Source organism: Jannaschia sp. 2305UL9-9, assembly GCF_041403465.1.
Classification (GTDB): Bacteria; Pseudomonadota; Alphaproteobacteria; order Rhodobacterales; family Rhodobacteraceae; genus Jannaschia.
In genome coordinates, this window is the sequence record NZ_JBGEHM010000003.1 from 1 (window position 1) to 55,269 (window position 55,269).

The window sequence follows — 55,269 nt, forward strand, 5'->3', positions numbered from 1 at the left end:
TGGGGCATCGGGCCGTCGGCGGCGTTCACGACCAGGATCGCGCCATCCATCTGGGCGGCACCGGTGATCATGTTCTTGACGTAGTCGGCGTGGCCGGGGCAGTCGACGTGGGCGTAGTGACGGGTCTCGGTCTCGTACTCCACGTGCGCGGTCGAGATCGTGATGCCGCGGGCCTTCTCTTCGGGCGCGCCGTCGATCTGGTCGTAGGCCTTGAAGTCACCGAAATACTTCGTGATCGCAGCCGTCAGCGTCGTCTTGCCGTGGTCAACGTGGCCGATCGTGCCGATGTTAACGTGCGGTTTCGTGCGTTCGAACTTTGCCTTCGCCATAATGGGCCCCTGACTTGCTAAGGCCCCCCATGCAGAGGCCCGGATTCATATCGCGGGCCGTCTAGCGGGGCCAGCGACCAAGTGCAAGAGTTTCGCCACGATTCCGCCCCGTTCAGCTGCGCGGAGGCAGGCCGAACCAGTCGCCGTTCCGGATCATCCAGGATTGGATCTTGAACGCCATGTTGCGCGCGAGGGTCAGCATCTGCTCGTCCGAATCCTTCATCAGGCCGGAACCGAGAAACAGCGTATCCGCGCCTTCGAACGTGGTGATCTGTTCCGGGCCGCCGATCTTGCGCTGCGGATCGGCCTCCCAGACGTTGGCCGATACGACGAGGATGGATTTCGGCGTCAGCACGACCGGGATCCCCGGAGGTGCGAGCGAATAGCCCTCGATTGCCAGGGCGATGACATAGTCCTTGCCACCCTGGTAGCGACCGAAGCGGCGGGACAGTTCCGCGTCCATCACCGATGCCCATTTTTCCGGCGTGGCATCCCGGCTGGGCGGGATCTTCTTGATGTTGTCGGTGACGAGCACCGTATATCCTAACTGGAAATCGCCCATCTCGCGCTGTTCGGATTCGAGCGGGTCCGCCGTGGCACAGGCCGACAGGGCACCGGCGGCACCGGCAAGGGAAAGGCCGGAAAAGCTGCGGCGGGTCAGTCTGTCGGTCATGGGCGTCCTCCGGGGGCACGTGTCGGCTGGCAACCGGATAGACATTGCGCCGTCCGAGGGCAACTCAACGACAGATTGCACGCAACGCCTGCCATGCCTTGGGCGTCAGGGCGGGCATCCCGATGTCGGGGTCCCCGATCCGTCCGGCCCGTTCGATGCGGTCGGCCAGCTGCGGATGGCTGCTGAAATGCGCAACCAGCCCTTCGGTATCGCCGTAACGGTCGCGCAACCTTTCGAACATTCGGCCCAGCGCCGACGGCGGCAGATCCACCGAGGTCAGCTGATCGTGCGCGAAGGCGTCCGCGGCGATTTCGGCGCGGCGCGAATAGCTGGATTGCAGGGCCGCACCTGCCGTGCCGCCAAGGATGCCGCCGCCCGTCACATCGCCGATCAGGACCGAAAGGATGGCCATGCCGCTGGCCGCCTGAAGCATGTGCCGGACGGGATCGTCGTTGACCACGTGACCGAGTTCATGGGCGAGGACGGCGGCAATCTCCTCCGGCGCTTCGGCGGCGAGGATCATGGAATGGAAGAACGTGATCCGCCCGCCCGCGACGGCATAGGCGTTCAGGATCGGCTCCTCCCGATCGTCGAGCACGGCGACCTGCAGGGGATACGGCAGATTGACATCGCGACTGACCCGGTCGGTCAGGTCCTGCAAAGCGGCGAGGCCGGCGGGGTCGCGACATTCGCGCAGGGGCGTGATGCCGTCCGAGAACATGATCCGCGTCTGTTCGTAGTGCAAAGCGCCCATCGCGACTTCGGCCTCGGCGTTCATGAACCGCGCCAGCCCCCCGGCCAGCGCAGGCAGTAGCACGAAGACCAGCAAGGCAAGCACGGCAATGCCCCCGGCGGACACGGCCAAGGCGCGCCGCCACAGGGACGGCCCGGACAGGCCGAGGCGCACGCCTTCCTCCAGCCCTTCGATCAGGTCGCGCGCGGCGGGGTCATCGACGACCAGCCGCCCTGCCTGACCGGACGAAAGGCCATAGGTCGCGACGTCCCCGCCCGCCTGGTCGCGCAGGCGGCGGATGCGACGCAGGGGCCAGCGCACCCTGTCTCCGTCGGGCAGTTCCAGCAGAAGGACGCGTCCGCGATCACCCGTCTCCGCGCGCAGGGCGACCCGTTGGCGCAATGCACGCCGCCCGTCGAAATAGTCCGCGAAAACCGGCGCGTCGGGGTCACCATCGCCCTGCCCCATGCCGGGGCGGTCATTCGGTCCTCCCGGCCAGACGCTCATATCCCCGACCCCATGTCGAACAGGTTCGCGAAGCCGTCTGCATCGTGCATGTGGTGGCGTTCACCTGCGCGCACCGCGTTCACCTCGGCCGCGCCGCGCAGGTGCAGCGTCTCCGCGACGTGACGGATCAACGGGAAGGTGACGAACACCATGCGCAGCGCCCCCCGGCCAAGAAAGAACGTCAGGTAGAACAACAGACCTGCGGCAAACAGAAGATAGGGGTCCGGCTCCTCCAGCAGCGAAGGATCGATCCCCGGCAACGTGGACAAGGCCGCCGCACCGACGCCGAACCCAATGGCGATTGCCCCTGCGGCAAGCAGCAGCGCCACCACGATCCAGCCCCCGATATGAATGCCGATGACGCGGCCCGTCTTCGGCGCGACCGTCAGACCCGCCGCCCCGGCAAAGCCCAGCGATGACACGAGACGGCGGTAGGAGACGACGCGCCAATGCACCCAGGCGAAAAGGGCGTAGACACCCGCCATCAGTGACAGTGTGACGAAGGACGCGTCGTCCGTCCAGAAATAGGCGCCAATCAGGGCCGCAAGCGACCAGAGCCCGATGAGCACAGGAATGAACGGGGGAAACAGGCCGCGTGCCGTCAGGGTCAGGCGAAAGTGGTCGTCCCCGTACCACGCCCGTTCCGCCCGGAACCGCCACATCCGCTGCACCCGGAGCGGCCAGAGCAGCCCCACGCTTGCGAGGGCGAGCAATGTCCACCACACGGTCAGGCCCGCATAGCGCCACGCGCCCGGGGACATCGAAAACCCGATCCCCCGCCACCGCGTGTGGTTCAGCAGGTATCGCATCCCCCGGTATTGCGCGAACCAGTAGACCGGCAGCACGAGGAGGAAGGACGCCACCGTCCCCGGCAACGGCGACCCCCAAATGTTGAGGGACGCGAAGATCAGCAGCATCACCACCAGCCCAAGGTAGACGGCGACGATCACGGCCGCGATGACGAAGCCCATCAGCTTTTCCAAGGGCTGACCGGCATATTCGAACGGCGTTCCCCCGATACGTACTGACGACCAGAGCCAGCGTCGCACGCGCGTGCGCGCCCAGAAGGAATAGACCCCAAGGGTCATGACGGTCAGGGCCGTCGTACGCGCGACAAGGGACAGCAGTTGCCCGCGCGTGCCCGAGACCTGCGCCGTCATCTGGTCGAGCGTGGTGCCCGTCGCCACGCCCCGATTATCCGTCGAAGCGGTTGTTGCGCGGGAACCCGCGGGGCGCCATTCGCCCGGCCTGCGCGCGTCCGCCCATCCATTCGGTCAGGTCGGGTTCGTGCCGCGTGCGTCCTGCCGGGTCGGACCATTTCAGCCCATCGGCCAGCGTGATGACCGCCACATCGGACAGGCCGCCGTCCTTGAACCTTTGCAAACGCACGCCCTTGCCGCGCGGCATCTCCGGCAGGTCGGTGATGGGGAAGACCAGCATCTTGCGGTTGTCCCCGACGCAAACCACGTGATCCCCTTCAGCGGCGACCGGGCGCATGGCGGTGACCGGCGCGCGCAGGTTAAGAACCTGTTTGCCCGCCCGTTTCGAGGCCAGTATTTCCTCCTCGGGCACGACGAATCCGTCGCCCGCCGTGGACGCCAGCAACAGCTTGCGACCGGGGCGGTGGATCAGGATGTCGACGATCTGCGTCTCGTTCGGAATATCGACCATCAGGCGCAGGGGTTCGCCCATGCCCCGCCCACCCGGCAAAGACACGGCACCCACGGTATAGGCGCGCCCGTCGCTGCCCCAGACGATCAGCTTGTCGGTGGTTTCGGCGTGGAACATGAAGGCGGGGCCGTCGCCGTCCTTGAACTTCAGCTCCTTGTCCAATGCGACATGCCCGGACAGCGCCCGCACCCATCCCATTGCGGAACAGACGACGGTGATCGGCTCCCGCTCGATCATGGCTTCCAGCGGCACATCGGCCACCTCGACCGCGTCGGCGAAATCCGTGCGGCGACGGCCGGCGGGCGTGGCCTTGCCGAACAATTTGCGGACGGAGCGCAACTCGTCCGAAATGGTCCTCCACTGCACGGCCTCGTCGTCAAGCAGGTCCTGCAGGCCCGCACGCTCCTCCATCAAGGCGTTGCGTTCCTTAAGCAGGGCCATCTCCTCCAGCCGGCGCAGTGCGCGCAGGCGCATGTTGAGGATCGCCTCGGATTGCACCTCGGTCAGGGAATGGGCGCGATCGGTCGGCAGGGGGCTGACATAGTCCGCCTCGTCCCGCGCACGGACGTACCCCTCGCCCCACGGCTCGTACATCAACGCCTCTTTCGGGGCGTCGTCGTAGCGGATGATGTCGATCACGCGATCGAGGTTGAGATAGGCGAGGATGAAGCCCTCCAGCACCTCCAACCGGTGGTCGATCTTGGCCATCCGATGCCGCGACCGGCGCAGCAGCACATCCTGCCGGTGATCGAGGAACGCCTGCAACACCTCGCGCAGGGAACAGACGCGGGGTGTCACCCCGTCGATCAGCACGTTCATGTTGAGGCTGAACCGCGTTTCCAGATCCGACAAACGGTAGAGCGTGGACATCAGGACGTCCGGATCGACGTTCCGGGTCTTCGGTTCCAGTACGATGCGGATGTCGTCGGCGCTCTCGTCCCGGATATCGCCGAGGATGGGCACCTTCTTGGCGGTGACCAGTTCGGCCAGCTTCTCGATCAGCTTGCCCTTCTGCACCTGATACGGAATCTCGGTGACGATGATCTGCCACTGGCCCTTGCCCAGATCCTCGATCTCGTGCCGCGCGCGCAGGCGGAAGGCCCCGCGCCCGGTGCGATAGGTCTCCAGAATGCTGTCGCGGGGTTCCACGATCACGCCCCCGGTGGGGAAGTCGGGGCCCGGAATGTGGTCCAGCAAAGTCTCGTCCCGCGCGTTCGGCGACTTGATCAGATGGAGGCAGGCGGCGATCAACTCGTCGAGGTTGTGGGGCGGGATGTTGGTGGCCATGCCCACGGCGATCCCCGCCGACCCGTTGGCCAGCAGGTTCGGGAAAGCGGCGGGCAGGACGACGGGTTCCTGCAACGTCCCGTCGTAGTTGTCGCGGTAATCGACGGCGTCCTGGTCGAGACCCTCCAGCAGCGCCTCGGCGGCGGCGGTCATGCGGGCTTCGGTGTATCGCGCGGCGGCCGGGTTGTCGCCGTCGATGTTGCCGAAGTTCCCCTGCCCGTCGACCAGCGGATAGCGGACCGCGAAATCCTGGGCCAGTCGGGCCATCGCGTCATAGATCGCGGCATCGCCATGCGGGTGATAGTTGCCCATCACATCGCCGCTGATCTTGGCGGATTTGCGGAACCCCCCGTTGGACGCCAGTCGCAATTCGCGCATCGCGAACAGGATGCGGCGGTGAACCGGCTTCAGCCCGTCGCGTGCGTCGGGCAAGGCCCGGTGCATGATCGTCGACAGGGCATATGTCAGGTAGCGGTCGCCGATTGCCCGGCTGAGGGGTTCGGAAACCACATCTTCCGGCGGCGTCATATCATCAGGATCGCTCATGGGCCTCGATCTACGGGACGGTTTCCAACCCCGCAACAACTTGGGGCTAAAGAATATGGCATAAGTATGGTAGGCAGGTCGCAGGAAGTGGTTTAAGGGAACTTCCCACGAGTCGTGTTCGTTGGGCTCGCGTGTGATTACAGACTGCCGGGGATACCGAAATGTTCAAGATGACCATCACCCTCGCGGCTGCCTTGTATGCTGGTTTCATCATCTGGGGCGAGCCGGAAACGAGTGCCGCCGTCGCCGGGGATTCCGATGCCCCCGTCATCCTCGCTACCACGTCCGCGGATTATGCGCGGCCCACGATCCTTGGGCTGACATCGGGGGACGGCGAAGTCGTGACCCGTGCCGCGGTCACGACCGACATCGTGCCCGACCCCGCAACCATCGCGGCATCCGCCCCGACCCCGACGGCCGTTCAACCCCGCCTGATCGGAGAGCCGGTCGTCGTCAGCCTCGTGCAGCCCGCAAACCAGCCCGCGGCGGTCACGGCCCCCGAGACAGAGGTTCTGTTGCGGGTGACCGGCAACCGCGTGAACCTGCGGTCCGGCCCGTCAACCTCGGACCGGATCGTCGGCAGCCTGACACGCGACATGCTGGCCGAACCCATCGGCGAAGAATCCAACGGCTGGCAGGAAATTCGTGACGTCGAGACCGGAACGACCGGTTTCATGGCAGCCCGGTTCCTGTCCCCCAGCTGACCGCGCGGATCCTGACTTCGCTTGGATGGGCGGGCCGATTGGCGCGCCCATTTGCGTTTGGTGGCCGCCCCGCCTATCGACATGACGAAACGGCGGTGGGGACGCAGGCGCATGACAACCAGAAGCATTCTGATCACCGGCTGTTCTTCGGGCATCGGCCTCGATGCTGCACGACGCCTGTCCGAGCGGGGATGGCAGGTATTCGCGGCCTGCCGCAAACCCGAGGATTGCGCGCGGCTGGAGGCAGAGGGCCTGACCTCTCCTCTGATCGACTACGAAGACGGGGCAACGATTGCCCCCGCGCTCGACCGGGTCCTTGACGCAACGGGCGGCACTCTGACCGCGTTGTTCAACAACGGCGCCTATGCGATCCCGGGTCTTGTCGAGGATCTGCCGACCGAGGCCCTGCGCCAGACCTTCGAGGCGAATTTCTTCGGCTGGCACACGCTGACCCGGCAGGTGATTCCCGTCATGCGCGCGCAGGGTCACGGGCGGATCGTCCAGAACTCCAGCGTTCTCGGGTTTGCCGCGATGCCATGGCGCGGGGCCTACAATGCGACGAAATTCGCCGTCGAAGGCCTGACAGATACGCTGCGCATGGAAATGCGGGGCACCGGCATCCACGTCAGCCTGATAGAACCGGGCCCGATCACCAGCGCCTTTCGCGCCAACGCGCGCGCCAATTTCGAGGCGTGGATCGATTGGAGGACATCGGTCCGGTCGAAGGACTACGAGGTCGAGATCAGGCGCCTCGGGTCGGGCGACAAGGGGCGGTTCGAACTGCCGGCCTCGGCCGTGACCGCCAAGCTGATCCATGCGATCGAGGCCCCGAAACCGCGCCCGCGCTACTATGTCACCGTGCCGACCTATCTTGGAGGGGCCATGAAGCGTCTGTTTCCGACCTCGCTCTCGGACCGAATCCTCTCGAAAGGGTGAGCCAGCCCCCTATGTCCCGGCATGGACCAAAAGTAAGGAGCCGACATGGCCGATGATCCCCTATTCTACGTCGTGGCCGCCGCCTGTATCGCGGTTGTCGTCATCCTGCTGGTCGGGATCGGCGGTTTTGCCAAGGGCGGTGCGTTCAATGCCAAGCATGGCAACCGCATGATGCGCTGGCGGATCATCGCGCAGTTCATCGCCGTGATGCTGCTGCTGGGGTTTGTCTGGCTGCGCGGACGGGGGGCGTAACGCATGGTTGTCCTGTCCAAGATCTACACCCGCACCGGCGATGCCGGCACCACGGCATTGGGCGACGGAAGCCGCGTGCCCAAGACATCCCCCCGCGTCGAAGCCTATGGCACCGTCGATGAGGCAAATGCCACGATCGGCATGGCCCGCCTGCATGCGACGGGCGACATGGATGCGCGCCTCGCGATGATCCAGAACGACATGTTCGACCTGGGCGCCGACCTCTGCCGTCCGGATATGGCCAAGGATGCGGAGGCGGAATATCCCCCCCTGCGCATGACACCCGCGCAGGTCGACCGGCTGGAAGCTGAAATCGACGCGATGAACGACGCGTTGGAGCCGCTTCGTTCCTTCGTGCTGCCCGGTGGCAGCGCGTTGTCGGCCCATCTGCACCTGTGCCGCACTGTCACCCGGCGGGCGGAGCGTTTGTGCGTCGATCTCGCCGCGTCCGAGGACGTGAACGAGGCGGCTATCAAATACCTCAACCGCCTGTCGGACTGGTTCTTCGTCGCTTCGCGTATCGCCAACGACGATGGCCGCGCCGATGTGTTGTGGGTGCCGGGCGCGAACCGGAGCTGATCCGGCGCCCGTTTGTTGCGTGGCGGTTCCCTTCGGAAACGCCGCGCAACAAACGGTGCGTCACAAGGCCCCTGTGTGTCGTTTTCCGTCTGTCGCGGCCCCGGTCCATCCGGTAACACGGGCACGATGACATCTATCGAAGGAAACGCGCCATGAAGGTTCTGGTGCCCGTCAAGCGGGTGATCGATTACAACGTCAAGGTCCGGGTCAAGGCCGATGGCACCGGCGTCGACCTTGCCAACGTCAAGATGTCGATGAACCCCTTCGACGAAATCGCCGTCGAAGAGGCGATCCGCCTGAAGGAAAAGGGTGTCGCCGACGAGGTCATCGCCGTCTCCATCGGCGTCAAGCAAAGCCAGGAGACGCTGCGCACCGCGTTGGCCATGGGGGCCGACCGCGCCATTCTGGTCGTGGCCACCGATGACGTGCATACGGATATCGAGCCGCTCGCCGTCGCCAAGATTCTGAAGGCCGTGATCGACGCAGAGGAACCCGGCCTCGTGCTGGCCGGCAAGCAGGCGATCGACAACGACATGAACGCCACGGGCCAGATGCTGGCCGCGCTGACCGGTTGGTCGCAGGCGACCTTCGCCTCCGAGGTGACGGTCGACGGTGATCACGCGACCGTCACCCGCGAGGTCGACGGCGGTCTGCAGACGATCAAGGTCAAGATGCCCGCCATCGTGACCGTGGACCTGCGCCTGAACGAGCCGCGCTATGCCTCCCTGCCGAACATCATGAAGGCCAAGAAAAAGCCTTTGGAGGAGAAGACGCCTGCCGACTACGGCGTCGATATCGCACCGCGGTTGAGCATCGTCACCACCACGGAGCCCGAGGCCCGCAAGGCCGGCGAGATGGTCGGATCTGTCGATGCCCTGGTCGAGAAACTCAAAGAAGCGGGGGCTGTGTAAATGGCTGTTCTCCTGATCGCAGAAATCTCGGGTGGCACGCTGAACGCGGATGCGACCGCTAAGGCGCTGACCGCTGCGAAGGCCTTGGGCGACGTGACGATCCTGTGCGCCTCCGAAGGGTGCCAGGGTGCCGCCGCCGAGGCCGCCAAGCTGGACGGCGTGGCCAAGGTGCTCTGCGCCTCCGACGCGGCTTATGGCCACGACCTTGCCGAACCGGTTGCCGACCTGATCGTGTCGCTGGCAGGTGATTATTCGCACATCTGTGCGCCCTCGACCGCGGCTAGCAAGAACATTCTGCCCCGCGTCGCGGCCCTGCTGGACGTGATGATCCTGTCCGAGGTCACGGCCGTGGTCGATGCCGACACGTTCGAGCGTCCGATCTATGCCGGCAATGCCATCCAGACGGTCAAGTCTAGCGATGCGACCAAGGTGATGACCATCCGCACCGCGACCTTCGACGCCACCGGCGACGGCGGGTCCGCCCCGGTCGAGGAAATCACGCCGACCGCGAACCCCGGCCTGTCCGAATGGGTCGAGGACAAGGTCGCCGAATCCGACCGCCCCGAGCTGACGTCGGCCGGGGTCGTGGTTTCCGGCGGTCGCGGCGTCGGGTCCGAGGAAGATTTCGCGCTGATCGAGAAACTGGCCGACAAGCTTGGGGCCGCCGTCGGCGCATCCCGCGCGGCCGTCGATTCGGGCTATGCGCCGAACGACTGGCAGGTCGGTCAGACCGGCAAGGTCGTGGCCCCCGACCTCTATGTCGCCGTGGGCATCTCGGGTGCGATTCAGCACCTGGCGGGCATGAAGGACTCCAAGGTGATCGTCGCGATCAACAAGGATGAGGAAGCGCCGATCTTCCAGGTCGCCGACTATGGTTTGGTTGCCGACCTCTTCACTGCGGTTCCCGAGCTGATCGAAAAGCTCTGATCCTTCGCGGATCCGAAACCTCCACGGCCCCCCCTTGTCCGGGGCCGTGGAAATCCGATGCGGCGACTGCGTCACCACGCCCGCGCCCGACGCTCTGCCTGTCTTACCGGCGATGACAGCCCATCCGGCCGCCCGATGGCCCGTGCAAGCGCATGTGCCACACGCTCATGCCCCTTGCTCGACAAGGACAGGCGCGCGCTGGCTGCATCGATCTCCGGAAAGATCATGTCGTCCAGCTGATCCGCGGATTGCGTGCTGCTGACGTCGCAATGGACCAGCTTGTCGATCAACGGTTCCAGCTTCTGCATCATGTCGACCGTTACGAAGAGCGGCTCCTCTCCCAGAGGGGATTGCGCGACCCCCTCTATCCACAGCAGGATCTTGCGACCCGGCAGCCGTGTCAGCAGCAGGCGCATGCGCGCGACCCACGCCTCGCGCAGTTCCTGCTGGATGATGGCGAACTTTTCGGGTGAACTGTCCTGCAAGACCGACAGCATGTGGCGCGTAAAGCTGAAATCGCTGAAATCCACGTTCTGGAACAGGGTTTCCATCAGGATGGAATGGCGCAGGAATCGATCGTTTCGGCGGGGATGCACGCTATAGAAGCGGTTTGAAATATTGGCCGCACCGGTCACCTGAATAACCACCGTATCGGCCGCCAGCAGGACCGCCATGGTCCCTTCATCCTGGGTGAAGGCATCGACGCTGCCGTTTATGACACCCATGTTGGCGACGAAGCGGCCGGTCATGTCTGCGATGCGGTCACAGAACGGGTCTTCCACGTAGCGGCCGAATGTCTCTGACCCGCCGATCACGGCGGTATAGGCCCTGTCCAGCGAAATGGCGGGCCCACGAAAGGTGATGCGCGACGCGCCGTAGCCGCAGAGGTAGTAGTCGAGATCTGTCTCGTGACGATCATAGCTCATGTCAGGTCAGGTCCGATTCGAGGCGATCCGCTACTTTTCCCTCAGCCGCCTTACCGATTGGTTGACCTGCGGATTCACCTCGAATTGTCAGGGCTGACGCGGCGCTTGCGGCGACCTGCCCCCCTGCTATGGTCCGCCCGATACCTTGCAGGAGACGCACATGGACATCGGCAGCATCGGGATCGTCGGCGCGGGTCAGATGGGCAATGGCATCGCCCATGTCTGCGCGCTGGCCGGATATGACGTGATACTGACGGATGTCAGCCAGGACGCCCTAGATTCCGCGCGCAAGATCATCGGGCAGAACCTCGACCGGCAGGTCAGCCGCGAAAAGATCACGTCCGAGGTGCGCGATGAAGCGTTGCAGCGCATTCGCACCACCGCAAACCTGATCGATACCGCGAAAAGCGATCTGATCATCGAGGCGGCGACCGAGCGCGAGACGGTGAAACAGGCCATCTTCGAGGACCTGGTGCCGCACCTCGCACCGCAGACGATCCTGACGTCGAACACGTCCTCGATCTCGATCACGCGATTGGGCAGCCGCACCGACCGCCCCCAGAAATTCATGGGATTCCACTTCATGAACCCGGTGCCGGTCATGAAACTGGTGGAGCTTATCCGGGGGATCGCGACGGACGAGGAGACGTTCGAGGCCTGCAAGGGTGTCGTCGATCGCCTTGGCAAGACAGCCGCGACATCCGAGGATTTCCCGGCTTTCATGGTGAACCGCATCCTGATGCCCATGATCAACGAGGCGGTCTACACGCTCTATGAAGGGGTCGGAAACATCACGTCGATCGACACGTCGATGCGCCTTGGCGCGAACCACCCCATGGGGCCGCTCGAACTGGCGGATTTCATCGGTCTGGATACCTGCCTTGCGATCATGAACGTGCTGCACGACGGATTGGCCGACACGAAGTACCGACCCTGTCCGCTTTTGGTGAAATACGTCGAGGCCGGTTGGCTGGGTCGCAAGACACAGCGCGGGTTCTACGACTATCGCGGCGAAGGCGACCCGGTCCCGACCCGCTAGGCCCCGTTCAGGGTCCTCTCACGCAGCCAGGCCATGAACTCGGTCGGGTTATCCGACCGGGGGCGCCAGTCCTTTGCAAGGATCGGCGGGCGCACGATCGGGGCTTGCGGCCGGTTCAACGCATGCACGACCTCGTGCAGCAGCAGGCCCTGACGCAGGGTTGCCGACACGAGGTTCGCAATCTGGTAGGCACGGGAATTGCGGCCCGAAAAGTGGATCGGCACCACCGTGGCCCCGCTGAGGCGGATCATCTTCGCCGTGAACGGGTTCCATTCCTTCTCGACCGCCGGGCCGAACGCCGTCTCGCTGGAGGCGACGGCGCCGGAGGGGAACAGAACGATCACACCGCCTGCCGACAGGTGCGACATCGTCGCGCGGCGCATTTCAAGGTTCCGCTGCCGCGCGTCGGCTTCGTGCTGAAACGGCACCGGGATCATGAATTGCCCGATTTCCGGCACGCCGGTCAGCAGGCTGCGCGTCAGGATCTTGTAGTCGGTCCGCACACGGCCGATCAGATCGGCCAGCACCATGCCATCGACAAGACCATGGGGATGATTGGCCACGACCACGACCGGGCCCGTCTTGGGGATATGCGCGATCTGGTCTGCGGGCGTATCGATCCGGATCCCCATGACACGCAGGGCATGGGCAAAGAACGCCTGCCCCTCTTCGACGCCTTCACGTTCGAACTTGCGTATCAGGTACAGCAGGCGCGCCTTGCCCGTCATCCATTCCAGCGTCCGAATGGCAGTCGCGCGCCATGGGTCGGTAAACGTTCCCGCATAGCTCAGCCGTGCGCGGTCATAGGCCACGTAGCCTTCGTTGGGCGGCGTGTCGTCGGACACCGCAGCGTCCGGCGCCTTGTTCGGACGGGCGGCAAGCGTCGGCAGACTGACATCGCTCACATCGGCTCTCCGAACTTGTCCGCGACCAGATGGGCCAATGCCTCCATCAGGGCGTCAGCCTCGGGGCCCTTGGTTTCGACGTCGATCGTCGTTCCCCGTGCGGCAACCAGCATCAGCAATCCCATGATCGAGTCGCCACCCGCCTGCTGCCCTTCGCGCCGCACGGTCGCGGTCGCATCGAACTTTTCCACGCATTCCACGAACTTGGCCGATGCCCGCGCATGCAGGCCCTTCTCGTTGACGATTTCCAGTTCGCGATGCGTCATTTGCCACCCATTCCGGTTGCCGTTCAGGCCGCTGGCCCCCGTGCGACATCCATGTAACGCGTTCCGGCGGCTTTGGCCAAGGCAACGGCCTCGGCGATCGGTTTAGACCGGCACCGTGCCAATTTGATCAAGGCAGGCAGGTTGGCACCGTAAAAGATGACGCGGTCCTGTGGCTTGCAGGCGTTCATCGACAGGTTGGACGGCGATCCGCCGAATATGTCGGTGACGACCACCACGCCATCACCAACGTCCACCGCGTCTGCCGCGCTGCAGATCTCGGACTCTTTCGCGGCCCGGTCACAGGTGACGCCCACGGCGATCGCCCTGACCCCGTCCTGAGGCCCGATCACGTGTTCGACCGCCTTGCGGTATTCATCGGCTAACCCACCGTGGGCGACGATCACGATTCCGATCACGCGCTGTTTCCCCCGTCTGTCCGGCTTGCGGATCGGTGAGACCCGGCCGCTGTCGCGGGGTTGCCCATGCGTCGATCCAATTCTCTGTGCCGTTTAGACACCTGCCAACCGGCGTCCGCAAGGGTATCGGCCAGCAACTCCGTGACGGCAACCGATCTGTGACGCCCCCCGGTACAGCCCAGCCCGATGGTCAGATGCGCACGCCCCTCATCCCGATATGCCGGCAGGATGGACAGGATCAGGTTGCTCATCTGTTCGAAGAACGGCGCGAAGCGCGGATCGGCCGTGATATGCGCCCTCACGTCCGCGTCCTTTCCCGTACCCGCGCGCAGCGCCGGAACCCAGTGCGGATTCGACAGGAACCGCAGGTCGAACACCGTATCCAGACCACGCGGCAACCCGCGCTTGTAGCTGAAGGATTGCACGGAAACAGCCAGCCCACCCCCCTGTCCGAACCAGCGCAGCAATTCCGCCTTCAGGTCATGAACCGTCAACAGGGAGGTATCGATCACGACGTCTGCGTGATCGGCGATGTCCGCGACGATATCCATTTCCCGCTGCACGCCAATCTCGGCATCTTCCTGCGGCGCAAGCGGGTGGCGGCGACGTGTTTCCGAAAAGCGCGCAACCAGAACATCGGGGGTGCAATCGAGATAGAGCATCTGGACCGATACGCCCGGATCGGCGCGCAGCCTGCCCAGGGTAGACAGCAGCAGGGCCACGCTGAAATCCCTGTTTCGCACATCGATTCCAAGGGCAAGGGGACGCGGGGCCTCGGGTGCGGTGGCCAGCAATCGCGTGAGCATCGAAAGGGGAAGGTTGTCGATAACCTCGTAACCTGCGTCTTCCAACGCACGACAGGCGGTCGCACGGCCCGCGCCGGACGGTCCTGTAATCAACAGGACGTCTAGCGGATCTGACCGATCTTCCATGGATCGCCTCCTGCGCGGAATGACGTTCTTCGGCTCAAATAGTTAATGCGGGTTTGCGGCTTTTGAAAGCCCTGTGACCTTGGGTCACTTCCATGTGTAGTCGCGCCTATTCCCTTCGGGATCCGTCCGCGATCGCACCATTTTCAAGGGATCGGAGCCACAGCAGAACCTTCGCGGCTAGGTCGAACCGATAAGGGTGACGGACAAGCGGACAGCGGTGCCCCAAGGCGTCGAACGTCGCGCTTTGTGGTAGTCGAGTGGACGATGCGGTTAGGGAGACGACCAGAGCAAGTGCCGCCGCCGGCACCAATGGCTGGGGGACAAGGCCGATGCCGCGCAGCTCCAGCAGGGAGGGCGCATTCGGCGGGGCGGACGCCATGAGGGTTTCGCCCGCATCCCGCAGGTAGACCATGTCATCGCAGACGAGGCCGCCCCCCTGAACGATCAACTGCGCAGCCAGCCCGCTTTTCCCCGCGCCGGACGGGCCGACGATCAGGACGCCCTGCCCTGCAATTGCGACGGCTGTTCCGTGGACAGACAGGATGCCATGTCCAACCGGGTGCAGGGCACAGATCGATTGCGGCCCCGTCAGATCGGCAGGCCCACGACAAAACGCGCGCCGAGCGGCTCGGACGTGATGTCCACCTCGGTCGGGCGAATGTTCTCGGCCCAGATGACGCCACCATGCGCCTCGACGATCTGCTTGGAGATGGCGAGACCAAGACCGGAGTGATTGCCGAACTGTTTCACCGGACGTTCGGAGTAGAAGCGATTGAAGACCTTCGTCAGCGCGGCCTCGGGAATGCCGGGCCCGGTATCTTCCACGACGACGAGGACCCGGTTGTCGCGGCGGCGCATCCAGACGCGCACGGCATCGCCTTCCTCGCAGAACGACAACGCGTTGGTGATCAGGTTCACGAACACCTGCGCCAACCGCGCTTCGAGGCCCATGATGACAATCGGCTCTTTCGGCAGGTCGGTGATGAATTCGATATCGTCCAGCTCCGCCTCTTGGCCGTGATAGACGGTCAGGTTGGTGATCATCTTGACGAGGTCGAAGGGCTCCTCCTCCTCCTTGACCAATTCGGAGTCGAGGCGCGAGGCATTGGAGATATCGGAGACCAGACGGTCAAGGCGCCGCACGTCGTGTTCGATTACCTCGAGAAGGCGTCCGCGTTGCTCGTCCGTCTTGGCAAGACGCATCGTGCCGACGGCCGACCGCAGGGACGCCAGCGGGTTCTTGATCTCATGCGCGACGTCCGCTGCGAATTGCTCGTTGCTGTCGATCCGGTCGTACAGCGCCGCCACCATGCCCCGCAAAGCACCGGAAAGCCGCCCGATCTCATCCGGACGTGCGGTCAGGTCGGGGATGCGCACACGCTGCGGTGACATCTTGCGCGCATGCTTGTCGCGTCCAAGTTCCGCGGCCGCAGACAGGTCGGAAAGGGGGTTCGCAATCGTCGAGGCAAGGACCAGCGACAGGCCGATCGAAACCATCAGGGCGATCACGAACATCTGGAGCAGTTGCTCTCTCTCCGCGCGAACGAGCGCGTCGATTTCGCCCGCCCGCGTGGTGACCGCGATGGTTCCGATCGGCGTCTGGCCCGATTGGATCGGGGTGGCCACGGTATAGAGTTGTCCCGCCTCACCGAGGTAGCCGCGTATCTGCGTCTCACCCGGCGCGCTGGTGGCCACGAGGGCCTGCGCAACGCCAAGCGGCCGTGGTGCATTCTCATTGCTGCGCGTGAAGATCGCGGAGGCGCCCTCCCAGAAGGCATTGAGGACGCTGGTGATGATCGTCGTCTGCTGGACCTGCGTGTTCATCCCGCGCACGGCCTGCGCCTGGGTGTCCCCGATGGCCTGAGCGACCAAGGTGCCGTTCGTGTCGAAGACATGCACCTCGACGCCGCGCGGCAGATCGATCGCGGACAAAAGTTCCGGCACGTCGATCCCGTCGCCTGCCGCAAAGCTGACGGGGGCATTCACCGGCAGCGATGCCTCCAGAACGTCGGCGACGAGCCGAGCCTCGGTGACCAGGCCCTGCTCGCGCTGAACGATCAGACTGTCGTGCGAGGGGTTCAGGAACAGGACACCGGCCACCAGCAACAGGATTGCCAGCAGGTTGAACAGGATGATCTTGCGCGCCAGCGGTGACCGGTCGAGCGAGAAAAGACCACGGCGTTCGCGCGCCGAGGCGAGTTCCGCCTCGGTGCCCTCCGGCCGATCCCAGTCTTCGCCCAGAACGACTTCACCATCGGACTGGTGTGCATCGCGGCCCCGCTTGGGGCCGTCGGACAGCACATCCATGTCGGTCACCGACGCCATCGAACCGACCTATTCCTCGTTGTACCGGTAACCGATACCATACAACGTCTCGATCGCCGAGAATTCCGGATCGGTGGTGCGCATCTTCTTGCGCAACCGCTTGATGTGGCTGTCGATCGTGCGGTCGTCGACATAGACCTGATCGTCGTAGGCCACATCCATCAGCTGGTCACGGGATTTGACGAAACCGGGGCGCTGGGCAAGCGCCTGAAGCAGCAGGAACTCGGTGACCGTCAGGGTGACATCGCGGCCCTTCCACTTCACAGCGTGACGCAGCGGGTCCATCGTCAGCTCACCGCGCTGCATGACCTGCGTTTCCTCGGGTGTTTCGGTCTCATCCGAGGCGATCGCCTCCTGACGACGCAGGATGGCGCGGATACGTTCGACCAGCAGCCGCTGACTGAACGGTTTGCGGACGTAGTCGTCGGCCCCCATGCGCAGCCCCAGAACCTCGTCGATCTCATCGTCCTTCGACGTGAGGAAGATGACGGGAACCGAGGATTTCTGGCGCAGTCTCTGCAACAAATCCATGCCATCCATGCGGGGCATCTTGATGTCGGACACGCACAGATCCGGCAGTTGCCGGCTGAAAGCATCCAGTGCGGACTGGCCGTCGTTGTAGGTTTCAACCTCGAAGCCTTCAGCCTCGAGAGTCATGGAAACGGACGTCAGGATGTTCCTGTCGTCGTCGACGAGCGCGATGCGCGACATAGTCATGTCCTCGTAGTTGCCTGTGTACTGCCGTATTTTTCTTCCAACTCTCCGAAAATCGCCGACAGAATCAACTTAAATCGCGAATCAAGTGATTCGTATTCAGCACTGTGGCCGTCCTGCAATTAAGGCGGCGTTAAGGCCGAAGGCTGTCCGGACGTTGGAAAACCAAGGTCCTATCACCGATGATAACGCAAACAGAAGAGGATGGTTGCGCTAACGCATACTGACGTTGTGCCGGTAAGGATGTTACTCTTCGACCTAGACGACAAGCATGAATGCGTCGTCTCGAATGAAAATCGGCTACATCTGGCAGGAGCCCGACATGACCAACCCCCGCGTGAACCCCGAGCGGACGCTCGAAGCCCAAGGCATCACCGGACTGGGCCGCGTCTATTACAACCTGCTGGAACCCGCCATCATCCAGGAGGCCCTGTCCCGCAACGAGGGCACCCTCGGCAAGGGTGGCGCTTTCCTCGTGACGACGGGCAAGTTCACGGGGCGATCCCCGAAGGACAAGCATGTCGTCAAATCGGCAGGCACCGTCGACACCATCTGGTGGGACAACAACGCCCCGATGGAGCCCGCGTCCTATGACGTGCTGCGCGCGGACATGCTGGCGCACATGAAAGGGCGCGACTATTTCGTGCAGGACCTGTTCGGTGGCGCGGACCCCAGCCATCGGCTCGACGTGCGCGTCGTGACCGAACTGGCGTGGCATTCGCTGTTCATCCGCCACATGCTGCGCCGCCCGGACGCGCAGGAACTTGCGACCTTTGACCCCGAATACACCGTCATCAACTGTCCGACGTTCAAGGCCGACCCCGCCCGACACGGCTGTCGCAGCGATGTCGTCATCGCGATGAATATCGAGGCGAAGGAAATCCTGATCGCTGGCACGGAATACGCCGGCGAGAACAAGAAATCCGTCTTTACCCTGCTGAACTACATCCTGCCCGAAAAGGGCGTGATGCCGATGCATTGCTCGGCCAACCATGCCAAGGGGCGTCCGACCGACGCCGCGGTGTTCTTTGGCCTGTCCGGGACGGGCAAGACGACCCTGTCAGCGGACCCGGATCGCGTCCTGATCGGGGACGATGAGCACGGCTGGTCGGATCGTGGGATCTTCAACTTCGAGGGCGGCTGCTACGCCAAGACGATCAACCTGTCGCGGGAAGCAGAGCCGGAAATCTACGACACGACCACCAGGTTCGGCACCGTGATCGAGAACATGGTGTTCGACCCGGATACGCTGGAGCTCGACTTCGAGGACGACAGCATCACGGCCAACATGCGCTGCGCCTACCCGCTGGAATACATCTCGAACGCATCCGAAAGCGGGTTGGGCGGCCATCCGAAAAACATCGTCATGCTGACCTGTGATGCGTTCGGCGTCCTGCCCCCGATTGCCCGGCTGACCCCGGCTCAGGCGATGTATCACTTCCTGTCGGGCTTCACGTCCAAGGTCGCGGGAACCGAGCGGGGCGTTACCGAACCGGAGCCGACCTTCTCGACCTGTTTCGGCGCACCGTTCATGCCCCGCCGACCGGAGGTATACGGCAAACTGCTTCAGGCAAAGATCGCCAGCCAAGGGTCCGATTGCTGGCTGGTGAACACCGGCTGGACCGGTGGCGCCTATGGCACCGGATCGCGGATGCCGATCCGCGCGACCCGCGCCCTGCTGACCGCGGCCCTGAACGGATCGCTGTCGCAGGGAGAGTTCCGCCGTGACCCGAATTTCGGCTTCGACGTGCCCGTATCCTGCGAGGGGGTGCCCGACGTCCTGCTGGATCCGCGTCGCACATGGGCGGACAAGACGGCCTACGATGCACAGGCGCAAAAGCTTGTGGACATGTTCTCGGATAATTTCGCACAATATGTCGACCACATCGACGAGGACGTGCGAGCTTGCGCCATCGGCTGACCCCATCTGTCCTCGGCCTCGCCCTTCTGGGCGGGGTCGCTTCCAGCCCTCTCATGGCTCAGGTCCGCCTTCTGGAGGCGGGGATCATCTGTCCGCGCATCTCCTCCGGGGAGTTGATCGATGCGCCAGGAACAGAGGCAGGTGTGATCCGCCGGATCGAGCAGGGTCTCGGGTTCGACCTCGGCGCCCGCACCGTCCCGACGATGACCAATCTCAGCTTCGGGTTTCGCACGACACTCAAGCCCGGTGCGCCCCTGCAACCCGTGACCATCGTCGTCACGCATCCACCAATGGGCGACCGTGGCATCACGCGTCAGGAATGGTCCGACACGATGTGGCCGGGCGATACGAACCTGAACCTTTTCACGTTCGAACACGACTATGAAAAGGTATCCGGCCCTTGGGCATTCGCGATCGAGATCGAGGGCGACACCGTCGTCGAGGTCGCGTTCGAGGTGACCGAGGACGGTGGTCGCGGCCCCGTGGAGGCCGCGTGTTTCCAGTTCATGTCGTGACGGGGATCAGCCCATCATCCCCTTGCGCAGCAGGTTGATGCCGGCAACCACGAGCACCACCAGAGTCACCTTCTTGAACAGGTCCTGATCCATCCGATCCTGCAGGCGAAAGCCGACACTCATGCCAAGCAACGCAGCCGGCAGCAGCGCAGCCGAGAACCAGACGGTATCGCTGTTGAGAATGCCGGACCGCAGATGCGCAAGGACAAGCACGATCGACCCGCAGCCATAGATCACCCCCTGCACGACCATTTGGCGGGCCTTCGGTGTCTCGATCGCCAGAAGGTACAGGACGGTCGTCGGCCCCCATGTTCCGGCCAGCCCCCCGAGGATCCCCGAAATCGTCCCGATGCCCCATTCTGCGGCGATACGACGCTCTGGCGGAATGGTCAGACGCACGCCCGTCAACTGGATCAGCGACAGGCCGACAACAGGAACACCAAGGATGAAATAGAACCATTGCCGTGGAATGGCGGTCACCACCTGCGCCGCGAGGAAAATCGCGATCATCACCGTCACGAGGTAGCGCCAATGCAGGGTCGCGGCCTCTTTCGCGGGCACCCAACCCTGTCGCGTTACCTGCCAACCATTTGTTGCAAGTACGGAAATGAGGATGCCGGCAAGCGAAAGACGCGGATCCAGAAAGCTTGACAGACCGGATATCATGATCAGGGGAAGCGCAAAGCCCACCGATCCTTTCACGAGACCGGCGAAGAATGCGATACCGAGGGCCAGCGCCCAGGCGAGAAGGGTCAGTTGTTCCATGGCATTTCTCTACGCCCCTCTGCCAGTCTGGACCAGCGCATCCGCAAGGTCATTTAATTCCCTTGTCGGGGGATTTTTTTGGAATTATATTACGCTGCAACCGCAAAGACAGACCCGACTGACAGGAGCCGCACATGCCCCATGATGGACAGGCCATGCCGACCGCCGAAACCGCCGCTGGCATCGTTCTGCCCGATCTGCTGAGGTTGACCGCCGCCGCCGTCGCAGCGGTCGATGCCGTTGTTGCCAAGGCCAAAACCGCCCTGTCCGAGAAAGTCACGGTCGATGGCCGCGTATCAGGTGCCCGGATCGAGGCCGAGCAGACTGCCGCGCACGGGTTCGCGTGGCTGGCGACCTATGGCCAGGCCTTGTCGCAGATGCAGCATTGGGCCGAACGTCTGCACAGCGAAGGGCGTTTCGGGGAAATGGAGGCATTGATCCATCAGATCGCCTTCGGGGAATACCTCTGGCAGGTCTATGGCGGCATTCCCATGAGCCAGACGGAAATCCTGCGCCCCCAGGATATCGGTCTGGATCAGGATGCCCAACTGGAGATGATGTGCGCCGAGGTCATGGCACTGTGCAGCGGCGGAAACACGCAGGCCGCGCGCAGCCGCCTTGTTGCCCTGATGCGGGAGCAGACGGCAAACGCCACGTTCGGCGCCACCGGCCTTGATGAAGAGTTGGAGATGGTGCGCGATCAGTTCCGCCGCTGGTCCACCGACAAGGTCGCCCCGCACGCCCATGAATGGCACCTGAAGGACGAATTGATCCCGATGGAAGTCATCGACGAGATGGCCGAAATGGGCGTCTTCGGCCTGACGATTCCGGAGGAGTTCGGCGGCCTCGGCATGCCAAAGGCCGCGATGTGCGTCGTGTCGGAGGAACTGTCGCGCGGCTACATCGGCGTCGGCAGCCTTGGCACCCGCTCCGAGATCGCCGCCGAGTTGATCCTGTGCGGGGGCACCCGGGAACAGAAGGACAAATGGCTGCCGCGCCTGGCCAGCGGTGAGACATTGCCAACGGCCGTCTTCACCGAACCCAATACGGGCTCGGACCTTGGCGCGCTGCGCACCAGGGGCGTCCGGAACGACGCGGGCGACTGGGTCCTGAACGGCAACAAGACGTGGATCACACACGCGGCGCGAACCCATGTGATGACCGTTCTGGCCCGTACGGTTCCGGAGACGGACGACTACAGGGGCCTTTCGATGTTCCTTGCGGAAAAGACGCCCGGCACGGATGAGGCGCCCTGGCAGGATCCGGGCATCTCCGGCGGTGAGATCGAGGTCCTCGGCTATCGCGGCATGAAGGAATACACCGTCAATTTCGACGACTTCATCGTGAAGGGGGAAAACCTTCTGGGGGGTGACGAAGGTCAGGGCTTCAAGCAGTTGATGCAGACCTTCGAATCCGCGCGCATCCAGACGGCCGCGCGCGCCATCGGTGTCGCACAGGCCGCGCTGGATGAGGCACTGTCCTACGCCGAGACGCGCAAGCAGTTCGGCAAGGCCCTGATCGAGTTCCCACGCGTCTCGAACAAGCTGGCCCTGATGGCCGTCGAGATCATGGTTGCGCGGCAGCTGACCTACTATTCCGCCGCGGAAAAGGACAACGACCGCCGCTGCGACGTCGAGGCGGGTATGGCAAAACTGCTCGGCGCCCGCGTGGCCTGGTCCTCTGCCGACAATGGACTGCAGATCCATGGCGGCAATGGCTTCGCCCTGGAATATCCCATCAGCCGCATCCTGTGTGACGCCCGTATTCTGAACATCTTCGAAGGTGCGGCGGAAATACAGGCACAGGTGATTGCGCGTCGCCTTCTGGGGTGACGTCAGACAGGTTTCCGCGGCCGCAACGCCTTGCACGCACCGCGTGGAAGGCCCGTCTCACCCCTCCTGCGTCGGTGGTCCTCCTGCCGCGCGGGTCAGGGCGGCAATCAGGCGTGCGCGTGCCGGCGGAACCGGGCGCGCACCCAATGTCGGCGCAAGGTGGTGGTGCAGAAAGTGGCCCGTGACCCGTAGCGACAGCAGCACATCATCCAGTGTCGCTGGGCCGCCCAGCAACATGGTGGGCAAGGGTAACAGGCGATCGGCCCAATCGCCTGCCGCCGCCCGACTGACGGCGCGCCCGGTTCGCGGCGACACAAAGGCAAGGTCGTTCGCCCCCCCGCCCCCTGCGCAGGCGCTCAGATCCAGCGTCAGCCCCGCTTCCGCCAAGAGCGCCATTTCCCAGAAGACATAGTCGCGCAGCCAACCGGCCCCATCCGCCAGCGCATCGCAAAGCGACTCCGTCTGGGCCTGGAATGCGGGAACGGCCTCCCGCTCGGGCAGGACGAAGGCCGCAAGCGCACAGACCGAGGTCAACGCGGACAGGCGCAGCGGATCGGACAGGACATCCCCCGCGCGACTGCGCAGCGGCTCTACCGAATATGTGCCAAGATGGCTTTCAAGCCGGGCGCGCCACACGACATCGACCTGATTGCCCGGTTGCAGCATCGGCGCCTTCTTGCGGGATCGCCCCCCATGAACGACGCCAAGATGACGCCCATGCGCGCGCGTGAAGACTTCGAGGATCACGGCTGTTTCCCCGTGGGGGCGGACACCGATGATGACACCCGCATCGCGCCAGTCGATCATGGCGCCAAGGCGGTCACGTGAGGCCGTCCTCATCCAGCAGATGGCGCCCATGCCGATCCTCGACCTCCAGCACCCACAGGTCCGGGTCGTACCCGGCCTGTCGCTGACAGGCCGCGTCACAGTCGCGGTCATCACCGGACGTCAGCACCACCCATGTGCGGTCACCGGTCATCAGGTCGAAACTGCGTTGAAACACCTGCGCCTGACCATCCAGCGTGTTCAGCTTGACCAGGACCGACCCGGACGTGTCATCGCCGTGGCGTGTGACCATGCAGGGAATACCATGCAAGTCCAGACGCTTGCGATAGGCAGAGACCCAGAAGGACGCCGTCAGACGCGTCATTTCCGGCAACCGGCGGCGGCGCGAAGCCTGCCCCCCACCCCTGATCGAAGGGGCATGGGATTCATCCGAACCTGACCCGGATCACTCATTGCCATCCTTGAAATCGAGACCGATGGCATCGAAGCGCTCTGCCTCATCCAGCCAACCGGGACGGACCTTGACCTGCAGGAACAGGTGAACCCGGTGCCCGAGGAAAGCCTCCAGCTCGGCGCGGGCGGCCTGTCCGACGGCCTTCGTCGTCTCGCCCTTCTTGCCAAGGACGATGCCCTTGTGCCCGTCGCGGACGACATAGATCACCTGATCGATCCGCGCCGATCCATCGGGGCGGTCTTCCCATTTCTCGGTCTCGACCGTCAGCTGATAAGGCAGCTCCTGATGCAAACGCAGCGTCAGCTTTTCGCGCGTGATTTCAGCGGCGATATCCCGCAGCGGGGCATCCGCGATCTGGTCTTCGGGGTATAGCCACGGACCTTCCGGCACGCGGGCGGCCAGATCGGCGCGCAGGGCATCGACACCATGCCCCTTTTCCGCGCTGATCATGAAGGTCGCGGCAAAGGGATAACGCTCGTTCATCTTCTGCGTCATCGCCAGCAGGCTGTCTGCCTGAACCCGGTCGATCTTGTTGATGGCTAGCAAGACGGGTTGCGCGGTCTCACGCTCCTCCAGTGCTGACAGGATCGCCTCCACCCCTTCGGTCAGGCCCCGCGTCGCCTCGATCAGGAGAACGATGACATCCGCATCGGCGGCACCTGTCCAGGCCGCCGCCACCATGGCCCGGTCGAGCCGGCGCTTCGGACGAAACAGGCCGGGCGTATCGACAAAGACCAGTTGCGAGGTACCTTCCTGCGCGATTCCGCGAATGCGGGCCCGCGTCGTCTGGACCTTGTGGGTCACGATTGAAACCTTGGCGCCGACCACGTGGTTCAGCAGGGTCGATTTGCCGGCATTCGGTTCGCCGATCAGGGCGACAAACCCGGCACGGGTCATTGGGTCAGTCATTGCTTACCTTTTCGAGCAGCGCCTTGGCCGCCGCCTGTTCGGCCACGCGTTTCGCGGTTGCGCGGCCCAGTGCTTCGCGCCCATCCGACAACCGGACGGCGATGCAGAATACCGGTGCGTGATCCGGTCCGGACCGGTCCTCGATCGTGTAGGATGGTGGGGGCATGCCGCGGGCCTGTGCCCATTCCTGCAAGGTCGTCTTGGCATCACGGGCATCTTCATCCACCCGCGCCAGCCGATCACCCCAGAGGCGCAAAATCATGGACCGCGCCTGATCGAGGCCCGCGTCCAGATATACCGCCGCGATCAACGCCTCCATCCCGTCACCAAGCAGGGCGATCTTGCGCCGCCCGCCGGTCACCTGTTCGGATTTCCCGAGCTTGAGAACGGAACCGAGGTCGATCTGACGCGCGACGTCTGCGCAGGCCTCCTTGCGGACAAGGGCATTGAACCGCGGGGCCAGCTGCCCTTCGGAGGCGCGCGCATCGTCGGCCATCAGGGCTTCGGCCATCACGAGGCCCAGAACCCGGTCGCCCAGAAATTCCAATCGCTGGTTGTCCGGTCGCGTCCCGGACGCGAGCGAACCGTGGGTCATCGCCTGAATCAGCAAGTCAGGCTTGGTGAACGCATAGCCGATGCGGCCCTGAAAGGCGGCAAGATCACGGGACAGCTTCAAGACTGCCTCCCAAATGGCAGGGGCATCACGCGGCCGGTGATTGCCGACAGGGGCAAAAGGCCACGGGCGCCGGTTTCGCTTGCCATCCCACGCGGGTCGGCCGTATCGCGATTATCGCCCATGATGTAGACGGCGCCAACAGGAACGCGGATCTGCTCCATGTCGGACAGCAGACCATCCTGCCCCCCCATGATACGATGCGACATTCCGTTGGGCAGGGTTTCGACCAGACAGCCATCGGACACGTCGGGGCACGGGGCCTGTTGGGCCGCGACGCCATCTATGATCGGCAGGCCTTGCCGAAGGGCAAAGGTCTGTCCTTCCACCGCGATGACGCGACCGACCTGCATCCCTGCCGAGCGGTCGCGCAGCGCGAAGGAGATCAGGTCCCCGGCCTTCAGACTTCCCAGACCTGCCTCGACCGACAGGATCATCTGGCCACGATTCAACGTCGGCGCCATGTGGGTTGCCATCACCCGATGCGGCACCCACAGGCCGCGCGACGCAAGGACCAGCGCAAGAAGCACGAGAAATGCCGCACCCACCACATAGCGCGGGGCCGGGGCAAAGCGGGCAGGATCGAGCGGGCGCGGCGATGCGAGGATCGCCCAGATCAGAAGCCCGAGACCGATGATCGGAAGCGGGAACAGCACCGCGAACCATCCACTGCGTCCAAGGTCGTGCAGGCGTCGCACGACCGCACCGATCCAGGCAACGAAGATGAACCCGAAAAGCCCATAGGCCAGCAGGCGCAGGAAAGGGCCCGCCTTGTCGAGGGGCCCCCACGCAACCAAAGCCACGGCCGCGACCTGAAACGCCAGTGTCCAGCCAAGCAGCGGACCGCGTCCGCTCGTGCCTGCCAGCCCGAACCGGAGTGTCACACGATCTCCTCGAAGAAGCGGTCAAGGCGCCACGTCCAGAAGAACAGCATCCGCGATCCGGCAGACGAAAAGATGACCCGGTCGGCGCGGCCGATCAAATTTTCGTAAGGGACGAAGCCGACGCCGCCGATGGACCGCGGCACGCGGCTGTCGGAGGAATTGTCGCGATTGTCCCCCATGAAGAAGTACTGGCCTTCGGGCACGGTGTAGACCGGCGTCGTATCCGTCCGGAAGTTGCCGATGTTCAGGACCGAGTGGGACACGCCATTGGGCAGGGTCTCGATGCTCCGCTCCTTGATGCATTCGCCACCCTCGCCCACAGGGGCATTGGCGCAGCGGGGCAGGATGCGTTGCGGCCCCTGTGGCTCCATGATCTCGACGAAGGGTTCCGTCACCTCGACATCGACCGCGGTGCCGTTCAGGAACAGCCGACCGTCCCGCATCTGCACGGTGTCACCGGGCAAACCAATGAGACGCTTGATGAAATCGTCGCTCGTCACCGGATGCCGGAACACGATGACGTCACCGCGCTCAGGCTCGGACCCGAGGATACGGCCGGAAACGGGGCACATCGAGAACGGGCAGGAATGCCGGGAATACCCGTAGGCCATCTTGTTCACGAACAGGAAGTCACCGATCAGAAGGGTATCCTTCATCGACCCGGACGGGATCCAGAACGGCTGAAAGAAAAGGGTGCGAAAGACCCCTGCGATCAGCAGCGCCCAAAAAACCGTCTTGACGGTTTCCAGCGGCCCGTCCTTTTTCTCTGTGCTCGATGCCATGCCGATGTGCCTTTTTTCGTTTGCTTCCACTGCCCCCTGCCCCGACGCCTGTCAACCGGTGCGCCACACCTCAGTCGGCGCCGTCGACCGAAGGGGTGGGGGTCGCCTCGATGACCACGAAAGCCTGCGCCCATGGGTGATCGTCCGTCAGGGACACGTGGATCGTCGCGATATGCCCCGCCGGTGTCATCTGGGCAAGACGGTCCGCGGCCCAGCCGGTGACCGCCATTACCGGTTGCCCGGTCGGCAGGTTGGTGACTGCCATGTCGCGCCACGCGATTCCCATGCGCAGCCCCGTGCCCAACGCCTTGGAGCATGCCTCCTTCGCGGCCCATCGTTTGGCATAGGTCGACGCCTCGCCTGCTTCGGTCTTGGACCGATAGACGGCCTTGCGCTGCTCGCGCTCGGTGAACACGCGGTTGCGGAACCGGTCGCCGAAACGGTCGAGGACGCCTGCGATCCGGTCGATGTTGGCAAGGTCCGTTCCGACACCGAGGATCATGGCAGGGTCACCCGGCGTCCCGTGCGATGTCCATCAGGCGGCGCATTTCCGCGATCGCCCCTTCGAGGCCGCGAAACACCGCCTCGCCGATCATGAAATGACCGATGTTCAGCTCCGCGACCTGCGGAATTGCCGCAATCGGCGTGACGCTGTCATAGCTGAGACCGTGTCCGGCGTGCACCTCCAGACCCAGATCGGCGGCCTGTGCCGCGGCGGCGATGATGCGCTCCAACTCTGCCGCCGCGTCCTCGTGGCGCCCCTCGTCGACGGCATGGCAATAGGCCCCGGTGTGCAGTTCGACGACGGCCGCCCCGACGCGCGCCGAGGCGTCGATCTGACGGGGGTCGGCAGCGACGAACAGGGAGACACGCGCACCCGCATCGGCAAGCGGCGCGATATATCGCGTCAGCCGATTGGCATCGCCCGCCACCTCCAGTCCCCCCTCGGTTGTGCGTTCCTCTCGCTTTTCCGGAACAAGACAGACGGCATGCGGGCGCGTGGCAAGGGCGATGCGCGCCATCTCCTCGGTTGCCGCCATCTCGAAATTCAGGGGGATGCCGATGGCCTCGTTGATTGCACCCATGTCGGCGTCGCGAATATGGCGCCGATCCTCACGCAGGTGCGCGGTGATCCCGTCCGCGCCGGCGGCTTCCGCCATCAGGGCCGCACGCACCGGGTCGGGCGTGGCCCCACCCCGGGCATTCCGCAGGGTAGCCACATGATCGATGTTTATGCCGAGGCGAAGCCGGTCCATGGCGTGTCCTTCCCGTTTGCCGTCGCCCTTGTCCTAGCCCGTCCTGCCTGACGCCTCCAGCCCCGGCGACGACCGAAGCGGGGGTGCGACGAACCGGCGCCGCATCCAATGCGCGGATATTCAGCGGGAAGACGCGAGGCGCCCTTCAGCGCGGCCCATGATCAGGCGGTGCCATCCTTGCGCTGCGGCACCTTGGACACGGGTTTGGCCGGTCCCTTTGCCGCCGCCTTTTCGGCAGCGCGGGCACGGATCGCATCGAGCTTCTTCTTGATGACGCCCCGGCGCCGCCGCTGATACGCCTCGATCAGGGGCAGGCTGATCGTATAGGCCGCAAGTCCGGTAAAGATGCCGGGCACCACCCCACCGACGAGCCACGGCAGGAACACGTCGTTCCAGAAGATTGCCGTCGCCGTCCAATCCACCGGTTTCCCGGTCAAGGCGTTCCAACTGTTCCAGAAAACGTCCTGCGCGGTGCGAAAGAACTTGTGGAAGATGCCCTCGTCGACCTCACCGGTCATTTCGGTCCCCAGAACCCAGTGACCGAGGTTCAACGACACGACGCCGATCGGCACATAGGTCAACGGATTGCCGAAGAACGTGCCGAGCAGCGCCGCCATGACATTGCCGCGCACCAGCCAGGCCACGCCGGCGGCGACGAAGAAATGCAGGCCGTAGAACGGGGTGAACGTCGTGAAGACACCGGCCATGATGCCACGGCTGATCTTGCGCGGTGTATCCGGCAGACGCCGCAGGCGGTGCTTGACGTAGATCGCGGCACGCCCCCAGCCCCCCTGCGGCCAAAGCGCCCGCAGCATGGTCTGCCAGATCGGCAATCTGTCGCGGCGCTTGAACACCTGGCATCCTTCTCCGGTTCACGCCCCGCACGGCCCATGGTCAGGCGAGGGTCTTGCCATCCTCCGGCACGTGCGAGACGCGCCCTCGGACGCGGTCGATCTGGACCACGTCGCTGTCGGCACCAATGGCCATCATCACCGAATAGAGATGCTCGTCATCGCGCACCTCGACGTCCACGTGCACCCGGAAGAAGTCCGGTTTCCGGTCCTTGAACGCAAGGTCCGAGATATTGGCGTTCTGCTCGGCAATCAATGTGCAGATCCGCCCGAGGACACCGGGCGAGTTCGATATCGTCATCTCGACCGTCACGGCATTGCAGGCCGCGTGGTGACCGGGATGCCAGGACAGGTCGACCCAGCGATCCGCCTGATCCTCGAACTCGATCATGCGCGGACAGTCGATCGCGTGCACGTCGACACCGTGGCCGCGATGCGTGATCCCGACGATCCGTTCACCCGGAACCGGTTGGCAACAGGGCGCCCGTTCGTAATGGGCCTTGGGGTCAAGGCCGACGATCGCGGATTCGGGCTCCACGTCGGGGGCGGGGCGCGCCATCGCCAGTTCCGGATACAGACCGTCGACCACCGTGCGCCCGCTGATCTGCGCCGCACCGATCGCGGCCAGCAGCGCCTCTGAGTCGTCGAACCCGTGCACCCGGGCCGCGGCCTCCAGCGCCTTGTCGGTTGCCTTCTTGCCAACCTGCGCAAAGGACGCCCGCGCCAGTTCCCGGCCCAGACGCACGTGCCCGGTGCGCCTTTCGGCCTTCATGGCGCGACGGATCGCCGATTTGGCCCGTCCCGTCGTCGCGATGTCGATCCAGGTGGCCTGGGGGGTTTGTCCCTCGGCGGTGACGATCTCGACCGATTGACCGTTCCGCAGACGCGTCCACAGGGGCACGCGCATGCCATCGACCCGCGCGCCGACTGTCCGGTGCCCCACACGGGTGTGCACGGCATAGGCGAAATCGATCGGCGTCGCCCCCTTGGGCAGCTTGATCACCTCGCCCTTGGGCGTGAAGCAGAACACCTGGTCGGTGTACATCTCCAGCTTGACCGCCTCCATGAACTCCGCGTGGTCGGAGGCTTCCTCGAAGCGATCGGTCATCGATTGAAGCCACGCCGCCGGATCCACGGCAAAGCGGTTCTCGGCCCGCACACCATCACGATACGACCAATGCGCCGCGACGCCGCGCTCGGCCACCTCGTGCATTTCCTGCGTGCGGATCTGCACCTCCACCCGCTTGCCGTCGCGCCCGGACACGGTCGTGTGGATCGAGCGGTAGCCGTTCGATTTCGGCTGGCTGATGTAATCCTTGAAACGGCCGGGAATCGATTTCCACCGCTGGTGGATGACCCCCAGCGCGCGGTAGCAGTCGCCCTCGGACGCTGCGATGACGCGGAACCCGTAGATGTCGGACAGGCGGGAGAACCCGACCTTCTTCTCCTCCATCTTGCGCCAGACGGAGAACGGGCGCTTTGCGCGACCGAACACTTCGGCCGACAGGCCGGCGGCGTCCAGTTCCTTGACGAAATCGTCGCTGATCCGCTTCAGGACATCCCCGGATTCATGGCGCAGGGTCACGAAACGACGCAGGATGGAATTGCGCGCCTCGGGGTTGAGGACAGCAAAGGCCAGATCCTCCAACTCCTCGCGCATCCACTGCATCCCCATGCGCCCGGCCAGCGGGGCATAGATTTCCATCGTCTCGCGGGCCTTCTGCGCCTGCTTGTGATCGGCCATGTGCTTGATCGTGCGCATGTTGTGCAGCCGATCGCTCAACTTGACGAGGATCACGCGCATGTCCTTGGACATGGCCATGAACAGCTTGCGAAAATTCTCGGCCTGCTTGGTCTCCGAGGAGGTCAGTTCGAGGTTGGTCAGCTTCGTGACACCATTGACCATCTCGGCAATATCCTTGCCGAACCGTTCGGCCACCTCACCATAGGTGGACCGGGTGTCCTCAATCGTATCGTGCAGCAATGCGGTGATGATCGTGGCGTCGTCCAGCCGCTGCTCGGTCAACAGGCCGGCAACGGCGACGGGATGGGTGAAATACGCTTCACCCGAGCGGCGGGTCTGTCCCGCGTGCATCTCCGCGCCGTAGGCGTAGGCGGCGCGGATCAGGGCCTCATCGCAACGAGGGTTGTAGGCCCGCACGAGCGCGATCAGGTCATCAACCTCGATCATGGCGGTCTGCGGCATAGGCGTGGCCCCTTACTTCTGGACCTGCGCCTCCATGAGGGCACGCAGCAGCTTTTCTTCGGACATGTCGTCCTGTGCGGGCGCGTCCTTTTCGACACCCATCAACAGGGCCATCGAATCCTCTTCGGGCTCGTCGACCTCGATCTGCGTCTGGTTCGACTCGATCAGACGCTCGCGCAGGTCGTCGGCCTGCTGGGTCTCGTCGGCGATCTCACGCAGGGCGACGACCGGGTTCTTGTCGTTGTCACGGTCCACGGTGATCGGAGAGCCGGTCGCGATCTCGCGCGCCCGGTGGGCGGCCAGCATCACCAGTTCAAACCGGTTGGGAACCTTGTCGACGCAGTCTTCTACGGTCACACGGGCCATGGCACGCACCTCGGGCATGGAAAAACAGGAAGCGCGTATCTAGACCCGCTCGGAAGGCTTGACAACCCCTCCGAACATGTGTCGGCAAAACTCGGTCAGATCGGATGCAACCGCCGGATGCCCCGCCGTGCAGCAACCGAAAGACCCGCCGCCATCGCGCCGATACTGCGCCCCGTGATCGGGTGTCGCCAGCCGGGTGCGACATCCGCCATGGGGATCAGGACGAAACCGCGGTCCTGAACGCGCGGATGTGGCAGAACCAGATGATCCGGTGCGCTGATCCCCTGCGCCGTTTCTGCAAGGTGCATCCAGCCACGCACGGTCGGACCATCCGGGCGGACCAATCCGTCGGAGCCGATCAGGTCCAGATCCAGAACACGCGCCCCCCACCGAACGGACCGCGTGCGGCCGAACCGTGCCTCGATCCGATGAAGACGCGTCAGCACCGCCTTCGGCGACAGATGCGACGACACACAGGCGGCCGCGTTGACGAACTCCGGCCCGATACCGGGCGGCCATGCGGGCGTGGCATAGAGGGCAGATACCCGGACCGACGGGCCGAAAACCGCCCGCAGCGCGCAAGCGGCGCGGGCAACCTTGCGCGCATTGGCGGCACGTGTGGCGCCGGAATTTGCGCCCAGCGCAATGAGGTGTAAAGTCATCGTGAGAGATCGCCCCATAGATATTGCGCGTTGGGTGAAAGCCATTACATACCGCCGAACGGAAGTCAGCCACCGGACCTCACACTCACCCGGCCAGGTCTTCCCGAAAGGAAAATTCATAATGTTCTATCGCGATGAGCGGCTTGCGCTCTTCATCGATGGTTCGAACCTTTATGCTGCCGCCAAAGCACTCTCGTTCGACATCGATTACAAACTTCTTCGGCAGGAATTCGTCAGACGCGGCAAGCTGCTGCGCGCGTTCTATTATACTGCCTTGCTGGAAAACGAGGAATACTCGCCGATCCGTCCGCTGGTCGACTGGTTGCAGTACAATGGATTCACCATGGTCACGAAGACGGCCAAGGAATTCACGGACAGTCAGGGCCGCCGCAAGGTCAAGGGCAACATGGACATCGAACTGGCGGTCGATGCGCTGGAAACGGCGGATCATGTCGACCACATCGTGCTGTTTTCGGGTGACGGCGATTTCCGCCCGTTGGTCGAAGCGTTGCAGCGCAAGGGCGTGCGTGTATCCGTCTGCTCGACCATTCGCAGCCAGCCGCCGATGATCGCCGACGACCTGCGCCGTCAGTGCGATAATTTCATCGAACTCGACGAGTTGCGGGATGTCATCGGTCGCCCTCCGCGCGAACCGCGCGACATGCCCGAGGTCGAGGTTTCGACCCAGGGCTGATGGTCAGGCTTGCGGCGGGCGGGCGCGGAACGACGGCAACCGCCAGCCGAACCTGATCGATCCGGCCCGAAGCAGGAACGTCACGACCGTACATGCGGCCAAGGGCCATAGCCCCGTTGCCCCCAGCTCACGGGCGGCAACGGTGGCCACCCCGCCGGCCAAGGCGGCCGTGACGTAAAGCTCCCCTTGCTTGAGAACCAGCGGAACCTCGTTGCAGACGACGTCGCGCATCAGGCCGCCCATGCAGCCGGTCACCACCCCCATCACCAGCTGAACCCAGACGTCCTGGCCCAAATCATAGGTCACTGCGACCCCCGCTGCGGCGGCAACCGACAGGGCCACCGCATCCAGCCAGACGATCACAGTCAGGCGCGATGCCAACAGGTGGTGCGTGAAGAAGACGATGACGGCCGCGGTCGCCGCGACCGCCACAGGGGTCGCATCACCGATCCAGAAAACCGGATTGCGCCCAAGCAGCAGGTCGCGCGTCGTCCCGCCGCCCACCGACGTCAGGCAGGCGATGAAGATGAAACCGATCACGTCAAGCTGTGCACGTGCTGCGACAAGCGCGCCGGTAATCGCGAACACCAACACCGAAGCAAGGTCGAGCGTCAGGTCGAGGCTCACGATTTGCGGGCTGACTTGAAGGGGGCCATGCCCGCGCGCGCCAGCTCGTCTGCGCGTTCGTTCTCCGGATGGCCCGCGTGGCCCTTGACCCATTTCCACGTCACCGAATGGCGGGCGGCGGCCTCATCAAGGCGCCGCCAGAGATCTTCGTTCTTGACCGGTTTCTTCGTGGACGTGCGCCAACCGTTCCGCTTCCACCCGTGCAGCCATGCCGTGATGCCGCCCTTCACATAGGCGCTGTCGGTTACGACGGTCAGAGTCGCGGGCCTCTCGATCGCCTCCAGCGCGTTGATCGCGGCCAACAGCTCCATGCGGTTGTTGGTCGTGTCGGCCTCGCCGCCCTTCAACTCCCGCTCCTTCAGGACGGCTCCGTCGCGACTGGCGACCAGCAGGGCCCCCCATCCTCCGGGACCGGGGTTCCCGGAACAGGCGCCATCCGTATAGGCGATCAGGTCAGTCATGGCTTAACGCTCCGATGAATAATGTAGCCCGCGACATGGCCGCTGAGGCCAATGCCCCGCCCCGTCCGATGCGTGGGAGATTGCAGACCAGCCTCGGCGGTCAACCGGTCGAGATCTCCGGCCTCGACATAGGTATACCGACGCCCGAGGCTGTCGCGCTGTGTCCCTTGTCCACGTTTCATCCCGAGGTGCAGCACACCGCCGGGCAACAGGGCGGATGCCGCACGCCGGATCAGCACGGGCAGATCCGCCCCGGAGGCATGCAGCAGAGAGAAGTTCGCCCAGATCCCGCGAAAGCGCGGCGCAGGGTCCAGCGCATCGAAGGTTTCCAGCCGCGCGGTCACACCTTTGGCACAGGCAAGTGCGACCATTTCGGGCGTCGCGTCCGTTGCCTCGACCGCAAGGCCCATGCCCGCGAATGCCTCCGCATCGTGGCCGGGGCCACAGCCCCAGTCGAGCACCGGGCCATCGACCGGCGGCAGGGCCGCGACGAAAGTGTCCCAATCCTGTTGCGTGTCCTGCCCCATCGCCGCGTAGTCATTGGCGCGATCGGCATAGACGGAAAGGGTCTGCGCGTCCGTCACAGGGCAACCGGCGCGAGGCACAGAACCACCCCCGCGGTCAGGATGAGCCGAAGCTTCATCCACCATGCCGGGGCCAGTCCCTGTTGCCAGAACAGCCAGTCGAGCGACAGCAATCCGACGAAACCGGCGATCAGCGCGATCGCCGCCGCAACCGGACCGCCGCCCGTCATGAAGAACGCCCAAAGCGCGGGCAGAACGGACAGGGCATAGCCTGTGGTCGCAACGGCACCTTCGGCACGCGTGGCAAACCCCCAGAGAACACCCGACATGAACGACAGGATGACCGACCCGTAGAACAGCCCGACATACGGCCCGATGAACCGCGGCCCGGCCAGTCGCTGCGTCATCTCCGCAGCCATGGGGGACCACATCGTGATGACACCCCAGACGAAGGGCAGAAGGCCCGCAAGGCCAAGGAACAGGGCGGAGCGTGGGATCGAAGCATTGAACATGGCCGGGGGATGCCACGCGCCGCGACATGGATCAAACGCAAACCGCCCGTCACTCGTCGATGAAACAGGGGCGGCGCGCCGCACCGTTGCCCCCATGCCCCCGCGCGTCGTTCAGCGATCAGGCGCGCTCAAGTGCCAGCCGCCCCGCAAGGGCCGCGAAGACGGCGGCGAATGACCGGTTCAGCCACGCCATGGCCCGTTCCGACGACAGAAGCCACGCGCGGAACGCCCCGGCAAACAGGCCGTAGATTGCGAACACGGCAAAGGTCATCCCCATGAACACGGCGCCAAGCGATGCCATCTCGATCGTCGCGCGCGTCGGATCGCCGGACAGAAACGGGGGAAGCAGGGCGAGGAAAAAGATCGACAGCTTGGGGTTCAGCACGTTGATCAGCAGACCGCGCCAGGCCACGCGCCACATTGGATCGGCTGATCCGTCCGCCGGCTTCACCGCAAGGGCACCCGTCTGCCGCACGGCCCCCCATGCCATCCACAGAAGATAGGCGACGCCTGCGAACTTGACGATATTGAACAGGATGGCCGAGGTATGAAGCACCGCCGCCACCCCGAGGATCGCCGCCAACAGGGCGGGCAGGATACCCAAGGTGCAACCGGCCGCCGCGAACAGGGCCGCGCCGCGACCGCGTCCCAGCCCCATGGCCAGCGTATAGATGACACCGGTGCCCGGGGCGATCACGACCACGAGGGCCGTAAGCAGAAACTGAAACGTGATCATCCATCCACCCTGCCCCGCCTGCCTGCATTCGGGCAAGTGGGGATGCTGATCCATAGGGAGAAGTATGCCATCGGGGCGCCGGCGCGACCGGTTGACGCCGATCCCGCAACCGGCGTGCCCGTCGTTACGCAGGTTCGCGCAGGACGCGGGGCACCTTGAATTCGACGTTCTCTTCGGCCGTTACGACATGTTCGACGCGCACGTCGTAGTGGTCGGAAAACGCATCCACGACGTCGTTGATCAGGACCTCCGGCGCGCTGGCCCCGGCGGTAATGCCGACCGATGTGATGCCCGCCAATGCGCGCCAATCGATATCGGAGGCGTTCTGCACCAATTGGGCATAGTCACACCCCGCGCGCGCGCCGACCTCGACCAACCGCCTGGAGTTGGAGGAATTGGGCGCGCCGACGACAAGGATCGCGTCGCAATTGGGCGCCATCGCCTTGACCGCCTCCTGGCGGTTGGTGGTCGCGTAGCAGATGTCTTCCTTGTGGGGGCCGACGATGGCCGGGAAACGCGCCTTGAGGGCCGCGACCACCTCGGCCGTGTCGTCGACCGACAGGGTGGTCTGCGTGATGAAGGCAAGGCGGTCGGGGTCGCGGGGGGCCAAGGTGGCGACATCCTCGGGGGTTTCGACAAGCAGCACCTCCCCCTCGGGCAGCTGACCCATGGTGCCGACGGTCTCGGGGTGGCCCGCGTGACCGATCATCACCATCTGCAGGCCGTTGTCGGAATGCCGCGCCGCCTCGATATGCACCTTGCTGACCAGCGGACAGGTGGCATCGACGTAGACCATCTTTCGCGCCTCGGCCGCCTGGGGCACCGATTTCGGGACACCATGCGCCGAAAAGATGACGGGCCGGTCGGGGGGGCATTCCTCCAGCTCCTCGACGAAGACGGCCCCCTTTTCGCGCAAGCCGTCGACCACGAACTTGTTGTGCACGATCTCGTGCCGGACATAGACGGGGGCGCCCCATTTCTCGAGCGCCAGTTCGACGATCTTGATGGCACGGTCCACACCGGCACAGAACCCGCGCGGCGCGGCCATGTACAGGGTCAGGGGGGGCTTGGTCATGGCGGCTCTCCTTGACGGAACAGGTAAGGGCGCGGCGCCCGCACGTCCAGTGATCAGCTGGGGCGCAGGGCCATCATTTGCGCCAATGCGTCGGCACGATGATCAGTGCCCCGACCGACGCGAGGATCGCGTTCAGACCCGGTGCACGAAATCCGATCCCGAACATGATCGTCAGGAAATAGAACAGGAACGCACCGCCGACGCAGATGACGATGCTGGACAGGATGCCGTTATGGGTGAATCCCGTGCGTTCGGCCGCATAACCGACGATGCCCGCAATGACGACGGTGCCGATCAGGGTCGGGAACATGGGCGTGCCTCGCGTGTGGTGGTGGCAATCAGTGTCGAGCCTGGGCGGGCCCGGCACAAGGGGTGGCGTCAGGAAAGGTCGGCAAAGGCCGCGCCGGGCGACAGGCGCGCGCCACGCAGCCAGTCCGCCGCCGGAACCGGGCCGCGCCCTGCCGGCTGCACCTCAAGCACCTCCAGCAGGCCATCGCCGGTTCCGATGACCAGACGGTCCTTGTCCGCCAACGTGTTCTGCGGCGCCTGCCCTTCGGTCGCACGGGCGCGAAGCAGCTTCAGGCGCGCGCCGTCGCGCAGGATGAACGCCCCCGGAAAGGGCGACAGACCGTTGATCTGCCGCGCCAAGGCCGTCGCCGGCAGGGACCATGTCAACGTCGCCTCGGCCTTGTCGATCTTGTCCGCATAGGTGACGCCGTCGGCGGGCTGCTTGACGGGCGAAAGCTGTCCAAGCTGCGGCAGGACGCGCAGGACCAATCGCGCGCCCATGTCGGAAAGGCGGTCGTGCATGTCGCCGGTGGTATCGGTTGCATCGATATCCGTCGCCTCGCGCATCAGGACGGGTCCGGTATCCAGCCCCGCCTCCATCTGCATGATGCAGACGCCCGTGCGCACATCGCCCGCCATGATCGCCCGATGGATCGGCGCCGCGCCGCGCCATCGCGGCAACAGCGATGCATGGATGTTGATGCAGCCTTTCGCCGGTGCGTCCAGCACTGCTTGTGGCAGGATCAGGCCATAGGCCACGACGACCGCGACGTCGGCATTCAGGTCGGCAAACTCGGCCTGTGCCTCATCGGTGCGCAGGGATTTGGGATGCCGCACCGGAATGCCCAGTGCTTCGGCCCGCGCCTGCACCGGTGAGGGCCGCAACTTCTTGCCCCGCCCGGCCGGTCGTGGCGGCTGGCAATAGGCGCAGACCACCTCGTGCTCGGCGGCCAGGGCCTCCAGCACCGGAACCGAAAACTCCGGCGTTCCCATGAAGATCACTCGCATATCGTATCCCCCCTGCCCCAGAACCGCGCCGGAAGACGCGTCAATTCAGGCGGCGCGCCCGTTTCAGAAGCATGTCACGTTTCAGTTTCGACAGCCGGTGAAAGTAGAGCTTGCCATCCAGATGGTCGATCTGATGCTGCACGGATGTCGCGCGCAACAGAACGAAATCTTCCTCCCGCGCGGTGCCTGCTTCGTCGATGAAGGCGACCGTGACGGCGCGCGGGCGGCTGACTTTGGCGGACACCCCCGGCAGATTGGGTGAGGCCTCCTCATAGGTGCGCATCTGTCCGCTGGCATGCAGGATGACCGGATTGGCAAGATAGGTCACACCGGTGCCGTCACCCGCATCGACCACTGCCAAACGCAGGGGCACCCCCAGCTGCGGTGCCGCCAGACCGACGCCGGGCATGGCGTGCATCGCCTCGACCATTTCGGCCCAGACGGCGCGCACCTCATCGGTGATGCCTTCGACGGGGGTGGAGGGTTGGGTCAGGCGCGGGTCGGGCCAGCGCAGAAAGGGGCGATGCGTCATGGCCGCCTAGGTGCCCCAGTCATCGCCCCGCGTCCAGCCGTTTGCGGACGGTGGTCAAGGACGGTGCCCCGGCCCCCTGTTCCGCGAGGGTCGAACAAAGGTGGCCGCTATGGCCCCAACGGCGCCTCGGGGTGATCCGTGATCAGAACGCCGTCCAGATGGTCGACCTCATGTTGAACGCATGCCGCAGCAAGCCCCTCGAAAACCTCCGTCCGCTGTCCCCTCGGGCCATCAAACGCCAAGGTCACGCGGTCTGCGCGGGCAACGAGGCGGGGCACGTCAGGCAACGACAGGCACCCTTCCTCGTTCGTCTGACTGCCACTCCGATCGATGATCACCGGGTTCACGAAAACGCGCGGGTCCGGCAGACCCTCCTTCCAGCTGCAATCCATCACGAACAGGCGCAGGCCCTCGCCGATCTGCGGTGCCGCAAGACCCCGCCCCGGCGCGGCATACATCGTGGCCAGCATATCGCGGGCAAGGCCCGAGACATCCGCCCCCCGGTCCACGGGCGCACAGACCTCGCGCAGGATCGGATCCGGGACAAGACGGATGGGAAGGACCATCAGGCCATCAACCAGGCAGCACGGTTCGGATCGGCCTGCATCATGTGGGCGATCCACGCCTGCCGTTCCTCCTCTATGACCTCCAGTTCCCAGACGCAGGCCATCAGGGGGCGGTGATCGACGGGTTCGAACAAGTCCTCGCCCAGGTCCGACCGGGCCAGACATTGGCACAGGATATCTTGATGGGCCCACCAGTCCATCAACAGCCAGACGCCCTGATCGCCACGGTGCAGGATGCAGAAGGCCGCCCCTTCCGAGCCGCCTTCGGTTGCCATCGCATCGGGCAGCGTATCGGCGACCGTGCGCCATGCCTCCGACAGGAGGGAGGCAGGCGGCGTGGCAGCCCCTTGCGCATCGATCCAGTGCATCTTGACCGGAACACCCCAAAGTTCGCCATCATCCAGACGCGCACGGACGCGCGGGACGAACGGTTCAGCCACGGGCGCGTTCGCGCTTCAGCTTGACCATCTTGCGGGTGATCATCTGACGGCGCAGCGGTTTGAGGTAGTCGATGAACAGCTTGCCATCCAGATGGTCGATCTCATGCTGGACGCAGGTCGCCCAAAGGCCGTCCATCGTCTCGGTCTGTTCATTGCCGTCGCGGTCCAGCCATCGCACCGTCACCTCGGCGGGGCGCGTCACCTCGCCATACTGGTCCGGGATCGACAGGCAGCCTTCCTCGTAGACGCTGGTTTCGTCGCTGGCGGCCACGACCTCGGGGTTGAACATCACGAGGGGGCGTGGCGCCTCTCCCTCCTCCTTGACGCAATCGAGGACGATAAGGCGCGTGCCGATGCCCAGCTGCGGGGCGGCAAGGCCGATCCCCGGGGCATCATACATCGTTTCCAGCATGTCCTCGGCCAAGGTGCGCAGGCCATCCGACAGGTCGGGGACCGGCGCGGCAACCTGTTTGAGGCGCGGATCGGGGTGGATCAGAATGGGACGTTTCATCGGCGCGGGTCTAGTCCCGACTGCAGTGCCTTGCAACCGGCAGCAGGGGGTCTAGGGTCGCGCGCAAAGGAGATCCCCATGACCACAGACCCCCGTTTCGACCAGATCATCGACCGCCGTGGCACCCACTGCATGAAGTGGGACGGAATGGAGCCGATCTACGGCGTGCCCGCAGACGACGGGCTGGCCATGTGGGTTGCCGACATGGATTTCCGGCCGCCGCAATGCGTTCTGGATGCGGTTCAGGGCCAGGTCGATCATGGCGTGATGGGCTATTTCGGCGACGACAGCCGATACCGCGCGGCGATCTGCTGGTGGATGAAGGAGCGTCATGGCTGGACGGTCGATCCGGCGGCGATCTTCACCACGCATGGTCTGGTCAACGGTACGGCGATGTGCGTCGACACATACACCGGGCCCGATGACGGCGTCGTCCTGTTCACGCCGGTCTACCACGCCTTCGCCAAGGTGATCCGCGGCAACGGTCGGCGCGTGGTCGAATGCGAACTGGCGTTCGATGGCACGAACTACACCCCCGATTTCGACACCTGGGATGCCCAGATGGCCGAGGTCGACGCGAAGATGATGATCCTGTGCTCGCCCCACAATCCGAACGGGCGAGTTTGGACCAGATCCGAGCTTGAGGGCTTCGCGGCCTTTGCCCGCCGGCACGACCTGATCCTCGTCTCGGACGAGATCCACCACGACCTCGTCTATCCCGGCAACACGCATATCCCGATGTCGGCGATCGACGGCATCGAGGATCGGCTGATCATGATGACGGCCACCACCAAGACCTTCAACATCGCGGGGTCGCATTCCGGCAACGTGATCATCCACGACGAACATCTGCGCGCCCGGTTTGCGGCGCGGATGCTGGCACTGGGTCTGTCGCCCAATTCCTTCGGCCTGTTCATGGCGACTGCCGCCTACTCCCCCGAGGGCGCGGCCTGGGTCGACGACCTTATGACCTACCTCGACGGAAACCGCCGAGTGTTCGACGAGGGCATCAACGCGATCCCCGGCCTGCGATCCGTCCCCCTTCAGGCGACCTACCTCAGCTGGGTCTCTTTCGAGGGTACGGGAATGGAGCGGGCAGAGTTCACCCGCCGTGTCGAGCAAAGCGCCAAGATTGCGGTGAACCACGGCCCGACTTTCGGCAAGGGTGGCGATGCGTTCCTGCGGTTCAACATCGCAACCCCGCGGGCCCGCGTCGAAGATGCCGTGGAACGGATGCAGGCGGCATTCAGCGACCTGCAGTAGCAGGCCTGCCCCCGGTCAGGCCATGGCCCTGCAGGACAGGGCCGTGGCGCGATGCCTGATCGGGCCGGCTCCTAGACCTCGGCCCCACCGTCATAGGAAATGGACGCCGATGACAGCCTGTTTAGGAATGTCTGCGTCCACCACGCGATATCCTGTTCGAACACGCCCTTGCGCAGGGCGTCGTTGCGTTCGATCCGTTCCTCCAGCGACATGGTCAACGCACGGTCGATAGCCTCTGCAAAGCTGCCCTGGTCGAACGGATTGATCTGAAGGGCGGCTTCCATCTGTTCCGCCGCGCCCGCGAAATGCGACAGGACCAGCACACCGGGATCGGTGACATCCTGCGCGGCGACGAACTCCTTTGCGACAAGGTTCATGCCATCGGCCAGCGGGGTCACGAGGGCGACATCGGCCCGACGATACAACCCGGCGATCCGGTCCCTGTCGACGTGGTGACGCACGTAACGGATCGGCGTCCAGTCAAGATCGGCATGCGCGCCGTTGATGGACCCCGATGCGCGTTCCAGCTCCTCTCGGATATCCTGATAGGCGGCGACATTCTCTCGGGACACAGGCGCGATCTGCAGGAATGTGGGCCGCATATGCGGATCCGACCGGCGGGCCAGGTATTCGCCGAATGCCTCGAACCGATGCACCAGACCCTTGGAATAATCCAGCCGGTCGACCCCGATCAGAAGGGGCGCGCGCGGATCCAGAAGCAACTCGGGCGTCGGGGCCGCGGCCGCCGTCTTCGCGAACCCCTCGGCGTCTATGCCGATGGGGAAGCTGCGGATGGCAAAGATACGGCCTGCACGGATCCATGTGCCGTCGTTCAGGATCTGAACCTCTCCATCCTGTCGCAGGACGTCGAATGCGGCGGATACATCACGCTGCGCTTGCAGGCCGACAAGATCGTGTGCCGCAAGCCATCCTGCCAAAAGGTTGGCCTGCGGCAGGGCCAGAACATCCGTGACGTTCGGAAAGGGGATATGCAGGAACAACCCGATACGGTTGCCCACCCCGAGCTTGCGCAGTTCGGAGGCGACCATCAGGAAGTGATAGTCGTGTATCCAGATCGTATCATCGGGACGCAGCATCGCTGCCAACGCCCGGGCAACCCGCGCGTTGACGGCGGCATAGGCATCGAAATCGTCGCCCGTGATTTCCATCAGGTCCGAGCGGTGATGAAACAACGGCCAGAGGACGGCATTCGAATACCCGAGGTAGAACCCGGCATGCTCCGCTTCGGTCAGCGAGAACGTGAACCGGTCATACGCCCCGCTGCCGATTGGCGTCAGCGTATCATCCGCCGTTTCGGTCGGATCCGCCGATCCGATCCAGATGCCACCCGCACCGGACAATGCCTCGTGCAGCGCAAAGATCAGCCCCCCCGCCGGAACGTCCCCCTTGGGAAGACGGTTCGACAGAACGATCAGCCGCCCCTTTCGCGTGTCAGACGTCATTTGCGACACATCAAGCAAGCCATTCATCCAACCTGGAGATCAGCGTGGCCGGATCCGGCAGCCGATTGGCAGCCACGGTTTCCGCCCCCCCGATCTTGATCGCGGTGCCCCCGAGGTCGGCCGCCCAGGCAAGCGCTGCCTCATCGGTAAGATCATCGCCAGCATAGATCGGCGTCGCCCCGGAAAACGGCGCCTGCCCCATCAGACCGGTCAGCGCGATGTCCTTGCCAACGCTGTCGGGCTTGATTTCATAGGCGCACAGCGCAGGCTGCAACCGGAAACCGGTCGCGGCCGAGGCCAGACTTTCCATGAAGTGCAGCGCCAGAGCGCCCTGCTCCTGTGCCTGACGATAATGCAGGACCACGCCCGTGGGCTTCATCTCGACCAGAAAGTCCGGCGTCAGCGATGCGAAATCGGTGACCAGCCGCTGAAGTGTGGCGATGATCGCCTGATCGAAATCCTGCGTCTGCTGCGTCTTGCCGTCGACGCGCCGCTCGGCCCCGTGCGACCCGATCAAAGGCCCCTTGAAGTCGGGAAGAAAGGCTTCCAGCTCGCTCACGGCGCGCCCCGATACGATGGCCACGCGACCCGACAACCGGTCACAGGCCTTGTCCAGCAGTGCATGCACCTCTGGCGGGACGGTCACGCCATCGGGGCGGGCCGCGATATCGACCAACGTGCCGTCAAAATCCAGAAACAGCGCGGCGTCTGCATGGCCTGGCATCGCTATCGTGTGACCATCGGCGTGTTTGTCGCCCCCCATGAAGCCCGTCATCTGGTAGTAAAGCATCCTTGTTCCTCCCTCGGCGGCGACCTATTCGGCCGCTACGCGCAGATTTACCTGTTTTCGCAGACGCTGTACGGCAAGCGTCGCATCGACCAATCCGTCGCGATTGCCGCAATCGTGCCGTTCGCCGGAAAAGCGGAACGCATGGATCCCGCCAAGCTGCGCGATCGCATCGGTCAACTGGATCTCTCCTCCGGCACCGCGCCCGGTATTCCGCAGTACGTCGAATATCGCCTGATCGATGATATAGCGCCCGACGGCCGCAAGACGAGACGGCGCCTCCTGCACGGACGGCTTTTCCACGAAACGCGCAGCGGGCAGGACGGTTCCGGCGCCGGTGTCATCACAATCGAAAATCCCGTAGCGCGAAACGTGCTGATGCGGCACCTCCTGCGCGGCAACGAGACTGCGCATGGCGGATGGATCATAGGCCTCGGTCATTTCGGCCAGACAAGGGGCGCCGAGGATCAGGTCATCGGGCAGAAGAACACCGACGGGACCGTCTTCCGCATTTTCCGCAGCACAAAGCACGGCATGCCCAAGGCCGAGCTGCTCTTCCTGCATCACGACGCTCAACTCCACCCCGTCCGGCAGGCGGCTTGCGCGCACGGCGTCCAGCAGATCAGCCTTGTTCGCGTCGGCAAGCTTGCGCTCCAGATCGTCATTCGGCTCGAAATACTCGGCCAGCGCAGGTTTGTCGGGGTGCGAGATCAGGATGATCCGACGGGCGCCCGCAGCCAGCGCCTCATCGATGGCAAACTGCAGCAGCGGCGTGTCGTAGACCGGCAAAAGCTCCTTCGGGGTCACCTTGGTGGCAGGCAGCATGCGTGTGCCGAGGCCAGCGACAGGAAGAATTACAGTATGCAGACGGTCCATTTTTTCTCTCCAGCAGGTTATCCCCCGGACGCCCAAGAGCATCCTGACGAGAATACTCTCACAGGGGCGTGACAGTTCCAGCAAAGCATCCGCTTTTCTGCACTGCAGCGGCCAGAGGACCGGGCGTACCCCGCACCTGCCGGATATCGACCCTGAATGCCTATTATTTAGGCAGGCCTGCAACCTGTCTCAGGTCGTTCTGGAACGCCTGTATCTCTGCCGCCCGTTGTTGCGCATCCGGCAGACGCAGCAGGAAACTGGGGTGCACCGTTATCAGCAGCGGCCGCCCGTCGCGGGTCTCTTCCCAGTGACCACGCCGTTTGAGAAGGCCCGTGCCACTGCCGGTCAGCGCATGAAGCGCCGTCGCCCCCATGGCCACGACCACATTCGGCTGAACCAGTGTCAGTTCCTGCATCAGCCAAGGCAAACAGGCCTCGACTTCGGATCTGGCGGGGCGTTGGTGGATCCGACGCTTGCCCTTCTGGACGAACTTGAAATGCTTCACGGCGTTGGTGACATAACATGCCCCCCGATCCAGCCCGGCGACCGCGGCGGATTGATCGAACATCTGCCCTGCGGGACCGACGAACGGACGTCCGGCCAGATCCTCGGTATCGCCCGGCTGCTCGCCCACGATCATGATATCGGCATCCGCCGGACCTTCGCCCCAGACCGTGCGCGTCGCATTGCAATGCAGCGGGCAAGCCGTACAGGCGCGCGCCGCGGCGCAGGCCTCGCCCAGGGTCTGCGGCGCAAACGGCGCCTCGACGATGCGGGGACGGGCCGGGCGCGCAGGCGCCGCCTGCATGGCGCTGACCTGCGCGCGGGCACCTGCAATCAGGCCGGGGATCACGCGCGCTTCGGGCAGGTTCTTCCAGTATTTCTTCGGCATCTCCGCCGTCATCGCGTCGACCTTCAGACGCGCCGGATTGAAGATGTTGCTGTAATAGGTCGTCCAGAGCTCTTCGAGCGCATCCCCGTCGTCCGGGCGCGTGGATGGAACCGCCTCTTGGGAAAGCTTTCCATCCGCATATGTCGTCGTCACCTCGGGCGTGATGATGGCCCAGTCCATGTCCCCGAACCGGTTCACGAAGAAGTCGGCCACGGATTCCTCGATCCGGTGCGTCGGCTCGAACCAGGCGGCAAAGCGACGGCGTTGCGACTGGTCCCCGACTTCGCGAAAGCGGACGAAAGCGTGCATCTTGTGCAGGTCGCGCCGGATTTCCTTGGCAATCCGCTCCGCGCGCGAGACATCCGGGTCTGCGCGCCGTGACAAAAGACCCCGATCCGCCTGAAGCCGGTGCAAAAGGGTGTGGGCCGTGGCGAACCCCTGCCCGGACCGTTCCGCCATCAGCAACCGTGACAGGGCCGCGAAGGCCTTTGGAACCGTCAGATCGCGGGCCGGCGGAAGCGGTTCGTCGAACATCGGCGTCGGCGCATCCTGCCACCCCCAATCGATGTCGGACGGGGCAACATGTACCAGACACCGCGCGGCATCGCGCCACGCGGTCGCGGTGCCAAGGCGCGGCATGCGGGGGGCATGCATGTCAGAACAGTTCCATCTGCTTCGGTTTGACGAAACGGGCTCTCAGGTCCGCCTCGTCGAGGCTGCGCCCCGGATGATGGTCGCGCGTGATTACGAAGGGGCGCGCGGCCTTGATCCGCCCGCCCATGCGGCGAATGTCCTCCAACCCCAAGGCCGCGGTTTTCCGCGCTTTCAGGATGCGCTGAACGATCTTGGTCCCGAAACCGGGAATGCGCAGCAACATCTCTTTCGGGGCGGTGTTCACGTTCACCGGAAAGCGGTCCCGGTTCACGAGCGCCCAGGCGAGCTTGGGGTCGACGTCGAGGTCCAGCATCCCCCCGGCGTCGCGGGTCACGATCTCATCCAGTGAAAAATCGTAGAACCGCAAAAGCCAGTCGGCCTGATACAACCGGTGTTCGCGCATCAATGGCGGGTCCACGAGGGGGAGGACGGCGCTGCTGTCCGGAATGGGCGAAAAGGCGGAGTAATAGACCCGCTTCAGGCCATAGGCGCCATAAAGCCGGGTCGAATTGCCAAGGATCGTGGCGTCGTCCGCTGCGTCGGCACCGACGATCATCTGCGTCGATTGTCCTGCTGGGGCGAACCTGCCCCGCTTGCGTCCTCTCCAGCTCGGCTCGCTGTAATCCTGTTTGGTCAGACTGACCTTGCCCATGGCGCCACGGATCTGGCCCGCGTCCTTTTCGGGCGCGAAGGCCTTTACCGACGCATCGGTCGGAAGCTCGATATTGATGGACAAACGGTCCGCCGCAAGGCCCGCCCGCTCGATCAGTTCGGGCGACGCCTCGGGAATGGTCTTCAGGTGGATATACCCGCGAAAGCCCCCGGCGCGCAGTTTTTCGGCGATACGGACCATCTCCTCCATCGTGTAGTCGCTGGACTTGATGATGCCGGACGACAGGAACAGACCTTCGATATAGTTGCGGCGATAGAACTCCGTCGTCAGCCAGACGACCTCATCCACCGTGAACCGTGCGCGCGGCACGTTCGACGAGACGCGGTTGACGCAGTAGGCGCAGTCATAGACGCAGTAGTTCGTCATCAGGATCTTGAGCAGGCTGATGCAGCGACCGTCCGGGGCATAGGCATGGCAGATCCCCGAGCCCGTGGTCGAACCGAGCCCCGCCCCGTCCCGCGATCCGCGCTTGGAGGTGCCCGAAGACGCGCAACTGGCGTCGTACTTGGCCGCATCCGACAGAAGGGCCAGCTTTTCCTGAATCGTCATCTTTGCCATATGTTCCTGATACGTTCATAGGAACAGGTCAGCAACAATCTATGACATGCTGCGACGAAATGGCGGGGTGTCGCGGTCGTTTTGCGGCACCTCGGTCCGCGGGGCCTTTCCCCTGCCCTGCCCGCCCGGTAGGACAGCAGCAAAGCGAGGGAGGCACCGCATGGGTGATGAAAAAGGACAGTCACGGATCGGTCTGATCGGTCTGGGCACGATGGGGGCCGCTCTGGCGTCGAACATCGCGGAGAAGGGCTTCGACATTGCTGTCTTCAACCGCACGACACAGGTGACACGCGATTTCGCGGCAGAGGCCGGGGACCTGTCGCCACGGATCACCCCGACCGAAACGCTCGAGGATTTCGTCGCCGCCATCGCCCGTCCGCGGGCCGTCATCCTGATGGTGCCTGCCGGTCAGGCCGTGGACGATCAGATCGATGCGTTGCGTCCCCTGCTGGACGAGGACGACCTGATCATCGATTGCGGCAATGCCCTGTTCTCGGACACGGATCGCCGCGTCCATGATGATCGCGGCCCGTTCCTCGGGGTTGGCGTTTCGGGTGGCGAGGAAGGTGCGCGCCACGGCCCCTCCATCATGGGGGGCGGCGCGGCCGAACACTGGGCCCGCGTCGAAGACATCATGACCGCGATAGCCGCCAAGCATGACGGTGATCCCTGTGCCGCGCTGATGGGCCCCGGAGGGGCCGGGCATTTCGTCAAGATGGTGCACAACGGCATCGAATATGCCGACATGCAGATGATCGCCGAGGTTTACGGCATCCTGCGCGACGGTCACGGCATGGGCCCCGATGCGATCGGCGATCTGTTTGCCGAATGGAACAAGGGCCCGCTGGAAAGCTACCTGATCGAGATTTCGGGCCATGTCGCCCACGCCAGGGATGTCGCGACCGGTGAGCCTTTGTTGTCCGTCATCGTCGATGCAGCCGGTCAGAAGGGCACGGGTCGCTGGACCGCGATCGAAAGCCAGCATCGCCTTGCGCCCGTCCCGGCGATCGAGGCCGCAGTCGTGGCACGCAATCTGTCGTCGCGCCTGTCCGAACGCGCGGAGGGCGAAGACATCTTCGGCGCCGCACCGCAGGCGTTCGACGGGCTGTCGCATGAGACGCTGGAAAAGGCGCTGATCGCGGGCAAGGTCATCTGCTATGCGCAGGGCTTCGAGATGCTGTCGGCGGCCATGCGCGATTTCGGCTGGGACCTGCCGATGGCGCGGATCGCGCAAATCTGGCGTCAGGGGTGCATCATCCGGTCCACGATGCTGGACGACATGTCGACCGCCCTTGCCGAAGAGCCGGGCCGCAACCTGATGTTCATCGATCATTTCGCGGCCATCATGAAGGACAATCATACGGCCCTGCGCGAGGTCGTGGCACAGGCCGCCCTGAACGGTCATCCGATGCCGGCGCTGTCCTCTGGTCTCGCGTATTTCGACGCCATGCGGACGGCGCGCGGCACCGCGAACATGGTTCAGGCACAGCGCGACTTCTTCGGCCTGCATGGCTTCGTGCATGTGAACGGCAAGGAAGATCAGCACGGGCCATGGGCCGCCGATACGGCATCGCCCAAGACCTGATAGCGTTTATGCATTCAAACCGTGCGGGGGCGTCTGCCCCCGCGCCATGCCCGAGCCGGGGATTTATCGGACCCGCAGGGCCATGAATCGTTATTGTTTGCCTGTCCTGCGCCTTGGGCAAACTTCGGCACCAACAGACCGGTCACCTGAAATATTGCGCGGCCACGGCGCCTCAATCGTGCTGACCGCCCGGTCAATCCGCCTACTCGGACGCACCTTCCGCCAGTCAGATGGTTCGTCCCGGCGACGGGTTGCCGCCGTCCGAATGATTGCAGGTGCCGTGGCTGCGCGCGACGGCGGACCGGCAGACCACGGGAAACAGGGTAGCGTTCGTGCGAACGGCATACCGGGGCGCGGCTTCGGTTCCTTCGCGCCGTTCCATCGACACCGGGCCGCGGGTGCCTTGGGGCAAGGCAAAGAACTCGGCCGCCTGCACAGGTGCATCCAGATCGGCACCGCCACGACAGGCCGCAACATAAGGGCGCCCGTCGGCCACGTCGCCAAGAAAGGCGGTGGCATCGACCAGGTACAGGCGCCCGTACTTGCGCCGCGACGGCCGGCTCCGCAGCGTCGCGGACAGGGGACCGCCGCCCAGATACGACGCTTCCCAGACGTCGAATGCCGTCACTTCGCCTCGGGCCGTTGTATCAGAACGCTCCGTTCGGGGTGTCGACCCGTTCCGGCCAAAGGCTCCTCTGCCCTGCACGAAATGGCAGAACAGAAGCCGCGCGGCGCCGTCATCGCAGCGCGTTCTGCGCGGCGTGCAGGGCGCTCATCCGATCTGCGGACACACGCGGCGGCAGTTGCGCGGCCAGTTTGCCCAGCGCGACCAACCACGGCCCCGCCTCGTTGCCTTCGCACAGGATGCAGGCCAGGGCCGCGGCGCGGTCCGGGGCATCGTCCCGCATGGCGCGCAACCCGCCCAGAAACAGGCGTTCGCAGTCGGTGACCGATCCGGCACAGGCCGGGCAACAGGGATCGTTGAACCGGAACGTGGACCGCCTGCTCTGACGCATCGACTGTACCGCGCCCAATGTCGCGACATAGACATGCGGCGCCGCGAAGTGGTCGAAGCCGTCCAATGCCGCCCCGACGCCGCCGATCCACGACTGCGACTGCGGTTCGGCGAAGGTGCGAAAGAACATCCGCGCGATGCGCAGAACCTGCCGTTCGTCCGTATCGAAGGGCAGATCTTGCAAGGGGGTCGTCGTGCCGGACGGGGCGTCGGGACAGGTCATGCGGGTCTCCGTTGAGGGTCTGGTCAGGCGGACAGGGGATGCGGAAGGACGAAGGGCGTGGATGGCACTGCCCCCACACGCACCGCACAGCCATAGGCACGGCTGAGGATGGCGTCCGTCATCACCTCGACCGGGGTGCCTGCGGCCAGCACACGGCCGCCCGCCAGAAGGATCATGCGATCGGCGAACCCGGCCGTCAGGTTCAGGTCGTGCATGACGGCGATCACGCCACCGCCCGACCGGGCAAAATCGCGCGCGATGTCCATCACCACACGCTGATGCGCAATATCCAGCGCGGCAACGGGTTCATCGAGGAACAGCCACCGCGGGGCGTCGTCGGGCGTCGGGTGCCAGACCTGCGCCAGAACGCGGGCCAGTTGGGTCCGGGCCTGCTCGCCTCCCGAAAGTTCCTGATAGAAGCGGCCTTCGAACCCGGCCAGACCGACACGGGCCAAAGCCTGCGAGGCGATGCCGACCTGGTCGGCGGACCGCCCGGCCATCAGACCCAGCCGCACCACCTCCAGCACGGTAAAGGGAAAGGACAGTGCCGAGGCCTGGGGCAGAACGGCGCGGATGGAGGCCAACTGCCACGCGGGCCAGTCTTCGGGCGCATGCCCGTTGATCGTCATGTGTCCGCCGTGGGCCAGGTCACCAGTCAGGCACCGCATCGCGGTCGTCTTGCCCGACCCGTTCGGGCCGACGATGGCCGTCACCTCGCCCGCCCGGGCATCCAGATCGATCCCGTGCAGGATCGACCTGCGGCCCAGCTTGGCCGTCAGGTTGCGTGCAACGATCCTCATAGGTCCACCACCCCGCGATTGCGCAACAGGATCCACAGAAATAACGGCCCGCCGATGGTCGCCGTGACAATGCCGATCGGCAGTTCGGCAGGCGCGATGATGGTCCGGCTGATGATGTCGGCCCCGATCAGCAGGGTCGCGCCCAGCAGCGCCGCGTTGGGCAGCAGCATCCGGTGGTCCGGCCCGGTCGCCAGCCGCAAGAGGTGCGGCACGACGATGCCGACGAACCCGATCCCGCCCGAGACCGCCACGGCGGCCCCAGTGGCCGCGGCGACCGAAAGGATGGCAAGCGATTTGATCCGCTCCACCGGCAATCCGAGGTGCCCGGCCACGGCTTCGCCGAGCGCCAGCGCGTTGAGGCCGCGCGCAAGGAGCGGTGTCATCGCCAGCGCCGCGATGATGATCGGTCCCGCGATGATCAGCTTGGCCCAGGAGGCGCCCGCCAGACTGCCCAACCCCCAGAACGTCAGCTCGCGCAGCTGCGCGTCATCGGCGACATAGACCAACAGGCCCGACACCGCGCCGGACAGCGCACCAAGCGCAATCCCGGCCAGCAGCATCGTGGCCACGGACGTGCGGCCCGCGCGCGTGGACACCCGGTAGAGCAGCATGGTGCTGAGCCATCCGCCGAGGAAGGCCGCGACCGGCACCAGCCACGTGCCGAGAACCGCCAGCACCGGCAGCGTCCCGCCCAGAACGATCGCCGTGATCGCGCCCAGCCCCGCGCCCGCCGAGACGCCGACCAGACCGGGGTCGGCCAGCGGATTGCGGAACAACCCCTGCATCACCGCGCCCGACACCGCCAAAGACGCGCCGACCAGAATGCCCATCGCCAAGCGTGGCAACCGGATATCCAGAAGGACCACGCGGTCGCGCAGCTCCAGCGGCTCGCCCGCCGCGAGGGAGGCCAGCGCCGACCACAGCGAGGTGCCTGCCGCCCCCTGCGCAAGCGACAGGACCGACACGACGATCAGGGCCACCGCCAGCAGGACCGTGGCGCGAAGCGCCAGGCCGCTGCGGTCGCCGGGGACAGCCATTGGCCGCGCGATGTCGCCCACCCAGCTCATCCTGCGTGCGCCAACGCATGGGCCAGGGTTTCGACGGCCTCGGGCGTGCGCGGACCAAAGCCGAGCAGCAGCAGGCCGTCCATCGTCACCAGCGCCCGCGCTTCGGCCGCCCGTGTGGTGGCAAGGGCAGGCATCGCGAACAGCGCATCTGCCGTCGCCGAATGATCGCCGGAACGGTCCATCATCAGGACGACATCGGGGTCGGCATCGGCCACCGCCTCGTCGGTCAGGGGCTTGTAGCCGTCAAAGGCGTCCACGGCGTTGATGCCGCCGGACAGCTGGATGATCCCGTCCGCCGCTGTGCCCTTGCCCGACGCAAGGATGCGCCCGCCTTGGGTGGACAGGACGAACAGGACCCTCTTGCCGGGTCCGTCGATCCCTTCGATGGCCGCGGCAAGGCGGGCGTCGGTCTCATCGGCAAGGGTCACCGCCGCATCGGGCACGCCAAGTGCCACGCCCACCGCCTGGATCTTGGCGCGCAGGCCCGCGCGGTCGAACCCGTCGGGTACGGTCACGAAGGGCACGCCCGCTGCCTGCAGAACCTCCAGGGCTTCGGGCGGGCCTGCTCCATCTTCGGACACGATCAGGTCGGGCGCGACCGACAACACCCCTTCGGGCGACAGCGCGCGCATGTAGCCGACATCGGGCAGCGCCTCGACCTCGGGTGGATAGCTGGACGTGGTATCACGGGCGACCAGCCGATCCTGCTGACCAAGTGCCACGACGATTTCCGTCACGGAGCCGCCGATCGACAGGAGGCGATCCGCCGCCGCCGGCGTTGCCAGAAGGGCGGCGGCCAAAGCGATCCGGATCATGCGTCCACTCCGGGCAGGTGGGCGACGATGGCCGCGAAGTCGTCGACATGGTCGATCCCGGCGTTTTCCTTTCGGTAGCCGAAAATCTGGCTGATCAGCATGCCGTCCGCGTCGAAGGATTCGACCGAAATGGCCGGGCCACGCTTGGTCGGCTTTTCGACGGCCCAGACCTCGGCCACCTTGTCGTCGCGCAGATGCAGGTTGAAGCCGGGATCCATGATGTTGAGCCACGGCCCCATGGGTGCGACCTTCCGGATCGGGCCGGAATGGATCTGAATGCAGCCCGCGTTGCCGACGAACACCATCGCGGGCACGGCCTTCTCGGACAATGCGCAGATCGTGTCGCCAAAGGCGCGGGGTGCCAGTTTGCGCGCGAAAGGCTCTCCGGCCACGCGGTAGGCACCCAGCCGGTTCATCTTGACCTTGCGGCAAAGCATCAGGAATTGATGCGTATCGGTCAGCTTGGCCAGTTCACGGCGCAGCGCATCCGCGCGGTCCGGATTTTCCAGCGCCCCGTCGACAGGCGTGCGCGCCGTGATGTTCAGGGGGCCGGCATCCACGGCCAACCCGTCGCGCATGGCATCGAACACCGCGATGTCGGACCCGTCGCGCAGGTGGATCTTGTGAACCGCATCTCCGGCCGCATCGAACACCTGCAGCGACCGCCGAAGGCCGGTCTCCGTCTCCTGCTCGACGTGGAAGGCGTGGACCCAGTGCTTGGCGAACATACGGGTGTCGATATCGGCGCCAAGGGTCATGGACGCGTGCGGGCCGTCATGGAAATCGGTGTAGCGCCCGACCTTTTCATGCACGCACCACGCGTTCCGTGTCAGGGCCATGACCTCGCCCAGCCCCTCGACGGCGGGGATCAGCTGTCCGGGCGTGGCGGCGATACGGCTTACACGCCAACCCTCGCCGCGCGCGTCCAGAAGCTCCGCTTCGGAAATCTCCAGCCGCTCGGCCAGGTCCCGCGCCCGCAGGGCCGGGGCAGCCTCGATGGCGGCGCGAATCGTGTCATGGCGATGCGGCGCGTCCGCGCCGAATGGTGTCTGTGACAATGTCATCAGGTGTCCTGCAAGCTGTCGATGGGGTGGTGAACTGGCTTGCAATCGGTCGGTCGCGACCTTGGCTAGCTTGCGTCGAAGGTATTCTTGACTATTTTTGTCGGCATTGCTAGCCCCCCGATCAACGGGGCGAAGAACCGCCTCCGATTCACGCCAGCTCCTCGCCAGCAAACATTTCCGACAGCTTCGGCAAGGGGAACGACCATGCCTTCTTTGACGACCCGCCTATTGGCGGCCACCGCGCTTTGCGCGACCGCGACAGGTGCGACCGCGCAGGATACGACACAGGATCCGGGCGGTTTCCTGCAACTCGACCGCATCATCTTTGGCTTCGGTGTGCCGCGCGTCGCCATCGACACGCCGCAGGCGGTGACATCGCTGGACGGCGAGGACCTCGACCGACAGCAGGCGACAACGCCCGCCGAACTTCTGGACGAGGTTCCGGGCGTTCAGTCCATCGGATCGAACCGCGCCGCCGGGATCAGCTTCAACATCCGTGGCGTCGGCGAATTGGCCGCATCCGACGAATCGAAGATCATCGTGACCGTCGACGGGGCCACCAAGTTCCACGAACAATACCGCGTCGGCTCCTTCTTCGGTGATCCCGAACTGTACAAGCGTGTCGAGGTTCTGCGCGGTCCGGCATCCTCCACCCTCGTCGGGGCGGGTGCCCTTGGCGGTGCCATCGCGTTCGAAACCAAGGATCCGTCGGACTTCCTGACCGCCGATGCCGACAACGCCCTGTCCTTCCGCATCGGCGGCAGCAGCAACGGCGAAGGCGGCTTTTCCACGCTGACCTACGCGGGCCGCGTGTCCGACCGCGCCGAGGTTCTGGCATCGCTGACCTATCGCCGCGCCTCGGAATACGAAGACGGCGACGGCAATTCGATCTCCGGATCCGATTTCGATGCGCTGACGGGTCTGGTCAAGGGCACCTATCAGCTGGCCGAAGGGCAGTCGGTCGAATTGTCCTATTCCGCCTTCGACAGCGATCTGGACGATACCGACTACAGCCAGACCGGCACATTGGGTTTTGGCACCATCGATCGCCGGGTCCGTGACCAGACCCTGACGTTCAATTATGCCAACACCGCGCCGGGCAACGATCTGGTCGATCTGG

Annotated in this window: 63 protein-coding genes (1 of these 63 only partly in view); 14 read left to right on the forward strand and 49 right to left on the reverse strand. The window is 64.7% G+C overall.

The window, feature by feature from the left end; translation table 11 throughout:
* From V6N07_RS13335 to V6N07_RS13355, 5 genes are all read right to left on the reverse strand, one after another.
* A partial coding sequence (locus V6N07_RS13335) for a GTP-binding protein (protein ID WP_371156830.1) occupies nt 1–329 on the reverse strand: 329 nt, incomplete at its 3' end.
* A 112-nt stretch (nt 330–441) separates the two neighbouring features.
* Entirely contained in the window at nt 442–1,002 is a 561-nt protein-coding gene (locus tag V6N07_RS13340) for a hypothetical protein (protein WP_371156831.1), read from the reverse strand.
* A 64-nt stretch (nt 1,003–1,066) separates the two neighbouring features.
* Nucleotides 1,067–2,242, reverse strand: coding sequence for a M48 family metallopeptidase (locus tag V6N07_RS13345; RefSeq protein WP_371156832.1), 1,176 nt, complete (start codon nt 2,240–2,242; stop codon nt 1,067–1,069).
* Complete coding sequence (locus V6N07_RS13350; protein WP_371156833.1) at nt 2,239–3,429, reverse strand: DUF898 family protein; 1,191 nt, start codon at nt 3,427–3,429, stop codon at nt 2,239–2,241. The genes V6N07_RS13345 and V6N07_RS13350 overlap by 4 nt, the downstream gene beginning before the upstream one ends.
* Nucleotides 3,430–3,436: 7 nt before the next feature.
* Nucleotides 3,437–5,746 carry a DNA topoisomerase IV subunit A gene (locus V6N07_RS13355; RefSeq protein ID WP_371156834.1) on the reverse strand — a complete coding sequence of 770 codons (2,310 nt, stop codon included), beginning with the start codon at nt 5,744–5,746 and terminating at the stop codon, nt 3,437–3,439.
* Nucleotides 5,747–5,907: 161 nt separating this feature from the next.
* On the opposite strand from V6N07_RS13355, the gene V6N07_RS13360 reads away from it, so the two are divergent.
* The 6 genes from V6N07_RS13360 to V6N07_RS13385 all read left to right on the forward strand — a co-directional run bounded on the left by V6N07_RS13360 (nt 5,908) and on the right by V6N07_RS13385 (nt 10,055).
* Complete coding sequence (locus V6N07_RS13360) at nt 5,908–6,450, forward strand: SH3 domain-containing protein (protein WP_371156835.1); 543 nt, start codon at nt 5,908–5,910, stop codon at nt 6,448–6,450.
* Nucleotides 6,451–6,561: 111 nt separating this feature from the next.
* Nucleotides 6,562–7,386 (forward strand): SDR family NAD(P)-dependent oxidoreductase, encoded by an 825-nt coding sequence (locus tag V6N07_RS13365; protein ID WP_371156836.1) that lies wholly within the window; start codon nt 6,562–6,564, stop codon nt 7,384–7,386.
* A gap of 45 nt (nt 7,387–7,431) precedes the next feature.
* Nucleotides 7,432–7,638, forward strand: coding sequence for a twin transmembrane helix small protein (locus tag V6N07_RS13370; RefSeq protein ID WP_371156837.1), 207 nt, complete (start codon nt 7,432–7,434; stop codon nt 7,636–7,638).
* A 3-nt stretch (nt 7,639–7,641) separates the two neighbouring features.
* Nucleotides 7,642–8,217, forward strand: a complete 576-nt coding sequence (locus V6N07_RS13375; protein WP_371156838.1) for a cob(I)yrinic acid a,c-diamide adenosyltransferase — start codon at nt 7,642–7,644, stop codon at nt 8,215–8,217.
* A gap of 152 nt (nt 8,218–8,369) precedes the next feature.
* Nucleotides 8,370–9,128: an electron transfer flavoprotein subunit beta/FixA family protein gene (locus V6N07_RS13380; protein WP_371156839.1), complete on the forward strand. Its 759-nt coding sequence runs from the start codon at nt 8,370–8,372 to the stop codon at nt 9,126–9,128.
* Nucleotides 9,129–10,055 (forward strand): FAD-binding protein, encoded by a 927-nt coding sequence (locus V6N07_RS13385; RefSeq protein WP_371156840.1) that lies wholly within the window; start codon nt 9,129–9,131, stop codon nt 10,053–10,055.
* Nucleotides 10,056–10,126: 71 nt separating this feature from the next.
* On the opposite strand, the gene V6N07_RS13390 is transcribed toward V6N07_RS13385, so the two are convergent.
* Nucleotides 10,127–10,981, reverse strand: coding sequence for a DUF6473 family protein (locus tag V6N07_RS13390; protein ID WP_371156841.1), 855 nt, complete (start codon nt 10,979–10,981; stop codon nt 10,127–10,129).
* Nucleotides 10,982–11,141: 160 nt separating this feature from the next.
* Between V6N07_RS13390 and V6N07_RS13395 the strand changes: the two genes are divergently transcribed.
* Nucleotides 11,142–12,020 (forward strand): 3-hydroxybutyryl-CoA dehydrogenase, encoded by an 879-nt coding sequence (locus V6N07_RS13395; RefSeq protein ID WP_371156842.1) that lies wholly within the window; start codon nt 11,142–11,144, stop codon nt 12,018–12,020.
* On the opposite strand, the gene V6N07_RS13400 is transcribed toward V6N07_RS13395, so the two are convergent.
* The 7 genes from V6N07_RS13400 to V6N07_RS13430 form a co-directional block, all read right to left on the reverse strand.
* Nucleotides 12,017–12,865, reverse strand: coding sequence for a lysophospholipid acyltransferase family protein (locus tag V6N07_RS13400; protein WP_371157214.1), 849 nt, complete (start codon nt 12,863–12,865; stop codon nt 12,017–12,019). The two genes, V6N07_RS13395 and V6N07_RS13400, sit on opposite strands and share 4 nt — an antisense overlap.
* A gap of 56 nt (nt 12,866–12,921) precedes the next feature.
* Nucleotides 12,922–13,191, reverse strand: coding sequence for an HPr family phosphocarrier protein (locus V6N07_RS13405; protein WP_371156843.1), 270 nt, complete (start codon nt 13,189–13,191; stop codon nt 12,922–12,924).
* A gap of 23 nt (nt 13,192–13,214) precedes the next feature.
* A complete protein-coding gene (locus tag V6N07_RS13410) occupies nt 13,215–13,607 on the reverse strand; it encodes a PTS sugar transporter subunit IIA (RefSeq protein ID WP_371156844.1) in 393 nt (130 codons plus the stop codon).
* The gene (rapZ, locus tag V6N07_RS13415; RefSeq protein WP_371156845.1) at nt 13,604–14,539 is read right to left on the reverse strand and encodes an RNase adapter RapZ; all 936 of its coding nucleotides are present in this window, start codon (nt 14,537–14,539) and stop codon (nt 13,604–13,606) included. Before rapZ ends, V6N07_RS13410 begins: the two co-directional genes overlap by 4 nt.
* Nucleotides 14,540–14,645: 106 nt before the next feature.
* Complete coding sequence (locus tag V6N07_RS13420) at nt 14,646–15,212, reverse strand: HPr kinase/phosphorylase (protein ID WP_371157216.1); 567 nt, start codon at nt 15,210–15,212, stop codon at nt 14,646–14,648.
* On the reverse strand, nt 15,128–16,864 hold the full coding sequence (locus tag V6N07_RS13425) for a sensor N-terminal transmembrane domain-containing protein (RefSeq protein WP_371156846.1): 1,737 nt from the start codon (nt 16,862–16,864) through the stop codon (nt 15,128–15,130). The genes V6N07_RS13420 and V6N07_RS13425 overlap by 85 nt, the downstream gene beginning before the upstream one ends.
* Before the next feature lie 9 nt (nt 16,865–16,873).
* Entirely contained in the window at nt 16,874–17,575 is a 702-nt protein-coding gene (locus V6N07_RS13430; RefSeq protein ID WP_371156847.1) for a response regulator transcription factor, read from the reverse strand.
* Between the two features lie 325 nt (nt 17,576–17,900).
* On the opposite strand from V6N07_RS13430, the gene V6N07_RS13435 reads away from it, so the two are divergent.
* The gene (locus tag V6N07_RS13435) at nt 17,901–19,499 is read left to right on the forward strand and encodes a phosphoenolpyruvate carboxykinase (RefSeq protein ID WP_371157217.1); all 1,599 of its coding nucleotides are present in this window, start codon (nt 17,901–17,903) and stop codon (nt 19,497–19,499) included.
* Nucleotides 19,484–20,014, forward strand: a complete 531-nt coding sequence (locus V6N07_RS13440; RefSeq protein ID WP_371156848.1) for a DUF3859 domain-containing protein — start codon at nt 19,484–19,486, stop codon at nt 20,012–20,014. The genes V6N07_RS13435 and V6N07_RS13440 overlap by 16 nt, the downstream gene beginning before the upstream one ends.
* Before the next feature lie 6 nt (nt 20,015–20,020).
* Here V6N07_RS13440 and V6N07_RS13445 read toward each other — a convergent pair whose 3' ends face one another.
* Entirely contained in the window at nt 20,021–20,779 is a 759-nt protein-coding gene (locus V6N07_RS13445; RefSeq protein ID WP_371156849.1) for a sulfite exporter TauE/SafE family protein, read from the reverse strand.
* 134 nt (nt 20,780–20,913) lie between these two features.
* On the opposite strand from V6N07_RS13445, the gene V6N07_RS13450 reads away from it, so the two are divergent.
* Nucleotides 20,914–22,611, forward strand: a complete 1,698-nt coding sequence (locus V6N07_RS13450; RefSeq protein WP_371156850.1) for an acyl-CoA dehydrogenase family protein — start codon at nt 20,914–20,916, stop codon at nt 22,609–22,611.
* Between the two features lie 57 nt (nt 22,612–22,668).
* Here the strand turns inward: V6N07_RS13450 and recO are convergent, their stop codons facing one another.
* The 12 genes from recO to folK form a co-directional block, all read right to left on the reverse strand.
* On the reverse strand, nt 22,669–23,415 hold the full coding sequence (gene recO / locus V6N07_RS13455) for a DNA repair protein RecO (protein ID WP_371157219.1): 747 nt from the start codon (nt 23,413–23,415) through the stop codon (nt 22,669–22,671).
* 16 nt (nt 23,416–23,431) lie between these two features.
* The gene (locus V6N07_RS13460) at nt 23,432–23,761 is read right to left on the reverse strand and encodes a DUF1491 family protein (RefSeq protein WP_371156851.1); all 330 of its coding nucleotides are present in this window, start codon (nt 23,759–23,761) and stop codon (nt 23,432–23,434) included.
* A gap of 81 nt (nt 23,762–23,842) precedes the next feature.
* A complete protein-coding gene (gene era, locus V6N07_RS13465; RefSeq protein ID WP_371156852.1) occupies nt 23,843–24,760 on the reverse strand; it encodes a GTPase Era in 918 nt (305 codons plus the stop codon).
* The gene (gene rnc / locus V6N07_RS13470; RefSeq protein ID WP_371156853.1) at nt 24,753–25,436 is read right to left on the reverse strand and encodes a ribonuclease III; all 684 of its coding nucleotides are present in this window, start codon (nt 25,434–25,436) and stop codon (nt 24,753–24,755) included. Before rnc ends, era begins: the two co-directional genes overlap by 8 nt.
* Nucleotides 25,433–26,317 (reverse strand): signal peptidase I, encoded by an 885-nt coding sequence (gene lepB / locus V6N07_RS13475; protein ID WP_371156854.1) that lies wholly within the window; start codon nt 26,315–26,317, stop codon nt 25,433–25,435. Before lepB (V6N07_RS13475) ends, rnc begins: the two co-directional genes overlap by 4 nt.
* Nucleotides 26,314–27,099, reverse strand: a complete 786-nt coding sequence (gene lepB, locus V6N07_RS13480; protein ID WP_371156855.1) for a signal peptidase I — start codon at nt 27,097–27,099, stop codon at nt 26,314–26,316. Before lepB (V6N07_RS13480) ends, lepB (V6N07_RS13475) begins: the two co-directional genes overlap by 4 nt.
* A gap of 70 nt (nt 27,100–27,169) precedes the next feature.
* Entirely contained in the window at nt 27,170–27,601 is a 432-nt protein-coding gene (gene acpS, locus V6N07_RS13485) for a holo-ACP synthase (protein ID WP_371156856.1), read from the reverse strand.
* 7 nt (nt 27,602–27,608) lie between these two features.
* Nucleotides 27,609–28,355: a pyridoxine 5'-phosphate synthase gene (locus V6N07_RS13490; RefSeq protein WP_371156857.1), complete on the reverse strand. Its 747-nt coding sequence runs from the start codon at nt 28,353–28,355 to the stop codon at nt 27,609–27,611.
* Nucleotides 28,356–28,516: 161 nt separating this feature from the next.
* Nucleotides 28,517–29,209 carry a DUF2062 domain-containing protein gene (locus tag V6N07_RS13495; RefSeq protein WP_371156858.1) on the reverse strand — a complete coding sequence of 231 codons (693 nt, stop codon included), beginning with the start codon at nt 29,207–29,209 and terminating at the stop codon, nt 28,517–28,519.
* Nucleotides 29,210–29,249: 40 nt separating this feature from the next.
* On the reverse strand, nt 29,250–31,397 hold the full coding sequence (locus V6N07_RS13500; RefSeq protein ID WP_371157221.1) for a bifunctional (p)ppGpp synthetase/guanosine-3',5'-bis(diphosphate) 3'-pyrophosphohydrolase: 2,148 nt from the start codon (nt 31,395–31,397) through the stop codon (nt 29,250–29,252).
* A 27-nt stretch (nt 31,398–31,424) separates the two neighbouring features.
* A complete protein-coding gene (gene rpoZ, locus V6N07_RS13505) occupies nt 31,425–31,778 on the reverse strand; it encodes a DNA-directed RNA polymerase subunit omega (protein WP_220747205.1) in 354 nt (117 codons plus the stop codon).
* A gap of 95 nt (nt 31,779–31,873) precedes the next feature.
* Nucleotides 31,874–32,440, reverse strand: a complete 567-nt coding sequence (gene folK, locus V6N07_RS13510; protein ID WP_371156859.1) for a 2-amino-4-hydroxy-6-hydroxymethyldihydropteridine diphosphokinase — start codon at nt 32,438–32,440, stop codon at nt 31,874–31,876.
* 121 nt (nt 32,441–32,561) lie between these two features.
* On the opposite strand from folK, the gene V6N07_RS13515 reads away from it, so the two are divergent.
* Nucleotides 32,562–33,134: an NYN domain-containing protein gene (locus V6N07_RS13515; protein WP_371156860.1), complete on the forward strand. Its 573-nt coding sequence runs from the start codon at nt 32,562–32,564 to the stop codon at nt 33,132–33,134.
* Nucleotides 33,135–33,137: 3 nt separating this feature from the next.
* On the opposite strand, the gene V6N07_RS13520 is transcribed toward V6N07_RS13515, so the two are convergent.
* The 12 genes from V6N07_RS13520 to def (V6N07_RS13575) all read right to left on the reverse strand — a co-directional run bounded on the left by V6N07_RS13520 (nt 33,138) and on the right by def (V6N07_RS13575) (nt 40,414).
* A complete protein-coding gene (locus V6N07_RS13520; protein WP_371156861.1) occupies nt 33,138–33,761 on the reverse strand; it encodes a trimeric intracellular cation channel family protein in 624 nt (207 codons plus the stop codon).
* Nucleotides 33,758–34,222 (reverse strand): ribonuclease HI, encoded by a 465-nt coding sequence (gene rnhA, locus V6N07_RS13525; protein WP_371156862.1) that lies wholly within the window; start codon nt 34,220–34,222, stop codon nt 33,758–33,760. The genes V6N07_RS13520 and rnhA overlap by 4 nt, the downstream gene beginning before the upstream one ends.
* A complete protein-coding gene (locus tag V6N07_RS13530; RefSeq protein WP_371156863.1) occupies nt 34,219–34,806 on the reverse strand; it encodes a class I SAM-dependent methyltransferase in 588 nt (195 codons plus the stop codon). Before V6N07_RS13530 ends, rnhA begins: the two co-directional genes overlap by 4 nt.
* Nucleotides 34,803–35,258 (reverse strand): DUF3429 domain-containing protein, encoded by a 456-nt coding sequence (locus V6N07_RS13535; RefSeq protein WP_371156864.1) that lies wholly within the window; start codon nt 35,256–35,258, stop codon nt 34,803–34,805. The genes V6N07_RS13530 and V6N07_RS13535 overlap by 4 nt, the downstream gene beginning before the upstream one ends.
* A 118-nt stretch (nt 35,259–35,376) precedes the next feature.
* Entirely contained in the window at nt 35,377–35,994 is a 618-nt protein-coding gene (locus V6N07_RS13540; RefSeq protein WP_371156865.1) for a LysE family translocator, read from the reverse strand.
* A 124-nt stretch (nt 35,995–36,118) separates the two neighbouring features.
* Nucleotides 36,119–37,069, reverse strand: coding sequence for a 4-hydroxy-3-methylbut-2-enyl diphosphate reductase (ispH, locus tag V6N07_RS13545; protein WP_371156866.1), 951 nt, complete (start codon nt 37,067–37,069; stop codon nt 36,119–36,121).
* A 73-nt stretch (nt 37,070–37,142) separates the two neighbouring features.
* Nucleotides 37,143–37,379 (reverse strand): hypothetical protein, encoded by a 237-nt coding sequence (locus V6N07_RS13550; RefSeq protein WP_371156867.1) that lies wholly within the window; start codon nt 37,377–37,379, stop codon nt 37,143–37,145.
* Between the two features lie 68 nt (nt 37,380–37,447).
* Complete coding sequence (fmt, locus tag V6N07_RS13555) at nt 37,448–38,365, reverse strand: methionyl-tRNA formyltransferase (RefSeq protein ID WP_371156868.1); 918 nt, start codon at nt 38,363–38,365, stop codon at nt 37,448–37,450.
* Nucleotides 38,366–38,405: 40 nt separating this feature from the next.
* Nucleotides 38,406–38,897: a peptide deformylase gene (gene def / locus V6N07_RS13560; protein WP_371156869.1), complete on the reverse strand. Its 492-nt coding sequence runs from the start codon at nt 38,895–38,897 to the stop codon at nt 38,406–38,408.
* A 107-nt stretch (nt 38,898–39,004) separates the two neighbouring features.
* Nucleotides 39,005–39,463: a peptide deformylase gene (gene def, locus V6N07_RS13565; protein ID WP_371156870.1), complete on the reverse strand. Its 459-nt coding sequence runs from the start codon at nt 39,461–39,463 to the stop codon at nt 39,005–39,007.
* Nucleotides 39,463–39,903: a hypothetical protein gene (locus V6N07_RS13570; RefSeq protein WP_371156871.1), complete on the reverse strand. Its 441-nt coding sequence runs from the start codon at nt 39,901–39,903 to the stop codon at nt 39,463–39,465. Before V6N07_RS13570 ends, def (V6N07_RS13565) begins: the two co-directional genes overlap by 1 nt.
* Nucleotides 39,896–40,414 carry a peptide deformylase gene (gene def, locus V6N07_RS13575; RefSeq protein WP_371156872.1) on the reverse strand — a complete coding sequence of 173 codons (519 nt, stop codon included), beginning with the start codon at nt 40,412–40,414 and terminating at the stop codon, nt 39,896–39,898. The genes V6N07_RS13570 and def (V6N07_RS13575) overlap by 8 nt, the downstream gene beginning before the upstream one ends.
* Nucleotides 40,415–40,492: 78 nt before the next feature.
* On the opposite strand from def (V6N07_RS13575), the gene V6N07_RS13580 reads away from it, so the two are divergent.
* Complete coding sequence (locus tag V6N07_RS13580) at nt 40,493–41,677, forward strand: MalY/PatB family protein (protein ID WP_371156873.1); 1,185 nt, start codon at nt 40,493–40,495, stop codon at nt 41,675–41,677.
* A 71-nt stretch (nt 41,678–41,748) separates the two neighbouring features.
* Here V6N07_RS13580 and V6N07_RS13585 read toward each other — a convergent pair whose 3' ends face one another.
* The 5 genes from V6N07_RS13585 to V6N07_RS13605 all read right to left on the reverse strand — a co-directional run bounded on the left by V6N07_RS13585 (nt 41,749) and on the right by V6N07_RS13605 (nt 47,580).
* Nucleotides 41,749–43,140, reverse strand: coding sequence for a trehalose-6-phosphate synthase (locus tag V6N07_RS13585; protein WP_371156874.1), 1,392 nt, complete (start codon nt 43,138–43,140; stop codon nt 41,749–41,751).
* Nucleotides 43,141–43,150: 10 nt separating this feature from the next.
* A complete protein-coding gene (gene otsB, locus V6N07_RS13590; protein WP_371156875.1) occupies nt 43,151–43,930 on the reverse strand; it encodes a trehalose-phosphatase in 780 nt (259 codons plus the stop codon).
* A gap of 24 nt (nt 43,931–43,954) precedes the next feature.
* Nucleotides 43,955–44,803 carry a UTP--glucose-1-phosphate uridylyltransferase gene (locus V6N07_RS13595; RefSeq protein WP_371156876.1) on the reverse strand — a complete coding sequence of 283 codons (849 nt, stop codon included), beginning with the start codon at nt 44,801–44,803 and terminating at the stop codon, nt 43,955–43,957.
* Nucleotides 44,804–44,966: 163 nt separating this feature from the next.
* Nucleotides 44,967–46,334, reverse strand: a complete 1,368-nt coding sequence (locus V6N07_RS13600) for a UdgX family uracil-DNA binding protein (protein ID WP_371156877.1) — start codon at nt 46,332–46,334, stop codon at nt 44,967–44,969.
* 16 nt (nt 46,335–46,350) lie between these two features.
* Entirely contained in the window at nt 46,351–47,580 is a 1,230-nt protein-coding gene (locus tag V6N07_RS13605) for a putative DNA modification/repair radical SAM protein (RefSeq protein WP_371156878.1), read from the reverse strand.
* Between the two features lie 160 nt (nt 47,581–47,740).
* Between V6N07_RS13605 and gndA the strand changes: the two genes are divergently transcribed.
* Nucleotides 47,741–49,165, forward strand: coding sequence for an NADP-dependent phosphogluconate dehydrogenase (gndA, locus tag V6N07_RS13610; RefSeq protein WP_371156879.1), 1,425 nt, complete (start codon nt 47,741–47,743; stop codon nt 49,163–49,165).
* Nucleotides 49,166–49,391: 226 nt separating this feature from the next.
* Here gndA and V6N07_RS13615 read toward each other — a convergent pair whose 3' ends face one another.
* The 6 genes from V6N07_RS13615 to V6N07_RS13640 all read right to left on the reverse strand — a co-directional run bounded on the left by V6N07_RS13615 (nt 49,392) and on the right by V6N07_RS13640 (nt 54,149).
* Nucleotides 49,392–49,793, reverse strand: a complete 402-nt coding sequence (locus V6N07_RS13615) for a hypothetical protein (RefSeq protein ID WP_371156880.1) — start codon at nt 49,791–49,793, stop codon at nt 49,392–49,394.
* 109 nt (nt 49,794–49,902) lie between these two features.
* Nucleotides 49,903–50,403 carry a hypothetical protein gene (locus V6N07_RS13620; protein WP_371156881.1) on the reverse strand — a complete coding sequence of 167 codons (501 nt, stop codon included), beginning with the start codon at nt 50,401–50,403 and terminating at the stop codon, nt 49,903–49,905.
* Between the two features lie 23 nt (nt 50,404–50,426).
* Complete coding sequence (locus tag V6N07_RS13625; RefSeq protein WP_371156882.1) at nt 50,427–51,203, reverse strand: heme ABC transporter ATP-binding protein; 777 nt, start codon at nt 51,201–51,203, stop codon at nt 50,427–50,429.
* Nucleotides 51,200–52,270 (reverse strand): FecCD family ABC transporter permease, encoded by a 1,071-nt coding sequence (locus V6N07_RS13630; protein WP_371156883.1) that lies wholly within the window; start codon nt 52,268–52,270, stop codon nt 51,200–51,202. Before V6N07_RS13630 ends, V6N07_RS13625 begins: the two co-directional genes overlap by 4 nt.
* Complete coding sequence (locus V6N07_RS13635) at nt 52,267–53,085, reverse strand: hemin ABC transporter substrate-binding protein (protein ID WP_371156884.1); 819 nt, start codon at nt 53,083–53,085, stop codon at nt 52,267–52,269. Before V6N07_RS13635 ends, V6N07_RS13630 begins: the two co-directional genes overlap by 4 nt.
* Nucleotides 53,082–54,149, reverse strand: a complete 1,068-nt coding sequence (locus tag V6N07_RS13640; RefSeq protein ID WP_371156885.1) for a hemin-degrading factor — start codon at nt 54,147–54,149, stop codon at nt 53,082–53,084. The genes V6N07_RS13635 and V6N07_RS13640 overlap by 4 nt, the downstream gene beginning before the upstream one ends.
* Nucleotides 54,150–54,353: 204 nt before the next feature.
* On the opposite strand from V6N07_RS13640, the gene V6N07_RS13645 reads away from it, so the two are divergent.
* Nucleotides 54,354–55,269 carry the beginning of a TonB-dependent receptor domain-containing protein gene (locus tag V6N07_RS13645; RefSeq protein WP_371156886.1) on the forward strand. Its footprint extends 1,121 nt past the window's final position, so 916 of the gene's 2,037 nt are visible here — the first part of the coding sequence; it begins with the start codon at nt 54,354–54,356; the stop codon falls past the right edge of the window.

Bases quoted from the DNA above. Each gene is read 5' to 3' on its own strand.
- V6N07_RS13340 (WP_371156831.1), bottom strand. From the start codon at position 1,002: ATGACCGACAGACTGACCCGCCGCAGCTTTTCCGGCCTTTCCCTTGCC.
- V6N07_RS13345 (WP_371156832.1), bottom strand. From the start codon at position 2,242: ATGAGCGTCTGGCCGGGAGGACCGAATGACCGCCCCGGCATGGGGCAG.
- V6N07_RS13355 (WP_371156834.1), bottom strand. From the start codon at position 5,746: ATGAGCGATCCTGATGATATGACGCCGCCGGAAGATGTGGTTTCCGAA.
- V6N07_RS13360 (WP_371156835.1), top strand. From the start codon at position 5,908: ATGTTCAAGATGACCATCACCCTCGCGGCTGCCTTGTATGCTGGTTTC.
- V6N07_RS13365 (WP_371156836.1), top strand. From the start codon at position 6,562: ATGACAACCAGAAGCATTCTGATCACCGGCTGTTCTTCGGGCATCGGC.
- V6N07_RS13370 (WP_371156837.1), top strand. From the start codon at position 7,432: ATGGCCGATGATCCCCTATTCTACGTCGTGGCCGCCGCCTGTATCGCG.
- V6N07_RS13375 (WP_371156838.1), top strand. From the start codon at position 7,642: ATGGTTGTCCTGTCCAAGATCTACACCCGCACCGGCGATGCCGGCACC.
- V6N07_RS13380 (WP_371156839.1), top strand. From the start codon at position 8,370: ATGAAGGTTCTGGTGCCCGTCAAGCGGGTGATCGATTACAACGTCAAG.
- V6N07_RS13385 (WP_371156840.1), top strand. From the start codon at position 9,129: ATGGCTGTTCTCCTGATCGCAGAAATCTCGGGTGGCACGCTGAACGCG.
- V6N07_RS13390 (WP_371156841.1), bottom strand. From the start codon at position 10,981: ATGAGCTATGATCGTCACGAGACAGATCTCGACTACTACCTCTGCGGC.
- V6N07_RS13395 (WP_371156842.1), top strand. From the start codon at position 11,142: ATGGACATCGGCAGCATCGGGATCGTCGGCGCGGGTCAGATGGGCAAT.
- V6N07_RS13405 (WP_371156843.1), bottom strand. From the start codon at position 13,191: ATGACGCATCGCGAACTGGAAATCGTCAACGAGAAGGGCCTGCATGCG.
- rapZ (WP_371156845.1), bottom strand. From the start codon at position 14,539: ATGGAAGATCGGTCAGATCCGCTAGACGTCCTGTTGATTACAGGACCG.
- V6N07_RS13425 (WP_371156846.1), bottom strand. From the start codon at position 16,864: ATGGCGTCGGTGACCGACATGGATGTGCTGTCCGACGGCCCCAAGCGG.
- V6N07_RS13430 (WP_371156847.1), bottom strand. From the start codon at position 17,575: ATGTCGCGCATCGCGCTCGTCGACGACGACAGGAACATCCTGACGTCC.
- V6N07_RS13435 (WP_371157217.1), top strand. From the start codon at position 17,901: ATGACCAACCCCCGCGTGAACCCCGAGCGGACGCTCGAAGCCCAAGGC.
- V6N07_RS13445 (WP_371156849.1), bottom strand. From the start codon at position 20,779: ATGGAACAACTGACCCTTCTCGCCTGGGCGCTGGCCCTCGGTATCGCA.
- V6N07_RS13450 (WP_371156850.1), top strand. From the start codon at position 20,914: ATGCCCCATGATGGACAGGCCATGCCGACCGCCGAAACCGCCGCTGGC.
- V6N07_RS13460 (WP_371156851.1), bottom strand. From the start codon at position 23,761: ATGACGCGTCTGACGGCGTCCTTCTGGGTCTCTGCCTATCGCAAGCGT.
- era (WP_371156852.1), bottom strand. From the start codon at position 24,760: ATGACTGACCCAATGACCCGTGCCGGGTTTGTCGCCCTGATCGGCGAA.
- lepB (WP_371156855.1), bottom strand. From the start codon at position 27,099: ATGGCATCGAGCACAGAGAAAAAGGACGGGCCGCTGGAAACCGTCAAG.
- acpS (WP_371156856.1), bottom strand. From the start codon at position 27,601: ATGATCCTCGGTGTCGGAACGGACCTTGCCAACATCGACCGGATCGCA.
- V6N07_RS13490 (WP_371156857.1), bottom strand. From the start codon at position 28,355: ATGGACCGGCTTCGCCTCGGCATAAACATCGATCATGTGGCTACCCTG.
- V6N07_RS13500 (WP_371157221.1), bottom strand. From the start codon at position 31,397: ATGATCGAGGTTGATGACCTGATCGCGCTCGTGCGGGCCTACAACCCT.
- rpoZ (WP_220747205.1), bottom strand. From the start codon at position 31,778: ATGGCCCGTGTGACCGTAGAAGACTGCGTCGACAAGGTTCCCAACCGG.
- folK (WP_371156859.1), bottom strand. From the start codon at position 32,440: ATGACTTTACACCTCATTGCGCTGGGCGCAAATTCCGGCGCCACACGT.
- V6N07_RS13515 (WP_371156860.1), top strand. From the start codon at position 32,562: ATGTTCTATCGCGATGAGCGGCTTGCGCTCTTCATCGATGGTTCGAAC.
- rnhA (WP_371156862.1), bottom strand. From the start codon at position 34,222: ATGACTGACCTGATCGCCTATACGGATGGCGCCTGTTCCGGGAACCCC.
- V6N07_RS13535 (WP_371156864.1), bottom strand. From the start codon at position 35,258: ATGTTCAATGCTTCGATCCCACGCTCCGCCCTGTTCCTTGGCCTTGCG.
- V6N07_RS13540 (WP_371156865.1), bottom strand. From the start codon at position 35,994: ATGATCACGTTTCAGTTTCTGCTTACGGCCCTCGTGGTCGTGATCGCC.
- ispH (WP_371156866.1), bottom strand. From the start codon at position 37,069: ATGACCAAGCCCCCCCTGACCCTGTACATGGCCGCGCCGCGCGGGTTC.
- V6N07_RS13550 (WP_371156867.1), bottom strand. From the start codon at position 37,379: ATGTTCCCGACCCTGATCGGCACCGTCGTCATTGCGGGCATCGTCGGT.
- fmt (WP_371156868.1), bottom strand. From the start codon at position 38,365: ATGCGAGTGATCTTCATGGGAACGCCGGAGTTTTCGGTTCCGGTGCTG.
- def (WP_371156869.1), bottom strand. From the start codon at position 38,897: ATGACGCATCGCCCCTTTCTGCGCTGGCCCGACCCGCGCCTGACCCAA.
- def (WP_371156870.1), bottom strand. From the start codon at position 39,463: ATGGTCCTTCCCATCCGTCTTGTCCCGGATCCGATCCTGCGCGAGGTC.
- def (WP_371156872.1), bottom strand. From the start codon at position 40,414: ATGAAACGTCCCATTCTGATCCACCCCGATCCGCGCCTCAAACAGGTT.
- V6N07_RS13580 (WP_371156873.1), top strand. From the start codon at position 40,493: ATGACCACAGACCCCCGTTTCGACCAGATCATCGACCGCCGTGGCACC.
- V6N07_RS13585 (WP_371156874.1), bottom strand. From the start codon at position 43,140: ATGACGTCTGACACGCGAAAGGGGCGGCTGATCGTTCTGTCGAACCGT.
- otsB (WP_371156875.1), bottom strand. From the start codon at position 43,930: ATGCTTTACTACCAGATGACGGGCTTCATGGGGGGCGACAAACACGCC.
- V6N07_RS13595 (WP_371156876.1), bottom strand. From the start codon at position 44,803: ATGGACCGTCTGCATACTGTAATTCTTCCTGTCGCTGGCCTCGGCACA.
- V6N07_RS13600 (WP_371156877.1), bottom strand. From the start codon at position 46,334: ATGCCGCGCCTTGGCACCGCGACCGCGTGGCGCGATGCCGCGCGGTGT.
- V6N07_RS13605 (WP_371156878.1), bottom strand. From the start codon at position 47,580: ATGGCAAAGATGACGATTCAGGAAAAGCTGGCCCTTCTGTCGGATGCG.
- gndA (WP_371156879.1), top strand. From the start codon at position 47,741: ATGGGTGATGAAAAAGGACAGTCACGGATCGGTCTGATCGGTCTGGGC.
- V6N07_RS13620 (WP_371156881.1), bottom strand. From the start codon at position 50,403: ATGACCTGTCCCGACGCCCCGTCCGGCACGACGACCCCCTTGCAAGAT.
- V6N07_RS13625 (WP_371156882.1), bottom strand. From the start codon at position 51,203: ATGAGGATCGTTGCACGCAACCTGACGGCCAAGCTGGGCCGCAGGTCG.
- V6N07_RS13630 (WP_371156883.1), bottom strand. From the start codon at position 52,270: ATGAGCTGGGTGGGCGACATCGCGCGGCCAATGGCTGTCCCCGGCGAC.
- V6N07_RS13635 (WP_371156884.1), bottom strand. From the start codon at position 53,085: ATGATCCGGATCGCTTTGGCCGCCGCCCTTCTGGCAACGCCGGCGGCG.
- V6N07_RS13640 (WP_371156885.1), bottom strand. From the start codon at position 54,149: ATGACATTGTCACAGACACCATTCGGCGCGGACGCGCCGCATCGCCAT.